This window comes from Caenispirillum salinarum AK4 (genome assembly GCF_000315795.1).
Taxonomy (GTDB): domain Bacteria; phylum Pseudomonadota; class Alphaproteobacteria; order Rhodospirillales; family Rhodospirillaceae; genus Caenispirillum; species Caenispirillum salinarum.
This window is the reverse complement of the sequence record NZ_ANHY01000008.1, coordinates 112,990-169,986: the sequence shown is the minus strand read 5'-3', so window position 1 is coordinate 169,986 and position 56,997 is coordinate 112,990. Positions and strand designations below refer to the sequence as shown.

Annotated in this window: 50 protein-coding genes, 1 tRNA gene and 1 pseudogene (1 of these 52 only partly in view); 27 read left to right on the top strand and 25 right to left on the bottom strand. The window is 70.0% G+C overall.

The genetic code is table 11. From position 1 onward, the window contains the following. Position 1 precedes the first annotated feature (1 nt). Positions 2-2,527, bottom strand: a complete 2,526-nt coding sequence (locus C882_RS10420) for an ABC transporter permease (RefSeq protein WP_009540560.1) — start codon at positions 2,525-2,527, stop codon at positions 2-4. A gap of 189 nt (positions 2,528-2,716) precedes the next feature. Here C882_RS10420 and C882_RS10415 point away from each other — a divergent pair, with 189 nt between their 5' ends. The 3 genes from C882_RS10415 (at position 2,717) to C882_RS10405 (ending at position 6,663) form a co-directional block, all read left to right on the top strand. Continuing rightward, positions 2,717-5,509 (top strand): cation-translocating P-type ATPase, encoded by a 2,793-nt coding sequence (locus tag C882_RS10415; protein ID WP_009540559.1) that lies wholly within the window; start codon positions 2,717-2,719, stop codon positions 5,507-5,509. 192 nt (positions 5,510-5,701) lie between these two features. Next, complete coding sequence (locus C882_RS10410; RefSeq protein ID WP_009540558.1) at positions 5,702-6,415, top strand: trypsin-like serine peptidase; 714 nt, start codon at positions 5,702-5,704, stop codon at positions 6,413-6,415. Continuing rightward, entirely contained in the window at positions 6,412-6,663 is a 252-nt protein-coding gene (locus C882_RS10405) for a hypothetical protein (RefSeq protein ID WP_009540557.1), read from the top strand. The genes C882_RS10410 and C882_RS10405 overlap by 4 nt, the downstream gene beginning before the upstream one ends. Here the strand turns inward: C882_RS10405 and C882_RS10400 are convergent. From C882_RS10400 to amrB, 6 genes are all read right to left on the bottom strand, one after another. Further along, positions 6,660-7,583, bottom strand: coding sequence for a PhzF family phenazine biosynthesis protein (locus C882_RS10400; protein WP_009540556.1), 924 nt, complete (start codon positions 7,581-7,583; stop codon positions 6,660-6,662). The two genes, C882_RS10405 and C882_RS10400, sit on opposite strands and share 4 nt — an antisense overlap. Positions 7,584-7,647: 64 nt before the next feature. After that, positions 7,648-8,739, bottom strand: coding sequence for an AI-2E family transporter (locus tag C882_RS10395; protein WP_009540555.1), 1,092 nt, complete (start codon positions 8,737-8,739; stop codon positions 7,648-7,650). Between the two features lie 81 nt (positions 8,740-8,820). After that, positions 8,821-10,260: an FAD-binding oxidoreductase gene (locus C882_RS10390; protein WP_009540554.1), complete on the bottom strand. Its 1,440-nt coding sequence runs from the start codon at positions 10,258-10,260 to the stop codon at positions 8,821-8,823. Between the two features lie 91 nt (positions 10,261-10,351). Beyond that, positions 10,352-11,311 (bottom strand): L-threonylcarbamoyladenylate synthase, encoded by a 960-nt coding sequence (locus C882_RS10385; RefSeq protein ID WP_009540553.1) that lies wholly within the window; start codon positions 11,309-11,311, stop codon positions 10,352-10,354. Then, the gene (gene cysQ, locus C882_RS25430; RefSeq protein WP_009540552.1) at positions 11,308-12,096 is read right to left on the bottom strand and encodes a 3'(2'),5'-bisphosphate nucleotidase CysQ; all 789 of its coding nucleotides are present in this window, start codon (positions 12,094-12,096) and stop codon (positions 11,308-11,310) included. Before cysQ ends, C882_RS10385 begins: the two co-directional genes overlap by 4 nt. Positions 12,097-12,176: 80 nt before the next feature. Continuing rightward, a complete protein-coding gene (gene amrB / locus C882_RS10375) occupies positions 12,177-13,589 on the bottom strand; it encodes an AmmeMemoRadiSam system protein B (protein WP_009540551.1) in 1,413 nt (470 codons plus the stop codon). A gap of 187 nt (positions 13,590-13,776) precedes the next feature. Between amrB and amrS the strand changes: the two genes are divergently transcribed. The 7 genes from amrS (at position 13,777) to C882_RS10340 (ending at position 21,093) form a co-directional block, all read left to right on the top strand. Beyond that, positions 13,777-14,877 carry an AmmeMemoRadiSam system radical SAM enzyme gene (amrS, locus tag C882_RS10370; RefSeq protein ID WP_009540550.1) on the top strand — a complete coding sequence of 367 codons (1,101 nt, stop codon included), beginning with the start codon at positions 13,777-13,779 and terminating at the stop codon, positions 14,875-14,877. A 73-nt stretch (positions 14,878-14,950) separates the two neighbouring features. Continuing rightward, positions 14,951-16,117 carry an MFS transporter gene (locus C882_RS10365; RefSeq protein WP_009540549.1) on the top strand — a complete coding sequence of 389 codons (1,167 nt, stop codon included), beginning with the start codon at positions 14,951-14,953 and terminating at the stop codon, positions 16,115-16,117. A 157-nt stretch (positions 16,118-16,274) separates the two neighbouring features. Next, a complete protein-coding gene (locus C882_RS10360) occupies positions 16,275-17,750 on the top strand; it encodes a leucyl aminopeptidase (protein WP_009540548.1) in 1,476 nt (491 codons plus the stop codon). A 252-nt stretch (positions 17,751-18,002) separates the two neighbouring features. Next, positions 18,003-19,523 (top strand): leucyl aminopeptidase family protein, encoded by a 1,521-nt coding sequence (locus tag C882_RS10355; protein ID WP_009540547.1) that lies wholly within the window; start codon positions 18,003-18,005, stop codon positions 19,521-19,523. 88 nt (positions 19,524-19,611) lie between these two features. Continuing rightward, positions 19,612-19,842, top strand: a complete 231-nt coding sequence (locus C882_RS10350; RefSeq protein ID WP_009540546.1) for a hypothetical protein — start codon at positions 19,612-19,614, stop codon at positions 19,840-19,842. A gap of 164 nt (positions 19,843-20,006) precedes the next feature. Then, entirely contained in the window at positions 20,007-20,777 is a 771-nt protein-coding gene (locus C882_RS10345) for an AzlC family ABC transporter permease (RefSeq protein ID WP_052000121.1), read from the top strand. Further along, positions 20,770-21,093: an AzlD domain-containing protein gene (locus C882_RS10340; protein WP_009540544.1), complete on the top strand. Its 324-nt coding sequence runs from the start codon at positions 20,770-20,772 to the stop codon at positions 21,091-21,093. The genes C882_RS10345 and C882_RS10340 overlap by 8 nt, the downstream gene beginning before the upstream one ends. Positions 21,094-21,134: 41 nt before the next feature. On the opposite strand, the gene C882_RS10335 is transcribed toward C882_RS10340, so the two are convergent. Both C882_RS10335 and C882_RS23175 read right to left on the bottom strand, forming a co-directional pair. Continuing rightward, positions 21,135-21,410, bottom strand: a complete 276-nt coding sequence (locus tag C882_RS10335; protein WP_009540543.1) for a hypothetical protein — start codon at positions 21,408-21,410, stop codon at positions 21,135-21,137. A 158-nt stretch (positions 21,411-21,568) separates the two neighbouring features. Next, complete coding sequence (locus C882_RS23175; RefSeq protein WP_052000120.1) at positions 21,569-25,036, bottom strand: PAS domain S-box protein; 3,468 nt, start codon at positions 25,034-25,036, stop codon at positions 21,569-21,571. A 308-nt stretch (positions 25,037-25,344) separates the two neighbouring features. Between C882_RS23175 and C882_RS10325 the strand changes: the two genes are divergently transcribed. Together C882_RS10325 and C882_RS10320 are read left to right on the top strand one after the other, a co-directional pair. Continuing rightward, positions 25,345-27,129: an acyl-CoA dehydrogenase gene (locus tag C882_RS10325; protein ID WP_009540540.1), complete on the top strand. Its 1,785-nt coding sequence runs from the start codon at positions 25,345-25,347 to the stop codon at positions 27,127-27,129. 93 nt (positions 27,130-27,222) lie between these two features. Beyond that, positions 27,223-27,960, top strand: coding sequence for a ZIP family transporter (locus C882_RS10320; protein ID WP_052000119.1), 738 nt, complete (start codon positions 27,223-27,225; stop codon positions 27,958-27,960). Between the two features lie 18 nt (positions 27,961-27,978). Here C882_RS10320 and C882_RS23170 read toward each other — a convergent pair whose 3' ends face one another. Next, positions 27,979-30,609, bottom strand: coding sequence for an ATP-binding protein (locus C882_RS23170; RefSeq protein WP_009540538.1), 2,631 nt, complete (start codon positions 30,607-30,609; stop codon positions 27,979-27,981). 160 nt (positions 30,610-30,769) lie between these two features. On the opposite strand from C882_RS23170, the gene C882_RS10310 reads away from it, so the two are divergent. Both C882_RS10310 and C882_RS10305 read left to right on the top strand, forming a co-directional pair. Continuing rightward, entirely contained in the window at positions 30,770-31,921 is a 1,152-nt protein-coding gene (locus C882_RS10310; protein ID WP_152415276.1) for a transporter substrate-binding domain-containing protein, read from the top strand. Between the two features lie 112 nt (positions 31,922-32,033). Next, positions 32,034-32,519, top strand: a complete 486-nt coding sequence (locus C882_RS10305; RefSeq protein WP_009540536.1) for a hypothetical protein — start codon at positions 32,034-32,036, stop codon at positions 32,517-32,519. Between the two features lie 154 nt (positions 32,520-32,673). Here C882_RS10305 and C882_RS10300 read toward each other — a convergent pair whose 3' ends face one another. Beyond that, positions 32,674-32,916, bottom strand: coding sequence for a DUF1150 family protein (locus tag C882_RS10300; RefSeq protein ID WP_009540535.1), 243 nt, complete (start codon positions 32,914-32,916; stop codon positions 32,674-32,676). 200 nt (positions 32,917-33,116) lie between these two features. Then, positions 33,117-33,611, bottom strand: a complete 495-nt coding sequence (locus tag C882_RS10295) for an Hsp20 family protein (RefSeq protein WP_009540534.1) — start codon at positions 33,609-33,611, stop codon at positions 33,117-33,119. Between the two features lie 207 nt (positions 33,612-33,818). Between C882_RS10295 and C882_RS23165 the strand changes: the two genes are divergently transcribed. Beyond that, positions 33,819-34,613, top strand: coding sequence for a methyltransferase domain-containing protein (locus C882_RS23165; RefSeq protein ID WP_009540533.1), 795 nt, complete (start codon positions 33,819-33,821; stop codon positions 34,611-34,613). On the opposite strand, the pseudogene C882_RS23160 reads toward C882_RS23165, so the two are convergent. From C882_RS23160 to C882_RS10260, 6 genes and pseudogenes are all read right to left on the bottom strand, one after another. Next, positions 34,610-34,990, bottom strand: a pseudogene (locus tag C882_RS23160) (bacteriohemerythrin); the annotation flags it as partial. The gene C882_RS23165 and the pseudogene C882_RS23160 overlap by 4 nt on opposite strands. A gap of 70 nt (positions 34,991-35,060) precedes the next feature. Next, complete coding sequence (locus tag C882_RS10280; RefSeq protein ID WP_009540531.1) at positions 35,061-36,035, bottom strand: DUF2333 family protein; 975 nt, start codon at positions 36,033-36,035, stop codon at positions 35,061-35,063. Positions 36,036-36,185: 150 nt separating this feature from the next. Further along, entirely contained in the window at positions 36,186-36,704 is a 519-nt protein-coding gene (locus C882_RS23155) for a MarR family winged helix-turn-helix transcriptional regulator (RefSeq protein WP_009540530.1), read from the bottom strand. Positions 36,705-36,745: 41 nt separating this feature from the next. Next, entirely contained in the window at positions 36,746-37,048 is a 303-nt protein-coding gene (locus C882_RS10270) for a DUF2293 domain-containing protein (RefSeq protein WP_009540529.1), read from the bottom strand. After that, complete coding sequence (locus C882_RS10265) at positions 37,045-37,779, bottom strand: LrgB family protein (RefSeq protein ID WP_009540528.1); 735 nt, start codon at positions 37,777-37,779, stop codon at positions 37,045-37,047. Before C882_RS10265 ends, C882_RS10270 begins: the two co-directional genes overlap by 4 nt. Before the next feature lie 3 nt (positions 37,780-37,782). Beyond that, positions 37,783-38,172, bottom strand: a complete 390-nt coding sequence (locus C882_RS10260) for a CidA/LrgA family protein (protein WP_043644773.1) — start codon at positions 38,170-38,172, stop codon at positions 37,783-37,785. 268 nt (positions 38,173-38,440) lie between these two features. Between C882_RS10260 and C882_RS10255 the strand changes: the two genes are divergently transcribed. From C882_RS10255 to gshB, 6 genes are all read left to right on the top strand, one after another. Further along, positions 38,441-39,106, top strand: a complete 666-nt coding sequence (locus tag C882_RS10255) for a cell wall hydrolase (protein WP_236262607.1) — start codon at positions 38,441-38,443, stop codon at positions 39,104-39,106. Between the two features lie 120 nt (positions 39,107-39,226). Further along, the gene (locus C882_RS10250) at positions 39,227-40,252 is read left to right on the top strand and encodes an aspartate-semialdehyde dehydrogenase (RefSeq protein ID WP_009540525.1); all 1,026 of its coding nucleotides are present in this window, start codon (positions 39,227-39,229) and stop codon (positions 40,250-40,252) included. Between the two features lie 14 nt (positions 40,253-40,266). Continuing rightward, positions 40,267-40,683 carry a VOC family protein gene (locus C882_RS10245; protein ID WP_009540524.1) on the top strand — a complete coding sequence of 139 codons (417 nt, stop codon included), beginning with the start codon at positions 40,267-40,269 and terminating at the stop codon, positions 40,681-40,683. A gap of 98 nt (positions 40,684-40,781) precedes the next feature. Then, a complete protein-coding gene (locus tag C882_RS10240) occupies positions 40,782-41,423 on the top strand; it encodes a BON domain-containing protein (RefSeq protein ID WP_009540523.1) in 642 nt (213 codons plus the stop codon). Beyond that, positions 41,420-42,265 carry a SirB1 family protein gene (locus tag C882_RS10235; protein WP_009540522.1) on the top strand — a complete coding sequence of 282 codons (846 nt, stop codon included), beginning with the start codon at positions 41,420-41,422 and terminating at the stop codon, positions 42,263-42,265. Before C882_RS10240 ends, C882_RS10235 begins: the two co-directional genes overlap by 4 nt. A gap of 85 nt (positions 42,266-42,350) precedes the next feature. Beyond that, positions 42,351-43,298: a glutathione synthase gene (gene gshB / locus C882_RS10230; RefSeq protein ID WP_009540521.1), complete on the top strand. Its 948-nt coding sequence runs from the start codon at positions 42,351-42,353 to the stop codon at positions 43,296-43,298. Positions 43,299-43,341: 43 nt separating this feature from the next. Here the strand turns inward: gshB and C882_RS10225 are convergent, their stop codons facing one another. Beyond that, positions 43,342-44,766, bottom strand: coding sequence for a DUF4139 domain-containing protein (locus C882_RS10225; RefSeq protein ID WP_009540520.1), 1,425 nt, complete (start codon positions 44,764-44,766; stop codon positions 43,342-43,344). Between the two features lie 98 nt (positions 44,767-44,864). Between C882_RS10225 and C882_RS10220 the strand changes: the two genes are divergently transcribed. Then, entirely contained in the window at positions 44,865-45,938 is a 1,074-nt protein-coding gene (locus C882_RS10220) for a DNA recombination protein RmuC (protein ID WP_009540518.1), read from the top strand. On the opposite strand, the gene C882_RS10215 is transcribed toward C882_RS10220, so the two are convergent. Further along, entirely contained in the window at positions 45,869-47,239 is a 1,371-nt protein-coding gene (locus tag C882_RS10215; RefSeq protein ID WP_052000114.1) for an adenylate/guanylate cyclase domain-containing protein, read from the bottom strand. The two genes, C882_RS10220 and C882_RS10215, sit on opposite strands and share 70 nt — an antisense overlap. A 103-nt stretch (positions 47,240-47,342) precedes the next feature. Between C882_RS10215 and nth the strand changes: the two genes are divergently transcribed. Continuing rightward, positions 47,343-48,017, top strand: a complete 675-nt coding sequence (gene nth / locus C882_RS10210) for an endonuclease III (protein ID WP_009540517.1) — start codon at positions 47,343-47,345, stop codon at positions 48,015-48,017. Positions 48,018-48,310: 293 nt separating this feature from the next. On the opposite strand, the gene C882_RS10205 is transcribed toward nth, so the two are convergent. Beyond that, the gene (locus tag C882_RS10205; RefSeq protein WP_236262604.1) at positions 48,311-49,303 is read right to left on the bottom strand and encodes a hypothetical protein; all 993 of its coding nucleotides are present in this window, start codon (positions 49,301-49,303) and stop codon (positions 48,311-48,313) included. Between the two features lie 496 nt (positions 49,304-49,799). Here C882_RS10205 and C882_RS10200 point away from each other — a divergent pair. Then, positions 49,800-49,876, top strand: a tRNA-Arg gene (locus tag C882_RS10200). Positions 49,877-49,942: 66 nt separating this feature from the next. Here C882_RS10200 and C882_RS10195 read toward each other — a convergent pair. Together C882_RS10195 and C882_RS10190 are read right to left on the bottom strand one after the other, a co-directional pair. Next, positions 49,943-51,262, bottom strand: coding sequence for an MFS transporter (locus tag C882_RS10195; protein WP_009540515.1), 1,320 nt, complete (start codon positions 51,260-51,262; stop codon positions 49,943-49,945). A 194-nt stretch (positions 51,263-51,456) separates the two neighbouring features. Then, complete coding sequence (locus tag C882_RS10190) at positions 51,457-52,428, bottom strand: sulfurtransferase (protein ID WP_083875768.1); 972 nt, start codon at positions 52,426-52,428, stop codon at positions 51,457-51,459. Positions 52,429-52,807: 379 nt separating this feature from the next. Here C882_RS10190 and C882_RS10185 point away from each other — a divergent pair, with 379 nt between their 5' ends. Then, the gene (locus C882_RS10185; protein ID WP_009540513.1) at positions 52,808-53,524 is read left to right on the top strand and encodes a helix-turn-helix transcriptional regulator; all 717 of its coding nucleotides are present in this window, start codon (positions 52,808-52,810) and stop codon (positions 53,522-53,524) included. A 30-nt stretch (positions 53,525-53,554) separates the two neighbouring features. On the opposite strand, the gene C882_RS10180 is transcribed toward C882_RS10185, so the two are convergent. Both C882_RS10180 and C882_RS10175 read right to left on the bottom strand, forming a co-directional pair. Next, positions 53,555-54,322, bottom strand: a complete 768-nt coding sequence (locus C882_RS10180) for a DODA-type extradiol aromatic ring-opening family dioxygenase (RefSeq protein ID WP_009540512.1) — start codon at positions 54,320-54,322, stop codon at positions 53,555-53,557. A gap of 106 nt (positions 54,323-54,428) precedes the next feature. Next, positions 54,429-54,929, bottom strand: coding sequence for a cyclic nucleotide-binding domain-containing protein (locus C882_RS10175; RefSeq protein ID WP_009540511.1), 501 nt, complete (start codon positions 54,927-54,929; stop codon positions 54,429-54,431). Between the two features lie 283 nt (positions 54,930-55,212). On the opposite strand from C882_RS10175, the gene queA reads away from it, so the two are divergent. After that, entirely contained in the window at positions 55,213-56,268 is a 1,056-nt protein-coding gene (gene queA, locus C882_RS10170; protein ID WP_009540510.1) for a tRNA preQ1(34) S-adenosylmethionine ribosyltransferase-isomerase QueA, read from the top strand. Positions 56,269-56,280: 12 nt separating this feature from the next. Beyond that, positions 56,281-56,997, top strand: partial view of a tRNA guanosine(34) transglycosylase Tgt gene (gene tgt, locus C882_RS10165; protein ID WP_009540509.1) — the 5' portion only. 420 nt of this gene lie beyond the right edge of the window; only the first 717 of its 1,137 coding nucleotides appear in the window; the start codon lies at positions 56,281-56,283; its stop codon lies beyond the right edge, outside the window.

The following is a 56,997-nucleotide window of genomic DNA, read 5'->3' as shown; positions in this document are numbered from 1 at the left end:
CCTACTCCTGCGCCACGCGGCGCAGTGCCGCCGCCAGCGGCACCCGGCGCAGGCGGCGGGCCAGGATCAGGCCGACCCCCGCCATCACCACCACGGTCGACCCGACCACCGCCAGCGGCAGCCCGGCATCGACGGCATCGCCCGCCGTCGTGACAGCGGCGGCCACGGCCAGGCCGGCAGCCGTCCCCACCGGCACCGCCAGAAGGCCGACGGCGGCCCCCAACATGGCGAACTCCAGCACCAGCACCCGGTCCACCTGCCGTTGCGACACCCCCAGCGCGCGCAGGATGGTGACATCGTGCTGCCGCGCCCGCGCGCTCGCCAGGACCGTCGCCGCCAGCACCAGCGCCGCCGCCCCCAGCGCAAAACCGGCCAGCCCGAGCAGCAGCGCCCGCACCTGCGCCACTGTGCCCCGCAGCGCTTCCAGGACCGGCGCCATGCGCAGCACCGGTGCGTCCGGGGCCACGTCGGCGATAGCGGCCTCCGCCGCCGCGAGCGCGCCCTGCGGCGCCCACACGGCGGCGATCCGGCTGTGCGGCGGCGGCTCGGCCGGCGGCGACAGAATGATGGGGAAATCCAGGTCGAGGGCCGTCAGGTCCATGCGGCGCAGGTTGGCGACGGTGGCGGTCATCGGTCCCGACGGAGTGGCAAGCGTCAAGGCATCGCCCACGGCCAGATCCAGCCGGCCCGCCACCCGCGCATCCACCGAGGCGAGAAGCGGCCCGGCATGGTCCTCGGCCCACCACGTCCCGGCCGCAAGCTCAGTCCCCGACCGCGGCAGGCGGCGCCAACTCAGGCCCCTATCACCCCGCACCGCCCAGGCGACGGAGCGCGGCACGTCGGTCTCCACCACCGGCGCTCCCTTCAGCCGGCTGATCCGGGCGTGCAGGAAGGGGGCGGTCTCCACCCGCCGCACGTCCGGCACGTCCTTCAGCCGGGCCTGCAGCGCCGCATCGGCCTCGGGCGGCACCGAGAGAACGACGGCATCCGGCGCCTCGGCGGGCAGCGTGGCGTCCATGTGATGCAGGGCCGCCCGTCCCGTCAGCCCCACGGCCGTCACCAGCGCCAGGGACAGGCCAAGCACCACCGTTACCGGCACCGTCGGGGCATCGGGCCGGCCGATGTTGATGAGCGCCATCCGCACCGCTCCGCGCCGCCCCCGCGCCAGGCGCCGGGCCAGCCGCGCCAGCCCGCGCCCCGCCACCGCGAAAAGGGCCGCCGCCGCCGCGCACACGACAAGGAAGGCCGCCGTCGCCACCGGCATTCCGGTCCAGGCGGCCACCACGCCCACCGCCACAGCCCCGGTCGCCACCGCGGCCGCCCACGCCCGGCGGCCGCCGCGCCCGGCGGCCGGTGCCAGGGCGCTCCGCCATACCTCCGGCGGACGATGGCCGGCAGCCCAGGCCAGCGGTCGGATGGCGAAGGCCGCCGCTGCCAGCACGCCCACCGCCACCGCCATGGCAAGGGCTTCCGGCTGCCACGGCGCGGCGGTTCGGATGATCCAGTCCGGCGCCCGGCGCAGCGCCAAGGCCGCCGCACCGCCGCCCGCCGCGCATCCCAGCAGCGATGCAACGACGGCAGCGCCCAGCACCTGGGCGAGAAGCATGCCGAACACCTGGCGCGGCCGCGCCCCCAGAACCTTCAGGGTCGCCGACGTGGGAAGACGCCGCTCCACATGGGCCCGCACCGCGTTGCCAACCCCCAGGCCTCCTGCCACCAGGACCGCCATGGCGATGAGCAGGAACAGGGTGCGCGCGAGGTCGAGCGTCCGCTCGGCGCCGGGCACGCCCTGGCGCCCGTCGACGATCCGCCAGCCGGCATCGGGCTGCCGCTCGGTCAGCAGGCGGATGGCGGCGCCAGCATCCGTTTCACCGCCCAGCCGCAGCCGGTAGTACCAGTAGACGGGCGCGCCGGGCGGGGTCAGCCCCGCATCCGCCAGCGCGGCCTTGTCGACGATCACGCGCGGACCCAGGGAAAAGGCCCGCAACAGCCGGTCGGGCTCGTGCGTGACCACGGCGCGCAGGGTTACCTCCAGGTTGCCCAGCCGCAGACGCTCCCCGAGCGAAAGGTCCAGGGCCTCCAGCAGATCCGGCCCGACCGCCGCGCCCCAGGTGCCGCCATCGCGGTCAAGCGCCTGGTCGAGTGACGCCGCGCCCGTGACCGCTGCCTTACCGTAGAGCGGCCAGGCATCGTCCACGGCCTTGAGTTCCACCAGCGTCCGCCGCCCGCCATCGGCGGTTTCCGCCACCGGGCGCAGCTCCGCGATCTCGCTGACCGTGCCCAGCCCCTCCAGCAGGCGACGTTGATCCGGCATCGCGGGGGCATGGAACAGGCGCAGGGACAGGTCGCCGCCGGCCGCCTGACGCCCGACCGCGGTGAGGCTGTCGAGCACCGCGCCGCCCAGCGACCCCACGGCCGCCATCATGGCGACGCCCAGCGCGATCTGCAGCACCACGAACCACAGGCCGCCGAGGCCGCCGCGCAGGTCGCGCCATGCCAGCTTGCAGACGGTGAAGGACAGCCTCATACGCGCACGCCCGCCGGTGGATTAGGGTCGTCATGGTCGCAACAAAGGGGGCGGCGGGCAATGGCGCCGCGCCGTCCGCCCCGCATCGGCGACGACCGCCGCAGCGGCAGCGCGGCAACTTTCCACCGCCGGCCCTGGTTCTTGCACTGAGGACTCTGCACGACCAGGAATGGAAGGACCCGGACTCCCATGAAGGATGCCGCGCAGGAGGACAACGAGCGCACGGCCTGGCACGCCCTCTCCGGCGACGACGCCCTGGAGCGGCTGGACTCCCGGCGCGAGGGTCTTGGCGACGACGAGGCAAAGCAGCGTCTGGAAAAGCATGGCCGCAACATCCTGCGGCAGGAAGAGGCCCGCCCGTGGTGGAAGCGGCTGCTGGCGCAATTCCAGAACGTGCTGATCATCATCCTCATCATCGCGGGCATCGTGACCACGGTGCTCGGCCAGTGGATCGATGCCGGCGCCATCTTCGGCGTGGTCATCATCAACGCCATCATCGGCTTCTACCAGGAAGGCAAGGCGGAAAAGGCACTGGAGAGCATCAAGGGCATGCTCTCGCCCAAGGCCACGGTCAAGCGCGGCGGGTCCAAGGGCGAGATCGACGCCGAGGAGGTGGTCCCCGGCGACATCGTCGCCATCGAGGCGGGCGACCGGGTGCCGGCCGACATCCGCCTGCTAAATGCCAACCGCCTGCGCATCCAGGAAGCCGCCTTGACCGGCGAGTCTGAGGCCGTGGACAAGACCCCCGACGCGGTGGACGAGGACACCGACCTGGCCGAGCGCTCCAGCCTGGCGCACGCCGGCACCATGGTCGCCCAGGGCAGCGGCGAGGGGGTGGTGGTCGAAACCGGCAAGCGCACCGAGATCGGCCGCATCTCGGAAATGCTGGAGGAAGTGGAGGAAACCCAGACGCCGCTCATGCGGCAGCTGGACCACTTCGCCAAGATCCTGGCCGTCATCATCCTCATCATCGCCGGTGCCATGGGCGCCTTCGGGGCGCTGGTCTACGGGCGCGGGTTGCAGGAGATGTTCCTGGCCGGCGTCGGCCTGGCCGTCGCCGCCATTCCGCAGGGCCTGCCGGCGCTGGTGACCATCACGCTGGCGCTGGGCGTGCAGCGCATGGCCAAGCGCAACGCCATCATCCGCCGGCTGCCGGCGGTGGAGACGCTGGGCAGCGTGTCCACCATCTTCACCGACAAGACCGGCACGCTGACCCGCAACGAGATGACGGCGCGCATCGTCGCGGTCGAGGACGGCGAGGTCGAGGTGTCCGGCACCGGCTTCAAGCCCGAGGGCGACTTCCGGTTCGTGGAGGAAGGCACCGCCGGCCGCGACGACGAGGAGCAGGACGGCCGGGAGCGGCGCGAGAAGGGCGAGGCGATCGAAAGCCTGGACGACGCGCCGCTGCTGCGCCGCTTCCTGTCGACCGGCGCCCTGTGCAACGAGGCGGCGCTGGAGCAGAAGGACGACGAATGGACCATCGCCGGCGATCCGACGGAAGGCGCCCTTGTGGTGGCCGCCGCCAAGGCCGGCATGGACCTGGAGGACCTGCACCGGAAGGCCGAGCGGCAGGACGTCATTCCCTTCGATTCCGAACGCAAGTACATGGCGACGCTCAACCGCGACCCCGAGGGCGGCGGCAGCGTCATCCACGTCAAGGGCGCGCCCGACGTGATCCTGGACATGTGCGACAAGGTCGCCACCGCCGAAGGCGACAGGGACATCGACCGCGACCGCTGGGAGAAGCGGGTCAACGACCTGTCGTCACGCGGGGTCCGCGTGCTGGCGCTGGCCGACAAGCCCGACGCCGGCGACGGGTCGCTGTCCGAGGACACGGTCGAGAGCGGCCTCGTGCTGGTGGGGCTGGTCGGCCTGCTCGACCCGCCGCGGCAGAGCGCCATCGATGCCGTCCGGCGCTGCCACGACGCCGGCATCCATGTGAAGATGGTCACCGGCGACCACGCACTGACCGCCGCTGCCATCGGCGCCCAGATCGGGCTGGAGCACACCGACAATCCCATGTCCGGCAAGGACATCGGCGACACCTCCGACGAAGGGCTGCAGGACAAGGTGCCCGAGGTCGACGTCTTCGCCCGCGCCTCGCCGGAGCACAAGCTGCGCCTGGTGCAGGCCATCCAGGCCAAGGGCGCGGTGTGCGCCATGACCGGCGACGGCGTCAACGACGCACCGGCGCTGAAGCGCGCCGACGTGGGTGTCGCCATGGGCATCCAGGGCACCGAAGCCGCCAAGGAGGCCGGCGAGATGGTGCTCGCCGACGACAACTTCGCCTCCATCGCCAACGCGGTGGAGGAAGGCCGGACGGTCTACGACAACATCCGCAAGGCCATAACCTTCCTGCTGCCCAGCAACGGCGGCGAGGCGCTGTCCATCATGGCGGCGATCCTGCTGGGCATGTCCATGCCGATCACGCCGGTGCAGATTCTCTGGGTGAACATGGTCACGGCGGTGACGCTGGGCCTGTCGCTGGCCTTCGAGCCGGCGGAGGACGACGTCATGGCCCGCGCCCCGCGCGACCCGGACGAGCCCATCCTGACGCGCTTCCTGGTGTGGCGCGTGGTGTTCGTCTCGCTGCTGCTGGTGGGCGCGGTGTTCGGCATTTTCCTGTACGCCGGCGGCGGCTCGGAAGGGAACGCGGAGCTGGCGCGCACTGCGGCGGTGAACATGCTGGTGGCCGGCGAGATCGCCTATCTGTTCAACATCCGCAAGCTGACCGACCGGTCGTTGTCGGCCAAGGGGCTGGCGGGGTCGCGCCCGGCGCTGATCGCCACCGGGCTGGTGATCGCCGCGCAGGTCCTTTGGACCTACACCGGCCCCATGCAGTACCTGTTCGGCAGCACCGCCATGCCGCTGATGTACTGGGCCATCATCGCCGCGGCGCTGGTCGGCATCTTCCTGATCGTGGAGGTCGAGAAAACCTTCTGGCGCCGCCGCAGCGGCAAGACGCGCCGGGCAGAGGAGTAGACCATGTTCGTGTTCTTCTCCAACCGCCTTGGCTGCCTGGGATCGCTGGCCGTCTCGGTGGTGCTGACGGTGGTCCTGCTGATGGTGTTCGGCATCCTGTAGGAGCGAGCCTGCGGCCGGCGACAGCGCGCCGCCCCCTTGCCTCCCGGCCGCCATCCCGCGATGATCGGGCCGGGGAAAGAGGGAGAGATCATGCGCACGATCCTGATGCTGCTGGCGCTTCTTGCCGCCGCGCCAGCCACGGCGGCGGAGGCCGGGCGGCCGCTGCTGCCGGGCATCATCGGCGGCGACGACCGGGTGATGCTGGACAGCGCGGCGGCGCCGTGGTCGGCGCTGGGGCGCGTGAACCGGGCGCGGGGCGGGTTCTGCACCGGAACGCTGATCGCGCCCGACCGCGTTCTGACGGCGCGCCACTGCCTGACGGCGCGGCCGGGCAACCGATATCTGCCGGTGTCGGAACTGCACTTCGTGGCGGGCTACCGGCGCGGCGACTTCATCGCCCACGGCCGCGTCGCCCGCATCCAGGCCCCGCCCCTGTCCGAGCAGGGGAAGGCGGCGGACTGGGCCGTGCTGCACCTCGACGGTACCCTGCCCGTCCCGCCGCTTCCCGTGCGCCGGCCCGATGACGGGCTGCCGGCGGTGATCGCCGGCTACAGCCAGAACCGGCCGCACCTGCTCAGCCTGTCGGAGGATTGCGCGCTGGCGACGCCGGCCGGCGCGCCCGACCTGCGCCTGCACCGCTGCGACACCACGCGCGGCACGTCCGGTGCGCCGGTGCTGCAGGACGGGCCCGAGGGGCCGGTGGTGGTGGGGGTCGTCAGCGGCTTCGTCACCACCGCCGACGGCCACGGCGCCGGGCTTCTGGTGAGCGCCGAAGCGGTGGAGGGCGTTGAGGTTTCGCCATGACCACCGCGCTTTTCATCCTCGATATCTGCGCCGCCCTCGCCGCCCTGGCGGCCGCCTGGCTCTGGTACGCCGCCGGGCAGCGGCCGCAGCGCCGCGTCTCCAAGGAAGAGGACCTGGACTACCAGGACTTCAACCGGCTGGCGACGGGCATCAACCGCTCCAACCTGCTCAACCGCCGCGCCGCCCTGGCGACGGCGGCGTCGTCATCGCTGGTGGCGCTGCGGCTGCTGGTGGATGCGTTCATCTAAGGAAGCGCGAGCGTCCCGTCGCTGATCATCACCGCCGAGCCACCGATGCGCACCGCCGTCATGGCGCCGTCCTCGCGGTCCAGTTCCAGGCCAATGGTGCTGGGGCGGCCCATGTCCGCGCCCTGGATGATGGTCCAGGCCAGCGTCTCGCGCCCCGTGCCCGGTTGCACCCGGTCCAGCCACGCCGCCAGAGCCGTCGCGGCGGAGCCCGTGGCCGGGTCCTCGGGAATACCCATGGCGGGGGCGAACATGCGGGCGTGCACCGCGCTCGGCCGTTGCGGATCGTCCAGGGCGACCACATAGGGGTCGGGCGCACCGGCCTGCTTGTACTCTTCGTAGAGCGCGCTGTTCAGGCGGATGCGCGACAGCGCGTCCGGCGCCACGGGCACCACGGCGAAGGCGACGCCGCCGACGGTGCAGACGGCAGGGCTCAAGGGCTCGCGCGTCACCACGTCGCCCGGCTCCAGGCCCAGCATCCGGGCGATCGCCCGCGCGGGCGGCAGGCCCTCGGTGCTGAGCGAGGGGATGCCCGGGGCGGTGAAGGTGGCCGTCGGGCGGCCCGAGCCGTCGCGGTCAAGAGCCACAGGCACCGCCCCCGCCTTCATCTCCAGCGTCAGCGCCCCGCGTCCGTCTTCGTCCCGCTCCACCCGGCCGAGCGCCGCCAGCGTCAGGGCGCAGCCGACGGTGGGATGACCGGCAAACGGCAGCTCGCGCGCCGGGGTGAAGATGCGCACCGACGCCGTGTGCGCCGGGTCCTTCGGCGGCAGGACGAAGATGGTCTCCGACAGGTTGAACTCCCGCGCGACGGTCTGCATGGTCCGGTCGTCCAGCCCCTCGGCCTCGGGCACCACGGCCAGGGGGTTGCCGCCGAAGGCCGTGTCGGTGAAGACGTCGCAGGTGAGGAAATGGTACTGGCGCATGGGAAACCTCCTTCTCCGGCCGTCAGACTAGCAGCACGGCGCGCCGGAGCCAGGGCCATATATCCTATCTTCGATCAAGCAGCGCCCCGATGTGGTTGAGGCGCGGCACACTGTCGCAGACGATCTTGAAGGTCGCCAGCATGGGCACGGCCAGCAACATGCCGGGAATGCCCCACATCCACCCCCAGACCATCAGCGCCAGGAACACGGCGACGGGACTGATGGTCAGGCGGCGGCCGATCAGGCTGGGGGTGACGAACTGGCCTTCCAGCGTCGTCAGGCCGAAGAACACCAGCGGCGGGATGATCGCCAGGCTGATCTGCGAGAACGTCAGCAGCGACACCACGCCGATCACGACCAGCGTCGCCGCCGCCCCCAGGAAGGGCACGAAGTTGGTGATGGCCGCCAGCGCCCCCCACAGCATGGGCGTCGGCATCCCCAGCGCCCACATGGCCAGCCCCGTGACGATGCCGAGCGCGAGGTTGATGAGCGTGATGGTAATCAGGTAGGCGGATATGTCCTGCTCCGCCCGTCGGAAGATGTCCACGGTGCGCTTGCGCTCTCCCCGCCGCCTGGACCGCCGCAGCATGGACCGAAGCAGGCTGTCGCCCGTGGCCAGCATGAAATACAGCAGCACCAGCATCAGCGCACCCGAGGCGACCACCGTTCCCGCCTGGGTGAGCATGCTTTCCGCCAGCCCCGGCTGCTTGACGACGACCTCGGGCGTGCCTTCGTCCTCTCCCTGCGTCGCCTCGGCCATGCTCTCGGTGGCCTCGCGGATCTCGTCCAGGGGCTTGCGGATTTCCGCCAGCCGCATGCGCAGGACGATCATGCTGGTGGGCGCCCGGTCGAGCCATGCCGAGGCAGGCGCGGCCAGGGACGTCGCCGCGCCGCCGATGGCGGCGACGAACAGCAGCACCACGAGCCCCGCCCCGGCGGCCCGCGGCACGCCGAGACGCGAGAGCTTGCGCACCGGCGGCATGAGCAGAAGACGGAACAGCACCGCCAGCGCAATGGGGATGAACAGGGCCGATGCGACGTAAAGCGTTGCGAAGATCGCCAGCACGAACAGCCCGATCAGCGCCGTCTGCCACGTTGGCCGGCGCTCGGGCGGTCTCGGGTCCGGGGCGGCGGACGGCTCCGTGGCCGGGTGCACGGGCAAGGCTTGCCTCCGGGCGTGAAAAAGGCGCCGGCCGCTTGGGCCGACGCCTCTTCAACGTCTTCCTGAGGCGGGAGGTTACACCCGCACCACCTTGCCCGGATTCATGATGCCCTTGGGGTCGAGCGCCTTCTTGATGCGGCGCATCATCTCGATCTCTTCCGCCTGCTTGTAGTGGACGATCTCGTCCACCTTCAGGCGGCCGACGCCGTGCTCGGCGGAGATGGAGCCCACCATGTCCACCACGATGTCGTGGACGATGCGGTTCATGGCGTCCCAGTGACCCAGGTATTCCTTGGGGTCCATGCCCTCGGGCTGGGTCAGGTTGTAGTGGATGTTGCCGTCGCCCACATGGCCGAAGGGACACGGGCGGATGCCCGGCATGGCCTCCGTCACGGCCTTGGTCGCGCGGTCCAGGAACTCCGGCACGCGGGAGACCGGCACGCTGACGTCGTGCTTGATGGACGCGCCCTCGTGCTTCTGGGCTTCCGGCAGACCTTCGCGCAGGCGCCAGAACATCTTGCCCTGGTCCAGGCTTTCGGCGATGACGGCGTCGGCGATGATGCCGTCCTCGAAAGCACTTTCCAGGAAGGTCTCGAAAGCGCCGCGGAGGTTGGCGTCGGGCCGCGAGGAGGAAAACTCCACCAGCACGTACCACGGATGCGGCGCCTCGAACGGATCGGAGACGCCGTCCAGGTGGCGGTCGGCGAGGTCCATGCCGAACCGGCCGATCAGTTCGAACGCCGTCACGGCATCGCCGGACAATGCGCGGGCCTGGGACAGCACACGGGTCACGTCGTGCACGTCGTCCAGGGCGCACAGCGCCGTCTGCTGCTCCACGGGCTTGGGGAACAGCTTGAGCACCGCGCCGGTGATGATGCCGAGCGTCCCCTCGCCGCCGATGAACAGGTGCTTGAGCGCGTAGCCGGTGTTGTCCTTGCCCAGCGACTTCATGTTGTTCCAGATGGTGCCGTCGGGCAGCACCACCTCCAGCCCCAGCACCAGTTCGCGGGTGTTGCCGTACTTCAGTACGTTCACCCCGCCGGCGTTGGAGGCGATGTTGCCGCCGATCTGGCAGGACCCTTGCGCGCCGAGGGCCAGCGGGAACAGGCAATTGGCCTCGTCGGCGGCCTGCTGGATGGTTTCCAGCACCACGCCGGCATCCACCGTGAGGGTGAAATTCACCGGGTCGATGTCGCGGATTCGGTTGAGGCGGGAGGTGTTGAGCACGATCTCGCGGCCGTGCTCGAACGGCACGTTGCCGCCGACCAGGCCGGTGTTGCCGCCCTGGGGCACGATGCCCACGCCCTCATCGGCGCACAGCTTGACCACCTCGGCCACTTCCTGCGCGGTGGCGGGCTTGACCACGGCGAGCGCCTTGCCGACGAACAGCCCGCGCTCCTCGGCCATGAAGGGCGCCATGTCGTCCTCGGCCGTCAGGATGCCCTTCGCCCCGACGACCTCGGTGATGCGGTCCAGCAGTTCGGCCGTGACGGCCTGTTCCAGAAGATCGGACACGGGCTTATCCCTCGTTCCAGCGCGAAAAACGTCGTGGAGGTGATTTAGCCCTTGTCCGGGCGGCGGGCAAGGCTTGGCTACACCCGCATCATCAAGCCCGAGGCGCCGCCGCCCGTTTCAGGCGGTCGTTGATGGCCCGCCCCAGGCCCTCGTCGGGGATGGGCGCCACCGCGATGCCGGTGAACGGCGGCCGGTCCAGGGCGCGCAGGGTGGCGAACAGGGCCGCCGCGGCCTCCTTCACATCCCCCGCCGACGACAGGTCCGCCTCCGCGCCCGCCGTGCCGCCGAAACCGATCAGTGCCTCGCCGGGCTCGGCCGCCGTCGCGTTCAGGCGCACCGGGCGGTCGGGGGCGTAGTGGCTGAGGAGTTGGCCGGGGCTTTTGGGCGCGGCGGGGTCGGCCTCCTGTCCCTCGCCGCCGCTTTCGGCCACGGGTCCGATGAGCGGTTCCAGGTCGGCGGCCGTGATGGCGCCGGGGCGGAGGATGGTGGCGGTGGGCGTCGTCAGGTCCAGCACCGTCGACTCCAGCCCGACCGCACACGGCCCGCCGTCGACGATCAGCGCCACCCGATCGCCCAGGCTTTCCTCCACATGCGCCGCCCGCGTCGGGCTGATGGCGCCCGATCGGTTGGCCGAGGGTGCCGCCACTGGGCGCCCCGCCGCACGCAGAAGCCCTTGCGCCACCGGATGCGCCGGCACGCGCACCGCCACGCTGTCGAGCCCCGCCGACACCAGCAGCGATAGGCCGCTGTCGGCACGGCGCGGCAGCACCAGCGTCAGCGGGCCGGGCCAGAAGGCATCCGCCACCGCCTTCGCCCGGTCGTCCATCTCCACCAGACGCGCGGCAGCGGCGGCGTCGGGCACATGCACGATCAACGGATTGAAGCGCGGCCGCCCCTTGGCCTCGAATATGCCCGCCACCGCCGATTCGCTGGTGGCATCGCCGCCCAGGCCATAGACGGTCTCCGTCGGGAAGGCCACCAGCGCGCCATCCCGCAGAAGCCGTCCGGCCTCGGCCAGCGTGGCGTCGGCGGCGGGACGGATGCGGCTCACGCGCGGGCTCCGCGGGCAATGAAGTGCGGGTTGAGGAACCTGTCCTTGGCGTAGAGGAACGGCGCCCCGTCCACCAGCGTCACCGATCCGCCGGCGGCGTTCAGCACCGCATGGGCGGCGGCCGTGTCCCATTCGCAGGTGGGGCCGAAGCGGGGATAGATGTCGGCCGCGCCCTCGGCCACCCGGCAGAACTTGAGCGACGATCCGGCGTTGATGACCTGCTTCACCGGCTTGTCGCCCAGGTAATCCTTCAATGCCTCCGAGTTCGCGTGGCTGCGGCTGGACAGAACGATCAGCCCGTCGGGGTCAGGCGCGCGCACGGAGATGCGCTGCCGCTCGCCGCTTTCCTCCAGCGTCGCGGTGCCGGGACCGCAGCCGGTGAACAGGCGGTCCAGCACGGGGCAGTAGACCAGGCCCAGCACGGGCTCGCCGTCGACGATGAGGCCGACGTTCACGGTGAACTCGTCCCGGCGGTTGACGAATTCCTTGGTGCCGTCCAGCGGGTCCACCAGCCAGAAGGCGCCGCCGGAGATGTCGGGAATGTTGCCGGCGTCCACCTGTTCCTCCGCCACCACCGGGATGTCAGGCGTCAGGCGGGCCAGAGCCTCGAGGATCACCGCTTCGGCCGCGCGGTCGGCGGCGGTGACGGGGCTGGCGTCGTCCTTGCGAAAGACCTCGAAGTCGCTGTTGTAGACCTTCAGCGTCTCCGCCCCCGCTTCACGGACCACGGGACGCAGGTCCTCCAGCAGGCGGGCGAGGTCGAGGCTCGGGTCGGGAAGCGGCATGCGCGGTCTCCGGCTGGGCAGGGTGAACGTGTCCGGCCGGTTTAGCGCACGCCGCGCCCGTTGTCAGTACGCGAGAGGCATTACCCCTTCACGGACTTGGCCGTGAACCGCTCCACCGTCAGCGTCGGCGACCAGTGGTGCGCCGGCAGCCCGGCCTTCTGCTTCAGGTGCCGGACGAAGTCGCGGGGATCGGGCAGGCTTTCCCACACCGCCGGCAGGAACAGGCCGCGCTGGCCCCGGTCGCCCAGGATCAGCCCGTCGACGCCGGGGCGGACACGGGCGATCAGGTCCTCTTCCGAGTCGACCGGGAACGGCATGGCCGGGGTCAGCACCGACAGCGACAACCCCAGGTCCGCCAGTTCGCCGGCCATAAGCGGCGGGAAGCGCGGATCGTGAAAGGCCGCCCGGTAGGCGTTTTCCGCCACGTCCTGCACCAGCGGGCGCCAGGCCTGGGGGCTGCCGATGCAACCCCGCAGGTGGCCGGAGCCCGTGGTCAGCGTGACGAAACAGGCGCCGTTCGCCCGCAGCGGCGCGGCATGGGCCATGACGTCCACCGTCAGCGGCTGCCCGTGCGACAGCGCATGGCGGATGGACTCGCGGGCGACGCCGGTCAGGGTCGCGCCGTGGTCCCGCAGCATGTCCTCCACCGACGCTTCCGGATCAGCAGCCTCCGGCCGGTGCGCCTGCGGTTCATAGAGCGCCCAGGCGGCATATCCCACCACCCGGTCGCGCGGCCCGGCGGTGTCGCCCGAGGACCGCGCGTCCAGAGTCTCGATGGACATGCGGCGCTTTTTCGCGCTCAGGAGCAGCCCCGCCATGGGCGTCAGGCCGCAGGCGTTCTCGTGGGTCAGGCGCGAGGGGTCCAGGTGCTCCACCGCCGCGACCGTGCCGGCGTCGACGCGGCGGGCGGTGTCATAGTCCAGGAAGTGCGACAGGTCGGTCGAGATGACGATCAACGTTTCCTCGCCGCCCCACAGGTGGTCGAGCAGCGCCGCCACCTCGTCGGCCTTCGCATCGCCGACGCACACCGGCACCACCTCGGGCTCCGGCCCCAGGATGGCGCGCAGGAAGGGCAGGTGGACCTCCAGGCTGTGCTCCTGCTGGTGCGCCTTGTCCGAGAAGCCGGCGCCGGGCACATGCTCGGCCACGTCGTTGATGGCGTCGGTGTCCAGGGCCACCGGGCCGAGCGGCGTCTCGAAACTGTCCACGGTGGGCAGGGCGAGGCCGCGGAACGGCACGCGATGGGCCGGTCCCAGCAGCACGACGCGCTTGACCCGCCCCTTCAGCGGCGCCAGCCGGGCATAGGCCAGCGCCGCCGTGGGGCCCGAGAACATATAGCCCGCGTGCGGCGCGATGATCGCCTTGGGCACGGGCGTCTCGGCCGGCGTGGCTGCGCGGGCCTCGGCCATCAGATCGTCGACGGTGCGGGTCAGGGTGGCGGCGTCGCCCGGATAAAAGGCGCCGGCCACCGCCGCGGGGCGCATGTGGGTCATGGCGCGCTCCTCTCGTGAACGGTGTCTGGGAAATCTTACGCGAAAGGTAGGGCGAAGGGTGCCATTCGACCAGTCCAGGCGTTGCAGAAACAGGGCCATCGCGCCATCTCTCGTTCACCTTTTGTAACACCGCCCTTGCCGCCGGTCCGGTCTGGACCAGCGGACGGCGGGGCCACCGAGGAGGGCCATGCCCATGACCGACCTCCCCTTCCCCGAGGCCGTCACCGGACGCCATTTCCAGAAGCTTTCCGACGGGCGCGTGGAGTGTCGCGTCTGCCCGCGGCTGTGCAAGATCCACGACGGCCAGCGCGGCCTGTGCTTCGTGCGCGGCGCCCAGAACGGCGAGATCGTGCTGACCACCTACGGCCGGTCGTCGGGGTTCTGCATCGATCCCGTCGAGAAGAAGCCACTCAACCACTTCCTGCCGGGCACGCCGATCCTGAGCTTCGGCACGGCGGGCTGCAACCTGACCTGCAAGTTCTGCCAGAACTGGGACATCTCCAAGGCGCGCCAGTTCGACAAGCTGCAGGACCAGGCTAGTCCTGAGATGATCGCGCGCGCTGCCGAGCAGGTGGGCGCGCGGTCGGTGGCGTTCACCTACAACGACCCGGTGATCTTCCTGGAATACGCCACGGACGTGGCCGACGCCTGCCATGCGCGCGGCATCAAGACCGTGGCGGTGACGGCGGGCTACATCACCCCCGAGGCGCGGCCCGACTTCTTCGGCAAGATGGACGCGGCCAACGTGGACCTGAAGGCCTTCACCGAAGGCTTCTACAAGAAGCTGTGCACCGCCGAGCTGGAACCGGTGCTGGAAACCCTGAAGTACCTCAAGCACGAGACCGACGTCTGGTTCGAGATCACCACCCTGCTGATCCCCGGCCAGAACGATTCGGACGACGAGTTGAAGGCCATGACCGGCTGGATCATGGAGAACCTGGGCGGCGACGTGCCCATCCACTTCTCCGCCTTCCACCCCGACTACAAGATGCGCGACATCCACCGCACGCCGGCGGAGACGCTGAGCCGGGCGCGGAGCATCGCCAGGGCGGCGGGCATCAGGTTCGTCTACACGGGCAACGTCCACGATGCCGAGGGCGGCTCCACCTGGTGCCCCCATTGCGACGCTCTGCTGATCGAGCGCGACTGGTACGAATTGGGCCGCTGGAACCTGACCCCGGAAGGCGACTGCGGCAGCTGCGGCACCCACATTCCGGGCGTCTTCGAAGCGCGCCCCGGCACCTGGGGCCGCCAGCGCCGGCCGGTGCATCTGGGGACGGCGGCGTAAAAGCGGCCCTGTCCTTCTCCGCTTGGGCATGGCAAGGAAGGGGCTTCCGCAACCGTCGGGAGCCCCTTTTTCCGTGTCCCCTGCCCGCCTGCCGCTGGCCGCCCTGTGGCGCCTGATCGCGGCCGATATCATCCGCATCGTGTCGCTGTCGCTGGTGCCGCCGGTGCTGGCGGTGGCGCTGACGGCGCGGGGCGAGCCGGCATCGGCCGTGGCCGCCGTCGCGCTGATGCCGTACCTGGGCATCCTGCTCATGTCGCCGCTGGTGCCGGCCTTACGGGCGCGGTTCGGGGCCGTCGCGGCCATCAAGGGCGGCATGGTGCTGTCCACGCTCGCCGCCCTGGGGTTCGCGCTGGGGGACGGCATTGCGGTCTGGGCGGCGGCGGCGCTGCTGGCAGGGCTGGCGGCGGGGATCGAGTGGGTGACCATAGACAGCCTGGTCGCCGAATCCGCCCCGCCCGAAAAGATCGGCCGCCTCACGGGCCTGTTTCAGACGCTCGTCGGGCTGGGGTTCGCCACCGGCCCCGCCATTCCGGCCGTGTTCACGCTGGCCCCGGCGCAGGCGCTGTGGGTTCCCGTGGGGCTGGAGCTTCTGGCCTGGGTGCCGACGCTTCTGGTGCGCGGCGCGGGGCCGGAGCGGCGGGCAACGTCCGATGTGGAGACCGGCCGGCTCGGGCGGGGCGTGCTGGCGGTGCTGATCGCCGCGCCGGGACTGGCGGCGGCGGGGATCGTCGGCGGCGTGTTCGAGAACGGCATGACGGCGCTGTCGACCGTTCAGGCCACCCACCTGGGGTTCGGCGCCTTCACCGCCGTCCTCATGCCCACCGCCATCGCCGTCGGCAGCATCGCCGTGCAGTACCCGGTGGGCTGGTTGGCGGATAAGGTTCCGCCGCGCCGGCTGATGGAGGGCGGGGCCGTGTTGCTGGCCATGGGTGCGGGGCTGCTGGCGCTCACACCCGGCACGCCCTGGCTCATCTGGGCGGTGGCGTTGCTGTGGGGTGGCGTCGGCGGATCGCTCTATACGTTGACCATGACCCATGTGGGCGTGGTCTTCCGCCGGGGGAACGCCGTGCCGGCGGCGACGGCGGCGGCGGTGGCCTTCTATACCGGCGGCGCGATGCTGGGGCCGGCCGTTTCCGGCCCCGCCATGGACCTGTCGGCTGACTACGGGCTGGCGGCGGCGCTGGGGGCCGTCTCCATCATCGCGCTGTTCGTTATCGCGCGGGACCGGCGCGGGGCCTGATCCTCTTGCGCACGCCGTGCGCGTTGCCCACCTGCCATGACGGGGGTTTCCTTCCCCCGCCGATGCGATACAGTCGGAAAAACGTTGTATTCCCGCGCCCCAAGCGGCGCGGCATCGTCATTCCATTGGGTCATTCAGTCACAAGGATCGTCTCACCATGAAGATTTCCTTCGCCAAGCCCGCCGTTCCAGACTCCGGCGCGCTCGCCGTCCTGGTGGCGCAGGAGGCCGAGCCGACGGCCCTGCTGAAGGAGCTGGACGACAAGACCGGCGGCGCGCTCTCCCGCGCTCGCAAGGGCAGCCGGTTCGAGGGCAAGGCCGGCCAGACCCTGGCGCTGGTCGCGCCGGGCGGGACGGACCTCGACCGCCTGGTGCTGGTGGGCGTCGGTCCGGCGAAGGACCTGGACGTCAAGGCCCTGCAGGACGCCGGCGGCAACGCCTATGCCGCCCTCGCCGACGACAAGCAGGCCTGCATCGCCGTCGATGCCATCGAGGCCGGCGACGCCGCCGCGCAGGTGGCCTTCGGCGCCATGCTGCGCAGCTACCGCTTCGACAAGTACCGCACGACGGAAAAGAAGGACGACAAGCCGCGCCTGTCCAAGCTGACGGTAGCCACCGACGGCTCGGGTGCCGCCAAGAAGGCTTGGCCCGAGCTGGAGGCCGTCGCCCAGGGCGTGTTCCTGACCCGCGACCTGGTCAGCGAGCCGGCCAACATCCTCTACCCGGAAAGCTTCGCCAAGGAGGCCGAAAAGCTGGCGGACCTGGGGCTGAAGGTGACCGTGCTGGGCGAGAAGGAAATGAAGAAGCTGGGCATGGGCTCGCTTCTGTCCGTCGGCCAGGGCTCGGCCCGCGAGAGCAAGATGGTCGTCATGGAGTGGAACGGCGCCGAGGGCAAGAAGGACGCGCCCGTGGCCTTCGTCGGCAAGGGAGTCTGCTTCGACTCCGGCGGCATCTCGCTCAAGCCCGCCGCGGGCATGGAGGACATGAAGTGGGACATGGGCGGCGCCGGCGTCGTCACCGGCCTGATGAAGGCGCTGGCCGGCCGCAAGGCGAAGGTCAACGCCGTCGGCCTCATCGGCCTGGTGGAGAACATGCCGTCGGGCACCGCCACGCGCCCCGGTGACGTCGTCACATCCGCCGACGGCCAGACCATCGAGGTCATCAACACCGACGCCGAGGGCCGCCTCGTGCTGGCCGACGTGCTGTGGTACGCCCAGAAGGAGCACAAACCCAAGGCCATCATTGATCTGGCGACGCTGACCGGCGCCATCATCATCGGCCTGGGCACCGACCACGCCGGCCTGTTCTCCAACGACGATACGCTGGCCGACAAGGTGTTCGCCGCCGGCCAGGCGAGCGGCGAGAAGGTCTGGCGCATGCCCATGGGCGACGCCTACGACAAGCAGCTGAAATCCGAGATCGCGGACATGAAGAACACCGGCGGCCGCGAGGCAGGCTCCATCACGGCCGCCCAGTTCCTCAAGCGCTTCGTCAAGAACGGCACCCCCTGGGCGCACATCGACATTGCCGGCATGACCTGGTCGAAGAAGGACGCGCCCACCGTGCCCAAGGGCGGCACGGCCTTCGGCGTGCGCCTGCTGGACCGCATGGTGCGCGACAGCTTCGAGGGCTGAGGCGACTTAGGAATGCGCGACGACGATTGACATCGTCGTCACCGCGGCGTGCGCGCTTCCGCGCACGCCTTCGGCTCCAAGCGCCACGCAGGCTCACGCGCCACAAGGCGCGGCGGCCAGTGTCCGCTTCGCGTTCGTCAGGACTCCGGCCTTGCCGGGCGACACGTTTCTGTTCTTCGCGTCGTCCGGCGTTAAGCCAAGTGGAAATGCCCGGGTCCGTCCCGGGCATTTCCACGCCTTGATGCAGCCTGCATGTTCATGGGGCCCGCCATGCTCGACGTCACCTTCACCTCCCGCCCCTCCGCCGCGGAAGCCGCACTCGTCGTCGGCGTGTGGGAGGGCGGCAACCAGACCGCAACCGCCCGCGGACTGGACGGCGATCGGCTGATCTCCCGCGCGCTGACGGCCTCGCCCCGGTTCTCGGGCAAAGAAGGCCAGTGCGTCACCGTCCAGGCCCCGGCGGGCATGACCGCGAACCGCCTGCTGCTTTTGGGCCTTGGCCCCTTTGGCGACATGGACGCCCACCGCGCCCGGCGGCTGGGAGCAGTGGTGGCTGCCGAGCTTCTGACGTCGGGCGAGGATACCGTGGCGGTGGCGTTGGAACTGGAGCCCGACACGGCGGCGGCCTTCGGCCAGGGACTGGCCTTGCGGGCGCACCGGCCCACGCCCTGGCGCACGCGGACGGCCGACGAGGACCGCGTCACCCTTGCCCACGCCGCCATCCGGGTTGCCGCCACCGGCGCGGCGGAGGAGCTTTGGGTGCGCGCAAAGGCGGAGGTTGAAGGCGTGCTGCTCGCCCGCGACCTGGGCGAGGCGCCGGGCAATATTCTGACGCCTTCGGCGTTCGTGGAACGGGCGCGGGCGCTGGAGGCGCTGGGCGTGACCGTGGAGGTGGTCCAGGGCGTCGAGGCCCTGCGGGACGCCGGCTGCGGCCTGCTGGCCGCCGTCGGACAGGGGGCGGCCCAGCCGCCGGCGCTGCTGATCCTGCGCTGGCGCGGCACCGGCGGGGGGCAGCGCCCGGTCGGCCTTGTCGGCAAGGGCATCACCTTCGACGCCGGGGGCCTGAGCCTGAAGCCCGGCGCCGGCATGGAGCATATGAAGGGCGACATGGGCGGGGCCGCCGCCGTGCTGGGAGCGGTTCACGCACTGGCCTCCATGCAGGCTGCATGTCCAGTAACGGCGGTACTCGCCATTGCCGAGAACGTGCCCGGCGCCGCCGCGACCCGGCCCGGCGACGTGGTCACCGCGCGCAACGGCCTGACGGTCGAGGTCATCGACACCGACGCCGAGGGCCGCCTCGCGCTCGCCGATGCCCTGGCGACGCTCGCCGCCGAACCCGCGGACCGGCGCCCCGGCGTGGTGGTGGATATCGCCACCCTCACGGGCACCGTCGTCACCGCGCTCGGCCGCCATTACGCCGGGCTCTACACGCCCGACGACGGCCTGGCCCGGGCGCTGGAATCGGCGGGCGGGTCGGTGGGGGAGCCGGTGTGGCGCCTGCCGCTCACCCACGCCCGCGACGAGGACCTGGACAGCCCCATCGCCGACATCCGCCAGTGCGCCCCCGTCATGCGCTGGCTGCCCGACGCCCTGCACGCCGCCCGATTTCTACGCCGCTTTCCCGCGCCGGGCCAGCGCTGGGCGCACGTTGACATGGCGGGCGTCGGGCGGTCGGACGACGACCGGCCGCTGGGACCGGCGGGCGCCACCGGCTGGGGGGTACGGCTTCTGACGGCGTTGGTGCTCGACCGCCACGCAGACGCGCCCCAATGACACACCGAGTCACGGCTTTGCCACGGACCGACCGGCCGCCCGGCCGCGTTTACGGGTCACGATGACAGCGCAACCAAGGAGGGACATCATGACCCTGCGCAAGAGCCGTTTTTCCGCCAAGACCGCCCTGACCGCGCTGGTCCTGGGCCTCACCGCCCCTGTTCTGGCCGCCTGCGAGGACGAAGGCCCGGCCGAGCAACTGGGCGAGAACATCGACGAGTCCGTGGAGGAAAGCGGCGAGGCCATGGAGGACGCCGCCGAGAACATGGGCGAGCAGATGGAAGAGACCGGCGACACCATGCAGGAGCAGGCACAGTAACCGCCGTCCGACCGCTTCCCCTGATTGCAGAGGGCCGGCTTTCCCGAAAGCCGGCCCTTCTTCTGTGGCCGGAATGGACCACCGCGTTACCGCAGAATGGAGCAGGACAGCCTTACTGACCTATGCTAGGCTGCCGTCCAATGCTTACAAAATCAGTTGGAGGGATGACGGTGCGGCTCCGCGATTCCTATGCGCCCGGCGCCCTGTGGCGCGGGGCGCGCGACAACCTGGGCATCGGCGTCGCCGTCAGCGGCTATGGCGCCGTCTTCGGGGTGCTGACGGCCGGCAAGGGCATCGCGCTGGCCGACATGGTGGCCATGAACCTGTTCATCTTTGCCGGGGCCGCTCAATTCCTGATCGTGGAGATGTGGACACCCACGGCCGTGGTGGCGGAAATCATCCTGGCCGCGCTGATCATCAACCTGCGCTACCTGCTGGTGGGTGCCAGCCTGCGGCCCGTCTTCACCGGCCGCCCCCTCCACCACAAGGCGCTGGGAATGCATCTGGTGGCCGACGAGAACTGGGCGGTGACCATGAACGGCGTTGCCCGGGCGGGCGGAGTGAACGGCGGCGCCATGCCGGGGCCGGCCCATCTTCTGGGCGGCGGTCTGTGCCTTGCGGCCTTCTGGCACGCCGCCAGCGCCGCCGGGCATGTGGCGGGCAACTTCCTGCCGGCCCCGCACGTGCTGGGCCTGGATTTCGCCTTCACCGCGGTGTTCCTGGCACTGGCGCTGGGTCTGTGGAAGGGCCGCGGCGACCTGCTGCCGTGGATCGTCACCGGCGCCACCGCCTGGATCGCCGCCGAAATGCTGCCGGGCAAGTGGTACGTGTTGATCGCCGCTGCCGCCGGCTTTGCCGCCACCGTCATCCAGCACGCCCTTTCGGGCGGCGCCGAAAACGGCGCGAACGGCGAGGAGGCCTTGTCCGATGCCTGAGGCGTGGTCATTAACGCTCGACCCGCTGACGCTGGTCATCATCGGCGTCGCCATCGGCACCTATGCCCTGCGCCTTGGCGGGCTGCTGCTGGCGGAGCGCCTGCCACGGCGCGGCCCGATCGCCGCGGGCCTGGAGCGGCTGCCGGGCATCGTCCTGCTGGCCCTGGTCGTGCCGGCGGTCGCCGACCTGGGGCTGCCCGGCCTGGCGGCGGCGGCCCTCACCGCCGTCACGGCGCTGGCGACCCGCAACCCGCTGATCGCCATGGTGGCCGGTGCCGGCGCCATCGCCGGGCTGCGGGCGCTCGGCTGGGCCTGACACCGCCGTATTCGGACAACCTTGACCCTGCCTTGACGCCTTTATTCAGCCGCCATGGGCAGGGGCGCGGCGCCCGAGACGGCGCTGCTGCGCGCCGCCGTGGCGGCACGGGCCTCGCGCAGGGCCTCGCCCGGCGAGCGGCCTTCGGTCATGGCGCGGGCCATCAGGCGGAATTCGACCACGGCGGCCAGCGTTCCCTCGAAGGACACGGTCTTCAGCCGCTCCACTTCCGCCCGGAACGCGGCGGCGGACTCGCGCGAGGCGCGGGCGGTGGTCAGCAGGTCACGAACGGGCGCGGTCTTGGTCTGGGTCATCATGGTGTCTCCTTATCCCTCGAGACGAGACTGCCATGACGGCCGACACAGCGCCGCTGTGAGGAGGTGTTTAACGTTTAGTAAAAAGGATGTTTCAGAGATACCATGGTCTAATTAAGGGTATATGACGGCTATCCGCCCGGCCCCTGCGCCAAGCCCGATCACCCTCGGGCCTGCACCCGGTCGGCGGGCAGGACCACGGTGACGGTGGTCCCCTCGCCGGTCACGCCCTTGATGCCAAGGCACCCTCCGTGCAGTTCCACGAGGTCCTTTGCGAGCGTCAGGCCGAGGCCGATGCCTTCGTAGCGACGCGACAAAGCCGCGTCGAGCTGGGTGAAGGGCTGCAAGGCCTGGCCCACCTGCTCGTCGGACATGCCGATGCCGGTATCGCGCACGGTCATTTCCAGGCATCCGTCGCCGGTCAGGCGCATGGCAAGGGTGACCGTGCCGCCCTCGGGCGTGAACTTGACGCCGTTGGACAGCAGGCTCGTCAGCACCTTCTTCAGGCGGCCGCCGTCGGCGTGCAGCAGCGGCATCCCCTCGGGCACGTCCACATGCAGGGCGACGCCGGCATCTTCGGCGCGCTGGCTCATCAGGTGGACCGCCGCGTCGGCAAGGCGCGACAACTCCACCTCTTCCTCGTGCAGTTCCAGCTTGCCGATTTCCAGCCGCGAGGCATCGAGCACATCGTTGACCATGGTCAGCAGATGCTCGCCCGAGGCCCGGATGTCGCGGGCATAATCCAGGTAGGTCTCGCTGCCCAGCGGCCCCAGCGCCTGCATCTGCATGATTTCGGAGAATCCGATGATGGCGTTCAGCGGCGTGCGCAGCTCGTGGCTCATGGCGGCCAGGAACTCGGTCTTCGACCGGCTGGCGATCTCGGCGGCCTCCTTGGCGGCACGCAGGGCAGCCGCCGCCTCGGCCTCGGCCGTGACCTCCGAGCCGGTGCCACGGAACCCGATGAAATTGCCGTTCACGTCATGGGCCGGCACCGCCGTAATGCGGATGTAATGAACCCGGCCATCAATGGGGACGGTCCGGTAGGTGAAGTCGCGCACCGGCCGGCGGGTTTCCAGGGCATCCCAGTAGGACCGCAGCGCCTCGGGGTTCCAGGTGGTGTCGACGATGTCATCGCGCCGCTTGCCGATCAGGTCGGAGGCGCGCAGCGCCGTCGCCTCGGCGATGCGGTCGGAGACGTAGGTGAACCGTCCCTGCTTGTCCATTTCCCAGAACCAGTCGGCCGAGGACCGCGCGAAATCGGCGAACCGCCGCTCGACCTCCTTCTGCCGGGAGATGTCGGTCAGGACGGTGACGATGCCCTCGGGCCCCGCCGAGTCCCCGCCGTAGGTGGACTTGGTGACGATCATGTCGCGCGCCGAGCCGTCGGGCATGGTCACCCGGGCCTCGTAAGTCAGGCTGCCGCCGGCCTGGAGCAGGTCGCGGTTGATCTCCTGCATGTTCACGCCGTGCTCGCGCATGGCGACATGGAACAGCGACTTGCCGATGATCTCCGTCTGCGGGCGCGCCACGGCCAGCGCGAAGGCATCGTTGCAGAAGACGTAGCGGCCCGCCGAGTCGTGGGCGTAGATCGGTGTCTGCGCCGTGTCACCCAGGGCCTGCACGAACCGGGCGTTGCGGCGGAGCGCGCCCTCGGCCTCGCGCTGGGCCGTCAGGTCCCGACCTTCGGCGATGAGGTGTATGATCTGCCCCGCCGGCCCGAACACGGGGGTGATGCTGACATCCACCACATGCGCGGTGCCCGCGGTGTCTTCGTGGGTCGCCTCGAAACGGTCGGCGCGCCCGGCCGCGGCGGTCTTCAAGGCCTCCTTCAGACGGTTCTGCGCCGCGGGATCGTGCGTCCACCACGGCGTCTGCCAGAACGGGCGGCCGATCAGGTCCCCTTCCTCGTGGTCGATGAACCGCAATGCCGTGCGGTTGACCTTCAGAAGCGTCCCGTCGCGCGCCAGCAGGCCGATGAACTGCACCGAGTTGTCGAACATGGCCTGGAACCGGGCCTGGCTCTCCAGCAACTCGGCCTCGCGCCGCTTGAGCGCCGTGATGTCGGTGCGCACGATCAGGATGTAATCGTCGACCGTCCGGGTTTCCTTGATGAGAAACCACCGCCCGTCCGACAGCTCCATCTCGAACGGGTCCTCACGGGCGCCCAGGGTGCCGAGGCGCGGGGTCAGCCAGTCGTCGTCGCCGTGCACCCCGTCGAACCACCGGACCATGCCGTTGGCCTTCAGCACCTTGAGGAAATCCAGGAACGATTCGCCGGGCTGAAGATAAGTCTCGAGGCCGGGGAAGCCGTCGATGTAGCGGCTGTTGACCAGCACCACCCGCATGTCGGGGTCCAGCAGGATGACGCCGTCGGCCACCGTCTCCACCGCACCCAGCAGATGGACCTCGGCGCGGGCGGCCCGGTCTTCCACCGCCCGCAGCAGGCTGACGTCCAGCCACGCCCCGATGGTGCGCACCACGCGGCCCTCGGCATCGGTTTCCTGCTTGACGCTGCAGGCGATCTCGCGCACCGCCCCGTCGGGGCGGATGATGCGCATGGCGCAACCGCCCCGGTCGACGCAGAAGTCCAGCCGGGCCCGGTCCTCGGGATGCACCACCCGCTGCAGGACCTCGCGCGAGGGCGGCGTGTCCTCGGGCAGGCCGAGCAGGGCATAGAAGCCCGGCGACCACTCCTCGCGCCCCTGGGCGTCACGTTCCCAACTGCCGAGGGAGGCGATCCGCTCGGCCTCGGCCAGGCGCGAGGCGCTCCAGGCCTGGCGCTGCTGCGCGGCGCGCAGGTCGGTGACGTCGGCGTGGGTGCCGACCAGCCGCCTCGCCTTCCCGTCCGCGCCGCGACTGATGTGAATGCGACTGCGGATGCGCCGCCACGTCCCGTCGCGGTGACGCATGCGGAACTCCACCTCGTATCCGCCGTCGCCGGGCGCCTCGCCGTCCTCGGGCGGCTCCATGGCGTCGCGCGTGCGGGCCTCCACCGCCGGGCGGTCGTCGGGATGCGCCAGGGCGCGCCACGTCGCCCAGGAATTTTCGATCTCGTCCTCGGCGTAGCCCAGGATTTCCTTCCAGCGCGGCGAGAAGTAGAGCGAGCCGGCCTCGACGTCCCAGTCCCAGATGCCTTCGCGGCTGGCCTTCATGGCCAGCGCCAGGCGATCCTCGCGCGCCTCCAGGTCCTGCTGCCGGCGCCGGAAGGCGGTGATGTCGGTGTAGCTGACCGTGTGGCCGCCGCCGTCGATCCGGCTGACCTCCAGCAGCATCCAGCGCCCATCGGTCAGCGGCAGCTCTTCGGCCGCCGGCGCCCGGTCGACCAGGCTGATACGCTGGGCCGCGACCTGGTCGGGCAGGCCATGGAACAGCCCGCTGCGGGCGGCCTGCGCCGCGAGGTCGGCGAAGCGCGTGCCCGGCCGCATGGCGGCCGCAAGCTGCGGAAACATGGCTTTCAGCCGCGGTGTCGCGTGAACCAGCCGGTCATCGGACCCGTAGACCGCAATGCCGGCACCAAGGGAATCCAGGGCCGGAGCCGGCACATGCGTCAACGCCGGCGCCGCGTCCCCCGAGGCGTCGACCGCGTGGTGTTTCGTCTGTGCCTCGTCCGAGGGTGCCCGCGTGTCCACCGTCGACCGTCGCTCTCCTGTTCCCCCAACGTATATCCGCTTGGGATGCCCCCGCATCCGGCGCATATCCGTCCCTACCGGTTGACACTTGTGCGCCGGCCGGGCCGTATCAAAAGTAGTATGCACAACATGCGGCGGCCCCGCCACCGGTTCAATGGTCTACGGTATCGATATCGTTTCCATGACAATAGGCGTCGCGCCCCCGGCTGCCCTCTTGCGCGCCGGTGACGTATGGGTCACCCTGCGCGGCACGCGCGCGGCGGTGAAGGCGTCGCCGCAGCCTGAGATCGACTGGGAAGGAACTGGAAATGGCTGAATACACTGCGCCTTTGAAGGACATGAGCTTCGCGCTGAAGCTGGCCGGCATGGATGATGTCGCCGCCCTTCCCGGCTATGAAGAGGCCTCCGAGGACCTGGTGCATGCGGTCCTGGAGGAAGCCGGCAAGTTCGCCCACGGCGTTCTTTCGCCCCTGAACTGGGAAGGCGACCAGCACGGCGCCGTCCTGGAAAACGGCGTCGTGCGCACGGCGCCGGGCTGGAAGGACGCCTACAAGCAGTTCGCCGAGGGCGGCTGGAACGGCGTGCCCTTCGACCCCGAATACGCCGGCCAGGGCCTGCCGTGGACGCTCGCGACCGCCTGCAACGAGATGTGGCAGTCCGCCAACATGAGCTTCGGCCTGTGCCCCATGCTCAACCAGGGCGCCTGCGAGGTGATCAGCCACTACGGCACGGAGGAGCAGAAGCGCACCTACCTGGAAAAGATGGTCTCCGGCGAATGGACCGGCACCATGAACCTGACCGAGCCCGCCGCCGGCTCGGACCTGTCGCAGGTGCGCACCAAGGCGCTACGCAACGACGACGGCACCTACAAGATCATCGGCCAGAAGATCTACATTACCTACGGCGACCACGACATGACGGACAACATCGTCCATCTGGTGCTCGCCCGCACGCCCGACGCGCCCGAGGGCGTGAAGGGCATCAGCCTGTTCATCGTGCCCAAGTACACCGTCACCGCCGACGGTTCGGTGGGTGAGCGCAACGACGTGCGCTGCGTGTCGCTGGAGCACAAGCTGGGCATCCACGCGAGCCCGACGGCCGTCATGGCCTATGGCGACGACGGCGGGGCCACCGGCTATCTGGTCGGCGAGGAGAACCGCGGGCTGGAATACATGTTCATGATGATGAACAACGCCCGCCTGAACGTCGGCCTGCAGGGTGTGTCCATCGCCGAACGCGCCTACCAGAAGGCGCTGGGTTACGCGCAGGAGCGCGTGCAGAGCAAGCCGGTCGGCTTCAAGGGCGACAAGGTCCCCACCATCATCGCCCACGCCGACGTGCGCCGCATGCTGCTGACCATGAAGGCGTACACCGAAGCGACCCGCGCGCTGGCCTACTATGCCATGGCGCAGTTCGACGTGGCCGAGCGCCATGCCGAGCCCGAGGTCCGCAAGGCCGCCGCCGAGCGCGTCGCCCTGTTGACCCCGGTGGTCAAGGCCTGGTCCACCGACATCGGCGTCGAGGTCGCGAGCCTGGGCGTGCAGGTGCACGGCGGCCTGGGCTTCGTGGAGGAAACGGGTGCCGCCCAGTACTACCGCGACGCCCGCATCGCGCCCATCTACGAAGGCACCAACGGCATCCAGGCCAACGACCTGGTGTTCCGCAAGGTCGCCCGCGACAAGGGCGCGGCGGCGGCCTCCTGCATCGCCGAGATGCGCGAGACCGTGAAGACCGCCGAAGGCGACCTGGCCTACATGGGCGAGGCCCTGGCCGAGGGCATCGACAGCCTGCAGAAGGCCACCGACGCGCTGGTCGGCGCCGACCCGGTCACCGTGGCCGCCGCCGCCTATCCGTACCTGCGCCTGTTCGGCACCGTCGCCGGTGCCTGGATGATGGTGAAGGCCGCCGTCGCGTCCGCCAAGGCCAAGGCGGCCGGCGAGGGTGACCCGACCTTCCACTCGGCCAAGCTGGCGACGGCGCGGTTCTACATCACCAACCTGCTGCCCCAGCACTCGGGCCACCTGGCCGCCGTCACCGCCGGTGCCGGCCCGGTGATGGACGTGACGGAAGACGAGTTCGCCGTCGATCTCTAAGCTCCGCCAGGCCACCGAGGGACGGTTGAGGGGACCCATGCGGGTCCCCTCGCTTTTTTTGAACGGTTCGTGGTGGCGCGGCGTCATGGGCGCATGGACACCCTTCCCGCCCTCCTCGCCCTTCTGCCCCTGCTCGCCGCCCACGCTTTCGCCGGCCGGCTGAAGGCGCTGGACGTACGCCCGCGCAGCCGCTGGCTTTCGGCGGCGGGCGGCGTCTCCGTCGCCTACGTCTTCGTCCACATCCTGCCTGAACTGGCGGCGGTGGAGGCGCATCTGGCCGACGCGACCCCCGACCACCTGCCGGTGGGCGAGCTGGCGGTCTACACCGTCGCCCTGGCGGGGTTGACGGGATTTTACGGGCTGGAGCGCCTCATCATCGCCCACCGACCCGGCCCGCGCGACGCCGACCGGCCGGAGGCCCCGCCGCCCGGCATCTTCGCCCTTCACCTGGGCAGTTTCGCGCTCTACAACGTTCTGATCGGTTACCTGCTGCTCCACCGCGAACAGCCCGGCCTGTGGAGCCTGGCGCTCTATGCGGCCGCCATGACGCTGCACCTGGTGGTGGTCGACCGGGGCCTAGCAACCCACCACGGCCGCGCCTACCGCAGAACGGGGCGGTGGGTGCTGGTGACGGCCCTGGCGGCGGGGTTCGGCGTCGGGCTGGCGGTCGACGTGTCGGAGGCCGTGCTGGCGGCGTTCTTCGCGCTGCTGGCCGGCGCCACCATCCTGAACGTGATGAAGGAGGAACTGCCCGACGAACAGGCCAGCCGGTTCGGGCCGTTCCTGATCGGCGCGGCCGGCTTCGCGGCGCTGCTGATGGCGGCGGCATAAGCCGCGAGCGCGCCGCGCTCAGGCCGCGGCGCGCTCGCGGTCGGGCAGGATCACGTGGAAGGTGGAGCCTTCGCCGCTGTCGTTGGGCTCCATCCAGATGCGGCCGCCGTGGTGCTCCACCACCTTGCGGCAGACCGCCAAGCCGATGCCGTTGCCGTCGTAGCGGCTGCGGGCGTGCAGGCGCTGGAAGATCTTGAAGATACGCTCCGCCTGCTCCGCCGGAATGCCGATGCCGTTGTCGCGCACCGTCAGATGCCAGCCCTCCGCCCCGTGCGTCACGTCCACGACGATTTCCGGCACCCGGTCGGGATGGCGGTACTTGATGGCGTTTCCCAGCAGGTTCTGGAACAGGCGCTCCAGGTCCGTGCGGTCGCCCAGGATCACCGGCGTTTTCTCGGGCAGGGTCACCGTTGCACCGGATTCGCGAATGGCCGGTGCCAGGTTGCGCCGCACCGCCTCCAGCGGCGCCCCCAGGTCGAGCGGCACCAGCGGCCGGTCGCCGCGGCCGACACGGGAGTATTCCAGCAGGTCCAGGATCAGCCGGTCCATCCGCAGCGCGCCCTCGCTGGCGTAGGTCATGAACTCGCGCGCCTCGTCCGACAGCTCGTGGCTGTGGCGCCGGCGCAGCAGGCCCAGGTAGCTGTTGACCATGCGCAGGGGCTCGCGCAGGTCGTGGCTGGCGACATAGGCGAAGTTCGCCAATTCGGCGTTGGACTTCTCCAGTTCGCGGACCAGGGCCTGCAGATGGCTTTCATAGCTGCGCTGGTCGGTGACATCGTGGGCGATGCCCTCCACGCCGGTGACGTGCCCCGCCTCGTCCACCGTCGCCGTCTCCACCACCGCAAGGGTGCGGCGGCTGCCGTCGGCGCGGATGTAGGCGGCCTCGTAGGCGCGGGTGAAGGGCCTGCCGGACAGAAGCTCCTCCTGACGCTCCTGCCACCGGGGAAGCTCGTCGGGCGGCATGAAGGCGGTGTAGTCGCGCGCCATTTCCTCTGCCGGATGGCCGAAGACGTCGGGCGCCGAGGGGCTGAGGTAGGTGAAGCGGCCCCGCAGATCGTGGGCGAAGACGGCGTGGTTCTTCAGGTTCTCCACCAGCCCGCGGTACTTGCGCTCGCTCTCGCGCACGGCCTGCTCGGCCTGGCGACGGGCAGCGATGTCCACCAGCCCGACCAGCACCACGGCCTCGCCCTTCACCGTTGCCGGCGCCGCCGACAGAAGCGCCCAGCCCGCCCAGCCCGAGGCCGCGACCACCCGCACCTCCCGATCGACCAGCGGAGGGGCGCCCTCGCTGGCGGGATCGGCCGGCGCCATGGTGCGCAGGGCCTCGCGGTCGGCGGGGTCGGGCAGAACGTCGGCGATGGTGGGGGACGTGCCGGCGTCCGTGTCCTCGCCGTCCGCCGGCAGGCCCAGCCAGGCCTCGGCCCGGCGGTTGCGCGTCAGGATGGCGCCGTCGGACGCGCGCAGCATCAGCAGCGGGAACGGCGCCATCACCGCCACGGTGCGGAACAGCTGCTCGTTTTCCGTCAGTTCCGACTCGCGGGCGGCGATGACATCAAGGAAGAAGCGCAGGTTGCGGCCCATGTCGGCGATTTCGTCGTGGCCGTCGGTGGGGATGGCCGCGTGGCGTCCGCCGATGTGCGCGGCCATGGCCGTCTGGAGCCCGCGCAGGCGCAGGATGACGCTCTCGCGCAGGTACAGGAAGGTCAGGATCATGATCAGCGCCGTCGTCGCCAGCACCGCGGCATAGGTCACTTCGGCGGCGCTCAGGCGTTCGGCCGCCGCGCTGGTGGCGCCGCGGGCGGCCGACTGGCCGGCGTGGAACAGGTCGGTCGAGGCCGCGCCCAAAAGGTCGGCCAGGGCGCGGTTGCGGCTCAGGGTGCCGTTGATGGCGTCGCGCGTCTGCAGAAGCTGACGGCGCAGGGCGATGATGCCCTCGCCCTCGTCCGCCCAGCCCGCCAGCCGGGCGCGCATGGCGGCGGCTTCGGCCCGCTCGCTGGGGTGAAGCAGGCTGATGGCGTCGTCGAGCTGGCGCAGGCTGCCGATCAGCAGCCGTTCCTCGCGGTCGATGTCCGACTGACGCTCAGCCGAGGCCGAGGCCTGCAGGCTGTGCAGGGCGATGAGCGCCTCGCGGTGCCAGCGGTATCCGGCGGCGTCCGGTGGCGGCGCCGGTTGACCGTGGGCCGCGCCGCCGCCCTCCAGGACGTCGGTCAGCTTGGCATCGAGTTCCGTCTCCAGGCTGTTGCGCCGCGCCACCAGCGTGTTGAGCCTGTGCAGGGTGTCGACGAAACCCGTCTTGACCTCGCGGATGGTCGCCACGTCGCCCGTGTCGGCGCTGCCCCTTTCCAGGCCGGAAATCAGGCGTTCCAGCGTGTCGACCAGATCGAGGATGCGCATCATCTCGGTTTCCCGGTCGCCCTCGCCCTCGGCCAGGATCAGCGCGGCAGCCTGGGCGGACAGAAGCGCGGCCTGACGGTCCAGCTTGGCGGCGGCCAGGATCGTCGGCAGCCGCTGCTCCGCCAGCGTGCTGACGTCGTCATGCAGCGTCCGAAACGTATGGAGTGCGAATCCGCCCAGCCCCGCCGCCAGCGCCACGATCAGCAGCAGCGCGGCGAGGACCCGAAAGGCGACGCCGATCCGCCGTCGGCCCATATCTTACCGCCCCCTGTTTCCATGGCGTACTGAGCCGGCCGGCGCCGGTCCGGGCCCGATCCCGCATCGTACCTTAGCGCAGGACGCCATCATTATGTATCATACCGGCAACAAGGCAAATGGCGCATCCGTTTCGCCTTTCGAGGAAGGAGACCGCCTGATGGATAACAGCACGTCACCCCACACCCGCTGGCGCCGCTTCACCTTGTGGCTGGCCGGTGCCGTCGCGGTGGCGGGCATCGTCCTGGCGGTCATGGCGCTGACCCCGGACAAGGCGGACGCCGCGGGCACCGCACCGACGGCTGCTGCGCCGGCGCCTGTACAGGTGGCGGTGACGGCGGCGTCCGCGCGCGACGGCGGCACCGTGGACGCCATCCGCCGTCGCGGCACCCTGCGGTGTGGCGTCGGTGCCGTGTCGGAATACGCCTGGCGCGACGACACGGGCCGCATGCGCGGTTTCCGGGCCGACTTCTGCCGGGCGCTGGCAGCCGTCGTCCTGGATTCGCCCGACGCGGTGGAGTTCGTGTCGCTCATCGCCTCCACCCGCTTTAAAAAGCTTCAGGACGGCAGCGTCGACGTTCTGGTGGCCGGGGTGACCTGGACCATGACGCGGGAAGCCGACGTCGGGCTGGCCTTCACCACGCCCATTCTCTACGACGGTCAGGGCTTCATTGCGCGGCGCGGCTCGGGAATGGAACGGCTGGACGACGTGACGACGCCGGCGCGCGTCTGCGTCATCGCTGACACCACCACCGAGCGGAACCTGAAGGCCTACATCCGCGAGACCGGGCTGCCGCTGACCGTGGAAAGCCGCCACACCCAGGACGGCACCTGGAGCGCCTTCCTGTCGCGGTCCTGCGACCTCATCACCGGCGACAGGCTGTCGCTGATGCTGGCGCGTGCCGTGCGCACGCCGGATGCCGACGACTACCTGATCCTGCCCGACATGATCTCGCGCGAGCCGTTGACGCCCGCGGTGCGCGGGGACGACCCGCGCTGGGAATCCATCGTGCGGTTCACCATCCATGCCCTGCTGCTGGCCGAGCACGTCGGCGTCGACCAGGCCCGCGCCGCCGCCGACGATGCGCAGGCCGAAACGCCCGAGGCGCGGCGGCTGCTGGGCCTGGATCGCGGTGCGGGCGCCGCCGTCGGGCTGGACGATGCCTGGGCCCGGCGCGCCATCGCCACCGCCGGCCACTATGGGGAGCTGTTCGAGCGCACCCTTGGAAACGGCAGCCGCTTCGGCCTGCCGCGCGGCCTCAACGCCCTGTGGACCGACGGCGGCCTGCACTATCCCCTGCCCCTATGGTAGCAGCCGCGCCGGAAGAGGCGTGAACCCCTTGTGCGGCGGAGCGTTCTAAGCGGCGGATGACGCCGGTTCGCACCGGTGCCGCCCGGACCACCGCCAGCACAAGAGGCCATCCATGATTCCCGGAACCGCCGCACGGCTCCCCGACCACACCGCCGACAACGTCAACGCCCGCATCCGGGCCGCCTCCGACGCGCGGGTGCTGGACGCCGCCCGGCGCCTGGAAGAGATGAACGGCCGGCTGGACGACATCGACCGGCGCTTGGCGGACCTGGAACAGGAATGGGACATCGAGCGCACGCTGGAAACCAACGCCGCGGCGCTCGCCCTGACGGGAACCGTGCTGGGCGCCTTCGTCGATCGCCGCTTCCTGGCCCTGCCGGCGCTGGTGACGGGCTTCCTGCTGCAGCACGCCATCCAGGGCTGGTGCCCGCCGCTGCCGATCTTCCGCCGCCGCGGCGTGCGCACCCAGCGCGAGATCACCGAGGAACGGATGGCGCTCAAGGCCCTGCGCGGCGACTTCGACAACCTGCCGGGCGATCCTGCAACGGGGGGTGAAGCGCGCGGCCGGGCGGCCATTGTCGCCGCGCGCCAGCGATGACCGGCGCGCCGCTTGATCCACTCCTGCCGGGTCTTCCAAATCCGGGCCTTACCCGTCCGCTGCGCGACGCGCCGGGTATGGCGACGCCTCCGGCCGCGCACGAAAAAGGCCGCACCCTTGCGGGTGCGGCCTGCCTCCGTCGGAAAGGCGCGGATCAGTGGACGCTGACCGGCTCCAGGTCGTTCTGGCGGATCGCCGCCCAAGCCAGGTCCAGGCTCTGCGCCGCACCCAGCTGGGTGCCGTCGCCGGCGTGGATGGACCAGTATTCCTGGCCATCGGAGTCCGTGACGAACTTGGCGTAGGCCACGTCCTCGGCACCCAGCGCCGCCAATTCGGAGGGGCTGATGGCGGGGGTCTGGCCGAACTCGTCGTGGCTCTGCTGCATCTTCTCGGTCATGGTGTCCCTCGTTCCTTGGTCGCCGAGGCCTCTTGGGCCGGCGGGCCTTCCAGGCGACCCGTTCATTCTATCTCTTATGAAGTGAACGAAAGGTTTCCGGACTCCGTTCGCCGGGCCGATCCTTCCGTGGGCGCGACGGCTATTCCCGGCAAGGCGGAAAGCTGCGTCGCGGCGCCGCCGCGCGGGCGGCGCATGGGGCGTCAGGCGTCGTCGTCGTCGGGCGCGCGCAGGCGCGGATCGACGTCTATGGTGCGGGTGGAACCCTCGCCCTTGAGACTGTCTCCCTTGGTCTGGATCTTGATCTGGCACACCTTCGGCTCGGGCATGGGGCGCTCCAGGTCGATGTTGAGCAGGCCGTTGTCCAGCCAGGCGCCCTTGACCTCGATCCCTTCCGCCAGCACGAAGCTGCGCTGCCACTGGCGCGTGGCGATTCCGCGATGCAGATAGACGCGGTCGCTGTCGTCGCGCGACTGACGGCCCCGGATCACCAACTGGTTGTCCTCGGTGGTGACGCTCAGGTCCTCTTCGGCGAAGCCGGCAACGGCCAGCGTGATGCGCAACCCGTTCTCGCCGATCTGCTCGATGTTGTAGGGCGGATAGCCTTCCGCCGAGCTTTTGGCGACCCGGTCGAGCACACGCTCGAACTGGTCGAACCCCAGCAGCAGCGGGCTGTTGAATACGGAAAGGCGGGTCACGGTCGCGTTCTCCTCGATCCTGAGCGAGTACCGGCGAAGGGCCCTGTCGGCGCCCGAAGCCGGGTGGTCCGCGCGGCGATCCGACCATTGCGGCATCGCGGCAAGACCATATTTCGTGAGAAGCCGTCCCCGCGTCAAGCGCCGGACTTGCCCGGCGGCTGAGGCCCTGCCACCTTTGCGCCGATGAGCGACCGGATGCCAGACACCATGCCCGAACCCGACGCCCCGCGCCCGGCCGAGCCCGCCCGCGACCCCGACCTGTGCGGCGACGGCGCCCGCACGCCGTTCGCCAAAGCCGTCGGGGAACTGGTCTTTCCGGGCATGACCGACAGCCGGCGCGAGTTGTACCTGCGCATCGCCGCCACCTACGACTGGACGTTCGGCCTGCACGGCCGCACGGCCCGCGCCGCCCTGTGGCACAGCCGGCGGGGCCAGCACCTGCGGTTCGTCCAGCTGGCGCGCCTGTTCGAGCCCGACGTGGTACGGCGCGGCCGCCTGTGGCGCCGGCCGCGCGGGGCGGTCACCATCAACGACCTGGGATGCGGTTACGGCCCCCTGTTCGAGTGGCTGGACCGCCGCCGCTGGCTCGCGCCGGAGGCGCGCTACATCGGCTACGACCTGTCGGAGCGCATGATCGAGTCGGCGCGGCGAACCGTCAGCGACCCGCGCGCGGCCTTCTACATGGCCGGAGAAGCGACCGAGGAGGCGGACTACTCCTTCGCCTCGGGCACCTTCGGCATGAAGCTGGACGTGCCGGACCCGGACTGGGAACTGCACTGCGGCGATGTGCTGAAGGGGCTGTGGGCGCAATCGCGACGGGGGCTGGCGTTCAACATGCTGAACATCCACGGCCGCCACACCCGCCCCGACGACGGCGGCCTGTACTACGCCGACCCCGACCACTGGGCCGCCTTCGCCGAACGCAAGCTGGGTGCGGCACGGGTGAGCCTTCTGGCCCGCTACAGCAGCCACGACTTCACCGTGCTGGCGTGGCGGCGTTAGGCGCCAGAAGACGTCGGAGCCTCGAACAATGGCTTGTAGCGCATGTCCTCTTCCAGGATGTGGCTCATCATCCAGGTTTTCAGGAAATCCTCGATCTCGACGGTCAGGACCGGGTTGGGCTCCGCCAGGTGGCGGGCGCGGAAGTCCTGGACGCGGGCGCGCAACGCGGCGTGCTCCTCGCGCTGCTTGTCCAGGGCGGGATAGGCCATCTCCTCCAGCAGGCGTTCCTCGCGCTGGAAGTGATAGTCCGTGTACATCAGCAGCTCGCCGAAGATGCCGTGCAGGACATCCAGGTCCTCGCCGTTTTCCCAGGATTCATGCAGCGTGTTGATCAGCTCGACCAGGTTTTCGTGGTCGGCGTCCAGGTCCGGCTGGCCGACGCTGTAGCCGGCCTTTCACTCGATCAGGGGCATGACGTCTTCCCCTCCCTCTTCGTCGCGTGCGGTCTTATTTGGCGAGAATGCTGGCGACCTCGCGCAGCTGGGTGCGGGCGCGCAGCAGGTAGAAGCCCTGGGCCGTCAGGTGGCTGGGCACGATGAGCCCGTCGTTGGCCCCGTTGGCGACCACCAGCGGGTCCATCACCGCCGCCGACCGCATGCTGGCGAGCATCTGGTCCCAGGCCTGGCCGACGTTCTTCTCGGCGATGACGTCGGAAAAATCGCGGCCGACGGCGTCCAGCAGCATGGTGTAGCCGTACAGCCGGCCCTTCACGGAATAGAAGATGTCGTCGGCCAGGGCGTCGAAATAGCCGGCGTCGCTTTCCGTGGCACGGGCATCCAGGGCCGCGGACGACGAACCCAGGTCGGCCGCGACGCGGTCGAGGAAGGCGATCAGGTTGTCGGCGCGCTTGTCGTAGACCGCCTCGCCGGCCGCGAGTCGCTGGTTGTAGCTCATCAGGGCCCTCTGGCCGGCGGCGTACTGCTTGGTCGCGCTGGCCGTGGGCAGCAGGCTGGTCGAGGGCTCCCACACCCAGATGGTGCCGTCGTATTTGAGCAGGCCCGACGCCCGGTCCAGGTCGGCGTCGGCCTGGCTGGAGCCGCGCGTGCGGCCCAGGCTGTCGGTCATCTCGATGGCGAACCGGGAAATGGCGTACATCAGGCCGATCTGATAGTTCGGCATGTTGTCCAGCGCCGAGCCGGGGAACAGCCAGGGCTTGTTGGCGACCCACGTCGTCTCGTCGATCTCGCGGTGGATCAGCGCCGCGGCCATGCTGACGGCCTGGCTGCCGCCGTCCACCTGGAAGGCTTCCGCCGGCGTGTAGGCGACGTCGTCGTTGATCTCGTTGGTCAGGACCATGCCGATCGGGTAATACAGCGCCACCAGCAGCACCACGATGAGGATGCCGGTCATCACCCGGCCGCGCGGCATGCGGTCGAGGGGCAGACGGTCCAGGGGCAGGCGGTCGATGGCGGATCGCAACACGGCGTAAGGGCTCCTGACGAACGACAGAGGTAGGGCGCGGCCCAAGAGGACCACGGGACGCACGCCGGTGCAATCCTGGCAATCGTTCAAGGCGAATTGAAGGCGCGGGAGCGCGTCATGCGCCGATGACCGCCGATGCTCCGGTGCGGGCTATTCCGCCGCGCCCGCCGCCGGCGCGGGCATTGCGACGGTATGGGGGCAGCCTTTGCCGTCACACACGCGCATGTCGCACAGACGGCAGGCGCGGCGCGGCGTGTCGCTGGTTGCGGCGATACCGGCGAGCAGCTTCTCCAGCAGGCGGTCCAGCTCCTTGCGGTCCTTCTTGTCCAGCCCGTCGGTCAGGCCGCGCAGCACACCCAGGCGCCGCGCCTGGATCAGTTCCCCCAGCCGCCGGCCCTGGTCGGTGAGCGTGATGGGCACCATGCGGCCTTGCGCCGGGCGGCGTTCCGCCAGCTTGTCGGCGACCAGGCGGTCGATCATGCGCGTGCAGGCCGGCTGCGACAGGCCCACGACATCCGCGAGTTCCGTCGTGCCCAGCGTCTCGGTCTGGCGCAGGGTGAGAATGGCCGCAGCGGCGCTCGGCGACAGGTCCCCGAACCCCTCCGCCATGGCATCGGACAGGGCGGTGGCAAGCGCGCCCAGCTTGTTGGCCGTTGTCTTCTTGGTCATGCATACATCATGCATGATGTGTCACGACTCGGCAATTATCCTTATGTTTCCTCATCGTTGACCGATCGGGCGCAGCCCCACTCCACCAGCACGTCGTCGATGTCTCCGGCAACGAAGAAGCGCGCCGAGTCGACGTCGTAGCCGTCGGCCAGCAGGTCGTCGTAATCCGTGAACACGTGACGGACGTAGGAAACCAGGGAAAGCCATGCTGCCGACTCGGGGCGGGCCGTCTTGAGGCCCGGACTGTCGAGGGCGTGGTCGATCACCGCGCCGCGTTCGTGGCCGGGGATTCGCGGGGCAAGGCGCAGGAGAGCGGCCTCGATCCGTTCCCGCCGCCCGCTCATGGCCCGCCTCCCCCGGCCAGAAGCGCCCAGAGCAACGGCAGGAGGATCGCCGTGGCGAGTCCGTTCAGGCCCATGGCGAGGCCCGAGAAGGCGCCGGCCACTTCACCGGTCTGCAGCGCGCGCGCCGTGCCGATGCCGTGGCTGGCGGTGCCCATGGCGACACCCCCGGCGCGGTGGTCGCGAACGCCGACCAGCTTCAGAAGGCCCGGTCCGGCAATGGCGCCCAGGATGCCGCTGAGGATGACCATCACCGCCGTCAGCGACGGCAGACCGCCCAGGCGCTCTGCCACACCCATGGCGATGGGGGTGGTCACCGACTTGGGTGCCAGGGAAATGACGGTCTGCGGACTGGCGTCCAATACCCACGCCACCGCCACCGCCGAGCCCGCCGCGGTCACCGATCCGACCAGGATCGCGGCAGCCAGCGCGGGAAGGGAACGCCGCACGGAGGACAATTGGTTGTACAGAGGGATCGCAAGTGCTACTGTCGCCGGCCCGAGAAGGAAATGGACGAACTGCGCGCCGTCGAAATAGGCGGCGTAGTCCACGTCCGTGACGGTCAGCAGCCCGACGATGAGCAGCACCGCCGTCAGCACGGGATTGAGAATCGGTGGCCGGCCCGCGCGCTCGAACAGCGCGAGACCCATCCGGTAGGCCACCAGGGTCACGAACAGACCCGTCAGCGGCTCCGCCGCCAGGTAGACCCAGATCTGGTACAGGTCCTCGCCCATGGGTCAGTCCTCCGACGCCGGATCGGAGGAGCGGGCGGCGGACCGGCGCAGAAGCGCCTGCATGAGGACCCCCGTCACGACGATGGTCAGCAGCGTGGACACCACCACCCCGGCGGTGATGGGAATCCATTCGTCGGCCAGGCGCGGCAGGTGGACCATGACGCCGACTCCGGCCGGCACAAAAAGCAGGGATAGATGCTGGAGCAAACCGCCTGCCGTCCGTTTCACGGACTCAGGCAGGTGAGTCTTCAATACTAATCCCCTGAATACGAGTCCGAGGAAAAGCAAGGCCATGCCCACAACCGGACCAGGCACGGGAATGTCAGTCAATCGAACTAGTACTTCTCCGAGCAACTGACATCCCAAGAGAAGCGTTATGACGTCCAATGACATGAGGCGGTTCCTCCACTTTGGAAGCGCCATGATAACATCAACCGGGAAGGTCCTGAATCTTAATCATTTCCCGGCTTCGGTGGCGATAAATCGACGTGTTGCATTGCAAAATTGTTTGCTGCAGCGCACAATCGGTGGCGTCGACCGGGGATGACTTGAGGAACGGGCGGGCCCGTTCGCCGTGAAAGGGGCTCTTTCGGCCGGATGGTGTGAGGACCACCCGGCCACCGGCGAACCACCCGCCTCAGGCTGTGAGGATGCGCGTCATATGAAACGACTGTTGTTGATGCTCGTCGCGGTCATTGCGATCGCGCCGACGCGGGGAGAGGCGTTTCCCGCCGAGATCCCCCATGACATCGTCCTGCCCTCGGAAGGTCTGGTCGTCAGCCGTGAGGAACTGGTGTGCCTGGCGCTCAACGACTATTTCGAGGCCCGCGGCGAAAGCATGCGCGGCCGCGTGGCCGTGGCGCAGGTGGTGCTGAACCGGGCCCGCGACGGGCGGTTCCCCCGGGACCTGTGCAAGGTGGTGACCCAGAACCTGTCGGGCCAGAAGTTCGCCTGCCAGTTCTCCTGGACCTGCGACGGCCGCTCCGACGAGCCGCAGGACCTGGTGGCCTGGCGCCAGTCGCTGATCCTGGCCATCGCGGTGACGCGGGTGACCAACGGCATCAGCGACCCGACGGAAGGCGCGCTGTGGTACCACGCCGATTCGGTCTCTCCCGGCTGGGCGAGCCGGCTGGCGGAGGTGGTCGCCATCGGCGGGCACACCTTCTATGCCGACCCCGACGAGCGGCTTGACGCCGACATGGTCGCGGCCATGGACGACGGCACGGCGGCCTTCGGCCAGGTGGCCGCCGTGCCGGCCCCGCCGCCGCCCACCTTCGCGGAATGGGTTGAAACGGACGGCGCTCCGGAACAGATTGCCCAACGCTGATCGGGCACGGCGGCCCGTGCGTGGTTGGCGCGCGGGCCGCTTGCTCTATATTCCAGACGGCGTGCCGGTGCATCCGGCGCGCCGTCGTCTTTTGGTCTCAGGCAGGGAAAGTATCAAGGCATGGCTGTACGCATCGCGGTGATGGGCGCGACCTCCAACGTGGGGCGCGAAATCCTCCAGGTCCTGTCCGAATCGGGCATCCCCCACACGGACGTGACCGCGCTGGCCGCCGACCGCTCTGTGGGCGGCGAGGCCTCCTACGGCGAGGACGACACCGTGTCCGTCGGCGACATCGGCCGCTTCGACTTCCGCGGCGTCGACATCGTCTACTGCGCGCTGCCCGAGGAAGAGGCCACCATCCACGTGCCCCGTGCCGCCGAGGCCGGGGCGGTGGTCATCGACACCGGCCCGCGCTTCCGCATGGAGCCGGACGTGCCCATGGTCGCCGCCGGCGTGAACCCCAAGGCACTGGCGCGCTATGCCAAACGGAACATCGTCGCCACGCCGTCGACCATCACCCTCATGGTGGCCGAGGCGCTGAGCCCCATTCACGATGCTTTCAGCCTGACCCGCACGCTGGTGACCACCTACCAGTCCGTCTCGGCGGAAGGCCGGCCGGCCATGGACGAACTGTTCAACCAGACGCGCGGCATCTACGTGAACGAGCCCGTGACGTCCAACCAGACCGAATTCGTCAAGCAGATCGCCTTCAACGTGCTGCCCACCGTCGGCGAGTTCGAAAAGAAGGGCGGCGCGACGTCGGAAGAGGCCGGGCTGGCCCGCGAATCGGTCAAGCTGTTCGGCGCCGACATGCGCCTGCACGCCAACTGCGCCGTGGTGCCGGTGTTCGTCGGCCACTCCGCCTTCATCAACATCGAGTGCGAGGAAGGCTTCAACGAAGACCAACTGAAGGCGGCCTGGCGCAAGTCCGAGGGCGTGTCGGTGGTCGACCACCGCGAGCCGCAGGGCGTGGTCACCCCCGCCGAGACGCCGGGCGAGGATGCCGTGTTCATCTCCCGCGTGCGCCTGGACACCACGGTGGAGAATGGCGCGAGCTTCTGGCTGACCGGCGACAACCTGCGCCGCTCCGCCGTCAACGCGGTGCGGGTGGGCCAGATCCTGGCCGCCGAGCACCTGGGCAAGTAACGGGGCGCCGCTCCATGCATGTGCTGAAAAGCTGGGTGCGCGTGTTCTGCGACACCAAGGCCGCCGAGGACGTCATCGACTTCTACCGCGGCCTGACCGGCGGCGAACTGACGCTCTCCTACGGCTACAAGGAACGCCGCGTGCGCATGGCGGGCATCTCCTCGCCCAACCTGTCGGTGATGGTGGTGGCCGGCGACGCCGCGGCGCGCAAACCGTTCGAGTCGGTGCGCCTGACGCTGGAAGTTGACGACCTGGCGGCCGTTGAAAAGGCCTTCACCTACATCGGCGGCGAGGTGCTGGAGCGCGCCGAGGGCGCGCTGTTCGTCCGCCACCCCGATGGCACGCTGGCGGAATACGTGCGCCACGGCGGCAGCGCGAAAGCCGCGGTGCCGGCGGCGGCGGCGGACCAGGACGGCGGCGGCGCCTCCTGAACCGGGCGGTCCTTTTCCGCTTCCATCGAAGGACCGACAGATTATGGTGGGCGGAGGCTTCGGAATCGAAGTCCCCACCCACAGCCGCCGCGCCCGACATGCCTTTTCGCCGTCCTTTCGCCCTCTCGGTCCTCGCCCTCCTGCCGCTTCTCGCCGCCGCCACCGGATGCACGCCCGTGGGCGCCGCCGTGGGTGCCGGGGCCATGGTGGCCACTGCGGCGGCGGAAGAACGCGGCGTCGGCGGATCGGCGCGGGATGCGCGGATCTCGCTGGAGATCATCGACCGATTCGACGAGGAAGGCGTTCTTTTCGAGGGCATCGGCGCCACCGTGTTCGACGGTCGCGTGCTGCTGACGGGAGCCGTCGCCGACGCCGACCTGCACGGCAAGGCGCTGGCGCTGGCCGGATCGGTCGACGGCGTGCGAACCATCATCGACCGGGTGACGGTCACACCCAACCCGGAACGCGGCACCGGCCCGCGCGATGCCCTGGTCACGGCCGAATTGCGCAAGGCCATCATGTTCGATCCGGAGGTACTCGCCATCAATTACGCCATCGAAGTCGAGGACGGCATCGTCCACCTGCTGGGGATCGCGCAGTCGGAGCGGGAGCGCCGGCGCGTCATCGCCCATGCGCGCGGCACCGACTTCGTGCGCGGCATCGAGGACCATGTGCTGCTCAAGACCGATCCGCGGCGCAGCGAACCCGCCGCCCCGCAGGCGCGGGAGGGGCGGCCATGAGCGGCGGCACCTCCCGCGGCGAGGCCCGCGCGCTGCTGAAGGACATCGCCGCACGGGGCGAGGATCGCTTCGACCTGGCGGAAGCCGCGCTGGCGCTGGCCGCCCTGCGTCATCCGGGGGTCAGCCTCGACCCCTACCGCGCCCACCTGCGCGAACTGTCCGACGATGCGGCCGCCGCGGCCGCGGGCATGCCGCCCGCCGCCGCCGATCAGGCCGGCGTGCTGGCCGATGTGCTGGCCGGCCGGCACGGCTATCAGGGCGACGACCAATCCTATGAGGACCTGCAGAACGCCGACCTGATCCGCGTGATCGACCGCCGGCGCGGACTGCCGGTGACACTCGGCATCCTCTACATCCATGCCGGCCGGTCACAGGGATGGGACGTGGTGGGGCTGAACTTCCCGGGCCACTTCCTGGTCCGCGTCCAGGGCGGCGATGCCGAGCGGGTGATCCTGGACCCCTTCAACGGCGGCCAGATCATGGAGGCCCACGACCTGCGCGCCCTGCTCAAGGTCAGCCAGGGACAGGGCGCCGAGCTGACGTCCGACGTCTACCAGCCGGTGACCGACCGGGCCATCGTCATGCGGCTGCTCAACAACATCAAGGTGCGGCACATGGAGGCCACGCGCTTCGATCAGGCGCTGGCGACCATCACCGACATGCTGCTGCTCGCTCCCGACGATCCCGTGCTGTGGCGCGAGCGCGGGCTGATGCACATGCGCACCGGCGACCTGCCGGGCGCGGTGACCGCGCTGGAGGAATATGTCGCACGGGCCCCCGCCGGGCCCGATCGCGAACGCATCGACGTGGTTCTGCGGGAGTTGCGCCAGCGCCTGCAGTAGGGTTCAGTTCTCCCCATATAGCCTTTCATCCTTTCCCGGCGCGGCGTCACCGCCGCGGTCGGCGCGCACAGTCGGAGACCCGTTCATGACGCTGAAAGTCGCCATCCAGATGGACCCCATCGAGGCCATCGACATTGCCGGCGATTCCACCTTCGTGCTGGGGCTGGAGGCCCAGGCGCGCGGGCATGTGCTGTACCACTACGAGCCGCGCCACCTGTCCTTCCGCGAGGGCCGCGTGCTCGCCAAGGCCCGCCCGCTGACCCTGCGGCGCAAGACCGGCGACCACTTCGACCTGGGCAACTGGACGACGCTGGACCTGTCGACCATGGACGTGGTGCTGATGCGCCAGGACCCGCCGTTCGACATGGCCTACATCACCGCGACCCACATCCTGGAACACATCCACCCCAAGACCCTGGTGGTCAACAACCCGGCGGCCGTGCGCAACGCGCCGGAAAAGCTGTTCGTCACCCACTTCCCCGACCTGATGCCGCCGACGCTGATCTCGTCGGACATCGCCGAGATCAAGGATTTCCGCGACCAGTACAAGGACATCATCGTCAAGCCGCTGTTCGGCAACGGCGGCGCCGGCGTCTTCCACCTGCCGCCGGGCGACGAGAACCTCAACAGCCTGCTGGAACTGTTCAGCCAGCACTCGCGCGAGCCGCTGATCGTGCAGAAGTACCTGCCGGCCGTGCGCCTGGGCGACAAGCGCATCATCCTCATCGACGGCGAGCCGCTGGGCGCCATCAACCGCGTGCCGGCGGAAGGCGAATCGCGCTCCAACATGCATGTGGGCGGCCGCGCCGAAAAAAGCCTGCTGACCGACCGCGACCGCCAGATCTGCGAGGCCATCGGCCCGGTGCTCAAGGAGCAGGGCCTGATCTTCGTCGGCATCGACGTCATCGGCGACTGGCTGACGGAAATCAACGTCACCTCGCCGACGGGCCTGCAGGAGGTCACCAAATTCGACGGCACCCAGCTGGAAAAGGACATCTGGACCGTCATCGAGGCCAAGCGGGCCGCGACGTGAGGGGTCGGGGCGGCCGCTTGCGAGCCGCCCCTCCGTCCGCCGCTCAGAACTCCGTCCGCACGGTGTAGCCCAGCACCGCCTCGCCGCCGGCCGGCACCTGCACGTCCCAGGCGGCGCGGCTGGCGGTTTCCTTTTCGTGCGGCTGGGTCTGATCGACCATGGTCCAGTCGCCGGGGATGGTCTCCACCACGCGCACCGTCACCGCCGCGTCGCGGGCGTTGCGGAGCGTGATCCGGTGGCTGGTGCGGGTGACGCGCTCCGACAGGCGCTCGAACTCGGTCTGCACGCGCTCGGCCGTCACGTCGAAGGCACGGCCCAGCGTCAGGGACACCTTCCGCCCCTCGGCCATGTGCTCGACCCGGTCGGCGCCCACCAGACGCGGCGTGCCCGAGGCGTCGGGACGGAACACCCGCACGGTGCCGGCGGGCAGCGGCTTGCCGAGCCCGGCCTCCGCCACGTTCTCGAACGTCAGGCGGGTTTCCACCGGCACCGGCTGATCTTCCGCCTGCCGCCCGTGGACGATGACGTGACCGCCCTCAATGCGGTATTCCGTCTCCACCGGCACGTCCCGCGCGGTCAGCAGGGCCGGCTGCACCACCGCTCCCGCCGGCAGGTCCACCGCACCCTCCAGCGTATAAAGGTGGAAGGCGCCCAGTTGTTCGCGCGCCGCATCGTCCATGCGCGCCGGTGCCGATTCGGCCATGGCCATCATGGCGCGCGGCCCGCCGCCCTTCTGCATGGCGTCGGGCGCGCGGGCGACGTCGCCGGCCACCAGCGCCACGTCGGCTCCGGTGAAGGCGGCGCCGGACTCGTTGCGGATGGTCGCCCGCCCGTCCAGGTCCAGCGCATCCCCATCGGCCGAAAGCGTGGCGACGTAGCCCGCATCCCACGACAGGCCGCCGGTCAGGTAGGACAGGGTCACCGCCTCCACCGGGGCGGCCGCCGTCACCGCGCCCGACCACACGGGCGTGAGGTGCACGCCGTCGGGCAGGGAATCGAACACCGGCTCTCCGGGCAGATCGGTGCGGATGCGCCCGTCGATCTCGTAGACCGCGGCCGGCGGCGCGGACAAGACGCGGGCACGCAGGGTCTCCGTCACCGCGCCCGTGTCGGGATCGGTGACCGCCACGCCGATTTCCTGCCCGACGCTCGCAGCCAGAAGCGCCTGGGTGGTGGGCGGCGTCGCCTCCACCATCTGCGACCGCACCGCCAGCCCGTCCGCCCGCAGGAAAGCCGAGGCCGGTTCGGCGGCGCTCGGCAGGCCCTGGATGACCAGCCGGCTCTCGCCCGCCGGCACCGCCACCGCCCGCCGGTCGGCCACCAGTGCCGAGCCGCTGTTGTAGAGCGTCAGCGACAGCGCCTCCCGCGCGGCCTCGGGCGCCGTCACCGGGTCCTGGGCGCGCGCGGCGGGCACCAGGGCGGTCGCCACCAGAAGCGCGGCGGCAAGGCTGCGGGAGACGAAGGGCATGACGTTCTCCTTTTGGTCCATTTTCATTGCGTGGAACCGGCATTTCCTTGTAAACCAACAGCATACCCACGAGCATGGCGAAAGAGGGGCACGCACGCATGGAGGCATCGTCCTGGATCGTTCCCGCGCTGATCCTGGTGGCGGGCGTGCTGCTTCTGGCGCTGATCCTGCGCCCGCGCGGCCGGCGCGTCCCGGGCGGCGACGGGGAGGCCGGCGAGACCGCCGGCCGCCTGGCGCAACTGGCGGACGCCCAGGCGCGGCTGGCGGAGTCGGTGGACCGCCGCATGCAGGCGCAGGAACGCACCCTGGCAGAGGTCCTGCAGCGCTCCGGCGACCGCACCTCGGCCACGCTGACCGAGGTGCGCGAGCGGCTGGCGGTCATCGACCGCGCCCAGCGCACCATCACGGACCTGTCGGCCCAGGTGGTCAGCCTGCAGGAAGTGCTGGGCAACAAGCAGGCGCGCGGGGCCTTCGGCGAGGTGCAACTGCACGATCTGGTGACCAGCCTGCTGCCGCCGTCGGCCTTCGCGTTCCAGGCGACCCTGGGCAACGGCCGACGCGCCGACTGCGTGATCCACCTGCCCGACCCGCCGGGCGCCATCGTGGTCGACGCCAAGTTCCCGCTGGAAAGCTGGCACGGCCTGCGCGCGGCGCACGAACAGGGCGACGACGCCGCCCGCACCCAGGCGGCACGGGCCTTTTCCGCCGCCGTGCTCAAGCATGTGAAGGACATTGCCGAGCGCTATCAGGTGCCTGGGGAAACCGCCGATTCAGCCCTCATGTTCCTGCCGTCGGAAGCCATCTATGCCGAGTTGCACGCCCGCTTCCCGCAGGTGGTGGAGCAGAGCTGGCGGGCGCGGGTGTGGATCGTTTCCCCCACCACGCTGATGGCGACGCTCAACACCGTGCGCGCGGTGCTCAAGGACAGCCGCATGCACGAGCAGGCCACGCTGATTCAGGCGGAGGTGCGGGCGCTGATGGACGACGTGGCGCGGCTGGACGACCGCGTCGGCAAGCTCGCCCGCCACTTCGATCAGGCGACCGAGGACGTGCGCCAGATCCGCGTGTCCACCGACAAGGTCCTGCGCCGCGCCGACCGGGTTCAGCAACTGGAACTGGGCGAGGCCGCCGGCGCCAGCGCCGGCACCGACGGTGCGCGGGCGGCCGGATAGCTCCGGCGGCGCACCGTCACCGGTTCGCGCCGGCCCTTGACGCCCAGAATTTCCGGCGGTTCGAAGGCATCCGCCGCCGCTCCGCCGATTGTCGCCAATGTTCCTGCATCGACCACCACCGCGCCCTCCGCGGCGGCGGAGCACAGGCGAGCGGCCACGTTGACGGTATCGCCGATGACGGTGAAATCGCGCCGCTCCGCCGGGCCGATAGCGCCGGAGACCAAATCGCCCGTAAATATGCCGATGCCGACGCCGCGCGGCAGGTTCGACGCCCCGGCCATGGCGCGCTGGATGTCTTCGGCGGCGGCGACCGCGCGGGCGGCGGCAGCGGGCCCGTCGAAGCGGGCGAGCAGGGCGTCGCCGATCATCTTGTCCACGTCACCGCCGCGGTCGCGCACGGCCTCTACCTGCAAAGCCATCAGGCGGTTGAGGAAGGCCACCACCGCCTCCGGCGTCGCATCCTCGGAGAAGCCGGAAAAGTCGCGCACGTCGGAATACAGCAGCGTCATGCGCAACCTATGGCCCGAGCCCTCTTCAGCAGACCGCGCCGCATGGACCGCGGAGCGTGAGACGAAGCTTTCCAGCCGTCGGCGCAATTCCACTAGCCGGGCGGTGCGGCTGTCGATATCAGCCTGGGCGTGCGTCACCAGCCGCCCCAGCAGCACCACCAGTCCGGCCAGCAGGAGGACCGGCACGACCACGGCCGGAGCCAGCGTGCGCAGCATGATTTCATCCAGGAAGGCCTGGGGCTCGTACAGTTCGAACACCGCCAGCAACCGCTCCTCCGGGCCGTGGTGGGGCACGTAAAGCTCGTAAAGGCCGCCGTCCGGCGTCTGCTTCTCCACCACGCGCGGGTCACCGTCGGCCAGCAGGCCCGCAAGGGTGTCGCCGTCGTCGATGCCGCCAATCTCGGTTGCCGTGGTGGAAAAGGCGATGGTGCGGTCGGGGCGGTAGACCTTCAGCCTTTGCAGGCGGCTGTCGGTGAGAGCCTCCTCGAAGGCTTTGCGAACCTCGGCACCCAATGAGCCGCCCCAGAGGCGATCCAGCGGGACGCCCCCAACCAGCGCCGCCCAGCCCTCGGGCGTTTCCTGGGCGATCAGCCCGGCGATCGAATCGGCGCGTGCCTGCGCCTGATCCAGATAGATGCTCTCCACCATGCGCCGTCCGCCAAGCGTCGCCAGCACCGCCAACGACAGTACGAACAGCAACAGTCCCGGCAGGATGCGGCGGCGGTATCGGCGCTGAAGCGGAAACGGCGCGTCGACGGGCGTCAGGCCGGCTTCGTCGGGCGTGGCGGTCATGGTGGCGGTCCTCCCGGTCGTCCCGACAACCCTGCCGCACATGAGGTTAACCGGCGCTGAACAGGCTTGCGGCGGGCAGCGAAGCGGGTACTCTCGGGCGGCCATGACTCGCAAGAAGATCGCCGAATTCTACACCCGCCTGCGCGACCTGAACCCCGAACCCAAGGGGGAGTTGCACTACGTCAACCCCTATACGCTGCTGGTCGCCGTCGCCCTGTCCGCCCAGGCCACCGACAAGGGCGTCAACCGCGCCACCGGCCCGCTGTTCGAAAAGGTCCAGACGCCCCAGCAGATGCTCGACCTGGGCGAGGAGGGCCTGATCGAGCACATCCGCACCATCGGGCTCTACCGCAACAAGGCCAAGAACGTCATCGCCCTGTCGCGCAAGCTGGTGGACGAGCGCGAGGGCGTCGTGCCGCCGGACCGCGACTACCTGGAAACCCTGCCGGGCGTCGGCCGGAAGACCGCCAACGTGGTGCTCAACATCGCCTTCGGCATCCCGACCATCGCGGTCGACACCCACATCTTCCGCGTCGGCAACCGCACCGGACTGGCCAAGGGCAAGACCCCCGACGCCGTGGAAAAGGTGCTGGAAAAGGTCACGCCCGAGGAATTCAAGCTGCACGCCCACCATTGGCTGATCCTGCACGGGCGCTACATCTGCAAGGCCCGCAAACCCGACTGCTGGCGCTGCCCGGTGGAGGACCTGTGCGCCTTCAAGCCCAAGACCCCGCCGCCGGGAACCCAGCCGGCGCCGAAGCAGCGAAAGGCGGGGTAGACGGGCAGAAGAACCGACGCCCCGCCCAAGCCGCCGACGTTCCTCAGGGGGCCTCGGTCCCCCGATCCCCCTGATCGGGAAGCACAGCATCCCGAACCTTTCAGCTTTTTGAAAGCCGGGGCGAGACCCGGCGCCCATCATCGCGCAAGGCCGCCAACGGACCGGGAGCGCGAAAGCCCGCGGCTCGCGCGAAGCGGGGTGCGGGGGCGGCGGCCCCGCGCGCGGCAGCGGCCATGAAAAAAGCCGGCGGAGGAGCACGTCCTCGGCCGGCTTTTCTTCCACAGAGGCGCGATTCAGCGCACGTAGACGTGCACCTGCGGCGCCGCCACCTCGGCGCTGGTGGTGGCGGACAGCCGGATGTTGTCGGCCGGCACGCCCATCTCGGACAGGGAGCGCATCACCTTCTCGGCGTGGCGGCGGGCCTGATTGGCCGACAGCGCTTCGCGGCCGCGGATGGCGTTGGTGGGGCTGACGGAGACGACCTCCACCACCGCGCTGGGGCGGGCCGCGAACTGGCCGGACAGCGCGTTGTAGAGCGCGCTCTCGTAGTTCACGTTGGGATCGTCGAAGCGGATGATGGCAGCCGGCTGGCCACCCACGCGCGCCGACGGCAGGCCGGCCGGACCGGTGTTCGCCAGGGCCCCCTGGTTGCCCGCGAGCACCAGATTGCGGTAGCCCAGGGACTGGCCGTAGGTCTGGCCGGTCTTGATGGCGACGGCAAGGGTGTTGAGGTTGTTGCGCTCGTTCGTCACATAGGTCTGCTGGCGCGCGACGTCCTCGGAAATCTCGCCCAGCAGGCGGTCGATCAGGACCACGGTCTGGGCGGTTTCGTCTTCCAGGGTGCGCAACTGCGCGTGGTCGGCCTCCACGGCGCCCGACAGGTTGTAGGCGGCGCGGATGCTTTCCAGAAGGTAGGCGGCCATGGCGCTGTCGGACGCCACCTGCGTCGACAGCTGGTTCATGTAACCGATGTCGTTGTTGACCTCGTCGAGCTGCTGCTGCGCCTGGTTCCAACGCTGCACCAGGATGGGATTGCCGGGCGTCGTACCGACCTGCAGGCGCGAATTGATGGCGGCGACGTTCTCGTGGTACGCGGCGCTGTCCTGCAGAACCTGCTGGCGGATCTGCTGAAGCTCCTGATTGCGGTTGCGCAGGGTGCCCTGCAGCTGGCGCAATTCGTTGCGGAACGTCTGCACCTTCTGGCCCACATAGGTGCCGGTCGGCTCGCCCGGCGTCACACCGGTGGGTTCGAATGACGAGTCATTCAGTGCGAGCGGCCCCGACACGGTGGGGTCCGGATTGCGCTCCGCGTTCGATGCTCCGATGGAAACGGCTTCGCCGCTTCCCTCCGCAGGAAACAGGGCATCGCTCGCGAAGGAGCATCCGGCGAGAGCAAATGTCGCGCCCACCAAGACCAGTCCACTCTTCGACAGCGCCATCGAGTTGTACCTTTTTATGGTTCGGACCCCGGCCGGGGAGTTCTTGTAACGATTTGTTCCAGCCCGGAAAAACGCGCGCATTCCCCCGAAAGGCTTATTCGCCGCGAGTGTACTGAATGGAATCACGTGGAACAAGCCGCATTTGTACGCGCGTTTCCGCCAATGCACCCGCGTGTGCCGGCACCATGGAACCACAGCGGCAAATCGGAAGACTGCGGAACGCCCTGCCGGCAAAAAAATCGTCACGCCGGAAATTTTTCCCTTGCACCGCCAGCGGCTGCGCGATAGATACACGGCCCTCGGCACGACGCACCGCACACACGGCGCCGCCGCCGAACACAAAGCGCCCGTAGCTCAACTGGATAGAGCACCTGACTACGGATCAGGAGGTTGGGGGTTCGAATCCTCCCGGGCGCGCCACTCTAAAGGGCCTGGAAGCCATGAGCTTCCGGGCCCTTTGCGTTTGTGGCCGGCGCGATCGTCCTGTCAGGACTGGGCCCCGGCCCGGCTTTCGGCCTCGCCCTCGGTTTCGGTTTCGGTTTCGGCCTCCCGTTCCGCCTCCCGTTCCGCCTCGGCGTGTTCGGCGGCCCAGGCGCCGGCCGCTTCCACCGCCACGGGGGAGGCCGTCGGCAGCACACTCAGATAGCTTTCGGTCTCCACTTCCGGGCCGATCGACCGTTGCGTCATCCGGTAGAGCGCATACAGCGCGATGGCGCCGAAAGTCGCGCCAAGCACCAGCCAGAACGCGAACGCGCCGAACCCCTCCATGGCCCAGCCGGTGACCAGCGGACCCGCTATGGCTCCAAGGCCGAATGTGAAGACGAGCCCGCCGGACGCGGCCGGCATGTCGTCGGCGGACAGGAAATCGTTGGTGTAGGCCAGGAACAGGGCGTAGAGCGGCGTCGTCACCCCGCCGGCGAAGAACGCGGCCGCCATCAGCGGCCACAGACCGCCCCCGGTCAGCCACCCCACCGCGCAGGCGACCGCGCCGAGCGTCGCCGCCCCGAAGATCAGCTTGCGCCGGTCCATCTGGTCCGACAGCCAGCCGATGGGGTATTGCAGCACCAGCGCGCCGGCGAACAGCATCGCGACGAACAGCGCAATCTGCGGAGTGGTCAACCCGATCTGCGTGCCGAAAACCGCGCCCATGCCCGATTGCGTGGCGTAGACGCTGCCCAACAGGAAGATTCCGACGGTGCCGAGCGGCGACCCCGAGAACAGGTCGCGCAACGGCATCGGACGCGCCACTTCGACCGCCGGAACCGGCGAGACGGACAGCAGGATCGGCGCGAACGAGACCGACACCAGGATCGAGGCCCCGATGAAGAGTACGGCGGTGCCGGCATCCCCCAGCGTCAGCATTCCCTGTGCGCCGATGATGCCCAGCGTCTGCGCGATCATGTAGGCCGACAGCACCTTGCCGCGGGTTTCGTTGGTGGCGGCGTCGTTGAGCCAGCTTTCGGCGGTGACATAGACGCCCGACATGCAGAAGCCGACAAGCACCCGCAGCAGTGTCCAGGCCCACGGCTCGGTCAGCAGCGGAAAGGCGATCAATCCCGCCGACATGAAGCTGCCCAGCGCGGCGAAGACGCGCACATGGCCGACCCGGCGGATCAGGACCGGGGTAAGGCGCGCACCCGAGAGGAAACCCATGAAGTAGCCCGAGGTGACGACCGCCAGTTCCGCCGCCGAGAAGCCCTCGATCCCGCCGCGAACGCCGATGAGGGTGAAGTGCATGCCGTTGCCCAGCATGATGAGAACGATGCCGAGCAGCAGGGCCCAGACCCCGGACAACACTTGAATCATCAGACGTCCTTTCGCTGTTCAGGGTCGCCGACGTTGCAGAACCGTTTCCATGGCCGCCCTCGACATGAGGTCGCACCGCCGGTTTAGACAGGGGGCGCCGCCATAAACCGGCGCGAGCAAGCGGCAGGAAAAGGGCCCGCCCCCGGTGACCGGGAACGGGCCCCTCTCCTTTCCCGCTGGGCTCTGGAACCGGCTCACTCGGCCAGGGCGGTGGCGACGGGGCGCTGCGGGTCCAGGGTCCAGGCGTGCATGGAGCCGTCGTACAACTGCGTCGGCACGCCCAGCACCTCGTTCAGCACGAACCACGTCGACGCGCTGGTGCGGCCGCTGTTGCAGTAGCTGATCGCCCCTCCCGACAGGTCGACGCCCAGGTCGGCGGCGATGCGGCGCAGGGTTTCGGGCTCGTGCACCACCATGCGCACCGGCTCGGCCGCGGCGTCGCCCTTGTCGCCCTTGCCGCCGACCGGCTTGGTCAGGAACGGGAACGGCAGAAGGTCGGCGCCGGGGATGTGCCCCTTCTTGAACACGTACGGCGGCGCCGCCAGACCGATGTAGAGCGCTAGCGGACGGGCGTCGATCAGCTGCGGCCCGCCGTCCAGGGCCGCCTGGACCTCTTCCGTCGTCGCCAGAAGATCGTCGCGGGCCGCAGCGGCGGTGAAGGTGCCGGGCTGCGGATCGGCCGGCGCGTCCTGCGTCAGGGCCCGGCCGGAGGCCGCCCAGGCCGCCGTGCCGCCGTCCAGGATCGCCACGTCGTCGTGCCCGTAGAGCCTGGCCTGCCAGTACAGATAGGCCGCCGCCGTCAGCCCGATCGCGCTGTCGCCCGGCCAGGTGACCACCACCGTCTCGCCGTCGTCGACGCCGCGCCCGCGCATGAGGTCCTGGAAGCCCTCGGCGGTCAGGGACAGGCGGGTGACCTCCTGCCCGTCGATCGTCCGGCTGCCGCGCAGGTCCTTGAAGCTGACGGGCAGCGCGCCGGCGATGCGGCCGGGGGATTTCCCGAACGCGCCGGGCTCCTCGCGCACGTCCAGGACCACCACCGAGCCCTCGGGCTGCTCGGCCAGCCAGGCCGGCGCGACCAGGGGCCCCGGCACCTCTGCCACGGCCGGGGGCGCGGCAAGGATGGCCGTCGCGGCCAGCGCGGCGGCCGCCAATATACGTCGCGTCATCGTACGTCTCCCTTGCTTGGTGCACGGGCCTGTCCCCGGTCCCGCCCGCCTTACAGTACTGTGACGTGAACGCCGCCGGCACGGCAACACATCGTCCGGCGGAACGCTCGCCGACAGGTTGTCCAATTGGTCAAGCAAGCCAGACGCATCCCTCAAAGCGGGGATACCTCTTCTGTGGCGCGGCGCCTAAGGTGGGCGGGTCGCCTTGAGGGGCGACCGTCGCGGGCCGGGTTGCACGACGCCCCATGCCCACCCGAGTGTTCCGGCCCGCGACGGACGTATTATCGTCATTTTGCATACAGCACTGGACGCCGGCGACGGCCATCCGCTAAAGGTTCATGCCTCAAACGTCGACGCCGACTGTGCGGAAGGCCGGGGCATGCTGACCCTCGACCAGCTTCAGATTCTGGACCGCTGTACATCCATCGCCGACGTCCGACGCGTGACCGCGCAACTGGCGGCTGAGATCGGCTTCACCTTCCCGACATATGCCATGTGCCTGGGCCCCGCACTGCGGGTCCAGGAAAGCACGCTGGTGGTGAATTTTCCCGAAGGATGGGCCAACCATTACCTGAATCATGGCTACGACCGCATTGACCCGGTGGTCGGCATGGCCAAGCGCGGCGGCGCCCCCTTCGCCATTTCCGAACTTCCGGCCGATATCCTGGGCGAGGATCAGCGCCGCCTGTTAAACGAGGCACGGGATTTCGCCATGCATGACGGCATCATCGTGCCCATCCGCATGGCGGGCGGCGTGGCGGTTCTGTCCTGCGTGGCAGACGGCGGAGCCCGCCAGCGGCGGGAGGTCATCGAGCACCAGCGGGCCGGGGTGGCGCTTCTGGCGCTGGCGGTGCACAACGCCTGCCGCCGGCTGTTCGCGGAATCGGGCGACCCGGGCCCGCTGACCCCGCGCGAGCGCGATTGCGTCCACTGGCTGGCGCGCGGCAAGGAGACGGGGATGATCGGCGAGATCCTGGGGATTAGCGGTTACACCGTCGCCCAGCACCTGAAATCGGCCATGCGCAAGCTGGGCTGCGCCAACCGGATCGAACTGGCGGTGCGCGCCGTGCACATGGGCATCGTCTCCGTCGACTGAAGCCCCTGCGGCATCCGGCCGCCGCCGCGCTCAATCCCACTGGTGGATGTCCATGCGCAGGACGCCGTAGTCGGTGCTGCCGTGGACCAGCCGGCCGGACACGGCGCCGGCCGCACCCTGGGCGACCGCGAGGGGCAGGAAATGCTCGGGCGTGGGGTGGTTGCGCGCCGCCTCGGGCGCCGACAGCCAGTCGTCGACGGGCTGCCCGGCGGCGACCCGTTCGGCGGCCCAGTCGGCGAAGGCGTCCACCCACTCCGGCGCCGGCGCCTCGCGGTTGCGAAAGTCGATGGCGCGCAGATTATGCGTGACCGCGCCCGACCCCATGATCAGCACCCCCTCGTCCCGCAGGGGCGCCAGCGCGGCCCCGAGGCGGCGGTGCCAGGCAGCATCGCGCGCCGGACAGACGGACACCTGAAAGCCCGGCACGTCGGCCTCGGGCCACATCAGCGCCGCAGGCACCCAGGCCCCGTGATCGCGCCCGCGCTCGCGGGGCGGCTCGGGCGCCAGGCCGGCGGCGGCCATCAGGGCGAAGACGCGCCCGGCCACGTCCGGCGCCCCGGGCGCGTCGTAGCGCACCCGCGACAGGGCCGGCGGAAAGCCCGAGAAGTCGTGAATGGTCGCCGGCCGCTCCGACACGTCCACTGCCGGGCCCGCCGTTTCCCAATGGGCGGAAACGATGAGCACCGCCCTGGGCCGCGCCAGGGTCCGGCCCAGGGCGCGCAGGGCCATGTGGGCCGGCGTCTCGTCCATGTAGACGGTGGGCGCGCCGTGGCTGACGAACAGGACGGGGGGCGTCATGAAACAGGGGCCTCCGCGGCGGATACGGTCCGATCGGTCCGAATATAGCCGCTTGTGCCCCCCGCGTCGCCCGCCGTCTGGGCAACAGGCTGTTTCCGCCGGCGCGTCAGCCGCCGTCGTCCAGTTCCAGCATGCGCATGTGGGCGGCGCGCAGCCGTTCACCCATGACCCCCGCAAAGCGGGTCACCAGCCGGTAGCCCAGCAGCGGGTCGGCCTCGAAGGCGGCCCGCAGGCAGGCACCGCCCAGGGCGATCACCCGCGTCGGCCCCACCGCGCGGGCATCGAAGGCCCAGCGGTAGGGAGGCGTCAGCCATGACCACCCCAGGATTTCGCCTTCGTGCAGGGTCTGCAGCACCGCCGGCCCCGCGCTGCCGGGCCGCTTGCTCTCCACCCGCACGGTGCCCTGGCGAATGACGAAGAACCCGTCCGCGTCGCCGCCGGCGTGAAAGATCTGGGTGCCGGCGTCGAACCGCGCTTCCCGGGCGCAGGCGGCAAGCCGCTCCAGCGCCGGCGCAGGCAGATCGTGAAAGAAGGGGTGATGCGCCAGCGCTTCGGCCAGAACGGCGGCGGAAGGCGCGGCGGAGGATGTGGTGTCGCTCGTGCTCATGGGTCGTCGTCCCCTCTGGGCCGCGGCGGCTCCTCCCCAGGCCGGGCGGCGACGGCGCGTGCCGGCCGGGCTTGCCGCCCTGTCTCCGGCACCGGCCAAGGGTACCATGGAAGAAGCCCTTCGCCCCATGTGCTTGTGCAAGCCCGCGCCTTCAGGCATACCCACGCCCAGGTTTCCTCCCCATATGGCGGAGCGCCGCCGCCCCCCGTCCGGTCACTTGAGTCCCTCGCGTCCGGGCGGAGCACTCGTTTTCGCCTCTCAGAGCTTCGGACCCGTCCTGTTCATGCGCGTCGACGCCTTCGACTTCGATCTTCCCCGCGACCGTATCGCCGACCGTCCCGCCTCGCCCCGCGACTCCGCCCGCTGCCTGCGGGTGACGTGCGACGGGCTGGCGGACTTCATCATGCGCGACCTGCCCGACATGCTTCAGCCCGGCGACGTGATGGTGTTCAACGACACCCGCGTCATCCCCGCCCGGCTGGCCGGCCGGCGCGGCGAAGCCAAGGTGGAGGTCACCCTCCACATGCGCCTGGACGACGACACCTGGCGCGCCTTCGCCAAGGGCGCGAAGAAGCTCAAGGTCGGCCAGACCATCGACTTCGCCGATGGTTTCTCCGCACTGGTGGAGGAGAGGGACGGCGGCGACGTGCGGCTGAAGTTCAACCGCGGCGGCCAGGCGCTGATGGACGCGCTGAAGGATCACGGCCACATCCCGCTGCCGCCCTACATGGGCCGCGAGGACGACGAGAGCGATCGCACCGACTACCAGACCGTCTACTCCGCGCCGGAGAAGGAGGGCGCGGTGGCCGCGCCGACCGCCGGCCTGCACTTCACGCCCGAGCTTCTGGAGCGCCTGGATAAGCGCGGCGTGACGCGCGTGTTCGTGACCCTGCACGTGGGCGCCGGAACCTTCCTCCCGGTCACCGCCGACGACACCGCCGACCATAAGATGCACAGCGAGATCGGCGAGATCACGCCCGAGGCCGCCGAGGCCATCGAGGCCGCACGGGCCAGGGGCGGGCGCGTCGTCGCCGTCGGCACCACGGCGCTGCGACTGCTGGAAAGTGCTGCGGATGCGGAGACGGGCGCGGTGAAGCCCTTCAGCGGGCCGACGGACATCTTCATCACGCCGGGCTGGCGGTTCCGCGCGGTGGACAAGCTGATGACCAACTTCCACCTGCCCAAGTCGACGCTGTTCATGCTGGTCAGCGCCTTTTCCGGCCTGAACCGCATGAAGGCCGCCTACGCCCATGCGATCCAGAGCGGATACCGCTTCTATTCCTATGGCGACGGCAGCCTGCTGGACCGCTGCGACGCCGACCTTTCCGTTTCCGAGTAAGCCAGAGACACCATGACCCACGTCTTCCGCTACGAGCGCCTCGCCACCGACGGCCCCGCCCGCCTGGGCCGCGTGCACACCGCCCACGGCATCGTCGACACCCCGGCCTTCATGCCGGTGGGCACGGCGGCGACCGTCAAGGCCCAGCGGCCCGAGGAGGTGCGGGCGACCGGCGCGCAGATCATCCTGGGCAACACCTATCACCTGATGCTGCGCCCGACGGCGGAGCGGGTGGCGAAGCTGGGGGGCTTGCGCAACTTCATGAACTGGCGCGGGCCGATCCTCACCGACTCGGGCGGCTTCCAGGTCATGAGCCTGGCCAAGCTGCGCAAGATGACCGAGGAGGGCGTGACCTTCCAAAGCCACATCGACGGCACCAAGCACCACCTGACGCCGGAACGCTCCATCGAGATCCAGCACCTGCTGGATGCCACCATCACCATGGCCTTCGACGAGTGCACCCCCTACCCCGCCAGCCACGAACAGGCGGCGGAATCCATGCGCCTGTCCATGCGCTGGGCGGAGCGCTCGCGCAAGGCCTTCGTCGCGCGCCCCGGCTACGGCCAGTTCGGCATCGTGCAGGGCTCGGTGTACGAGGACCTGCGGCGGGAAAGCGTCGAGGCCCTGGCCGGCATGGACTACGAGGGCTACGCCGTCGGCGGACTGGCCGTCGGCGAGGGGCAGGAGCTGATGTTCCAGACGCTGGACTTCACCTGTCCCATGATGCCC

Coding starts and splice junctions, on each gene's coding strand:
- C882_RS10420 (WP_009540560.1), bottom strand. CDS start 2,527: ATGAGGCTGTCCTTCACCGTCTGCAAGCTGGCATGGCGCGACCTGCGC.
- C882_RS10415 (WP_009540559.1), top strand. CDS start 2,717: ATGAAGGATGCCGCGCAGGAGGACAACGAGCGCACGGCCTGGCACGCC.
- C882_RS10410 (WP_009540558.1), top strand. CDS start 5,702: ATGCGCACGATCCTGATGCTGCTGGCGCTTCTTGCCGCCGCGCCAGCC.
- C882_RS10405 (WP_009540557.1), top strand. CDS start 6,412: ATGACCACCGCGCTTTTCATCCTCGATATCTGCGCCGCCCTCGCCGCC.
- C882_RS10400 (WP_009540556.1), bottom strand. CDS start 7,583: ATGCGCCAGTACCATTTCCTCACCTGCGACGTCTTCACCGACACGGCC.
- cysQ (WP_009540552.1), bottom strand. CDS start 12,096: ATGCCGCTTCCCGACCCGAGCCTCGACCTCGCCCGCCTGCTGGAGGAC.
- amrB (WP_009540551.1), bottom strand. CDS start 13,589: ATGACCCACATGCGCCCCGCGGCGGTGGCCGGCGCCTTTTATCCGGGC.
- amrS (WP_009540550.1), top strand. CDS start 13,777: ATGCCCATGACCGACCTCCCCTTCCCCGAGGCCGTCACCGGACGCCAT.
- C882_RS10360 (WP_009540548.1), top strand. CDS start 16,275: ATGAAGATTTCCTTCGCCAAGCCCGCCGTTCCAGACTCCGGCGCGCTC.
- C882_RS10355 (WP_009540547.1), top strand. CDS start 18,003: ATGTTCATGGGGCCCGCCATGCTCGACGTCACCTTCACCTCCCGCCCC.
- C882_RS10350 (WP_009540546.1), top strand. CDS start 19,612: ATGACCCTGCGCAAGAGCCGTTTTTCCGCCAAGACCGCCCTGACCGCG.
- C882_RS10345 (WP_052000121.1), top strand. CDS start 20,007: ATGACGGTGCGGCTCCGCGATTCCTATGCGCCCGGCGCCCTGTGGCGC.
- C882_RS10340 (WP_009540544.1), top strand. CDS start 20,770: ATGCCTGAGGCGTGGTCATTAACGCTCGACCCGCTGACGCTGGTCATC.
- C882_RS10335 (WP_009540543.1), bottom strand. CDS start 21,410: ATGATGACCCAGACCAAGACCGCGCCCGTTCGTGACCTGCTGACCACC.
- C882_RS10325 (WP_009540540.1), top strand. CDS start 25,345: ATGGCTGAATACACTGCGCCTTTGAAGGACATGAGCTTCGCGCTGAAG.
- C882_RS10320 (WP_052000119.1), top strand. CDS start 27,223: ATGGACACCCTTCCCGCCCTCCTCGCCCTTCTGCCCCTGCTCGCCGCC.
- C882_RS23170 (WP_009540538.1), bottom strand. CDS start 30,609: ATGGGCCGACGGCGGATCGGCGTCGCCTTTCGGGTCCTCGCCGCGCTG.
- C882_RS10310 (WP_152415276.1), top strand. CDS start 30,770: ATGGATAACAGCACGTCACCCCACACCCGCTGGCGCCGCTTCACCTTG.
- C882_RS10305 (WP_009540536.1), top strand. CDS start 32,034: ATGATTCCCGGAACCGCCGCACGGCTCCCCGACCACACCGCCGACAAC.
- C882_RS10300 (WP_009540535.1), bottom strand. CDS start 32,916: ATGACCGAGAAGATGCAGCAGAGCCACGACGAGTTCGGCCAGACCCCC.
- C882_RS23165 (WP_009540533.1), top strand. CDS start 33,819: ATGCCCGAACCCGACGCCCCGCGCCCGGCCGAGCCCGCCCGCGACCCC.
- C882_RS23155 (WP_009540530.1), bottom strand. CDS start 36,704: ATGACCAAGAAGACAACGGCCAACAAGCTGGGCGCGCTTGCCACCGCC.
- C882_RS10270 (WP_009540529.1), bottom strand. CDS start 37,048: ATGAGCGGGCGGCGGGAACGGATCGAGGCCGCTCTCCTGCGCCTTGCC.
- C882_RS10265 (WP_009540528.1), bottom strand. CDS start 37,779: ATGGGCGAGGACCTGTACCAGATCTGGGTCTACCTGGCGGCGGAGCCG.
- C882_RS10260 (WP_043644773.1), bottom strand. CDS start 38,172: ATGTCATTGGACGTCATAACGCTTCTCTTGGGATGTCAGTTGCTCGGA.
- C882_RS10255 (WP_236262607.1), top strand. CDS start 38,441: ATGAAACGACTGTTGTTGATGCTCGTCGCGGTCATTGCGATCGCGCCG.
- C882_RS10250 (WP_009540525.1), top strand. CDS start 39,227: ATGGCTGTACGCATCGCGGTGATGGGCGCGACCTCCAACGTGGGGCGC.
- C882_RS10245 (WP_009540524.1), top strand. CDS start 40,267: ATGCATGTGCTGAAAAGCTGGGTGCGCGTGTTCTGCGACACCAAGGCC.
- C882_RS10240 (WP_009540523.1), top strand. CDS start 40,782: ATGCCTTTTCGCCGTCCTTTCGCCCTCTCGGTCCTCGCCCTCCTGCCG.
- C882_RS10235 (WP_009540522.1), top strand. CDS start 41,420: ATGAGCGGCGGCACCTCCCGCGGCGAGGCCCGCGCGCTGCTGAAGGAC.
- gshB (WP_009540521.1), top strand. CDS start 42,351: ATGACGCTGAAAGTCGCCATCCAGATGGACCCCATCGAGGCCATCGAC.
- C882_RS10225 (WP_009540520.1), bottom strand. CDS start 44,766: ATGCCCTTCGTCTCCCGCAGCCTTGCCGCCGCGCTTCTGGTGGCGACC.
- C882_RS10220 (WP_009540518.1), top strand. CDS start 44,865: ATGGAGGCATCGTCCTGGATCGTTCCCGCGCTGATCCTGGTGGCGGGC.
- C882_RS10215 (WP_052000114.1), bottom strand. CDS start 47,239: ATGACCGCCACGCCCGACGAAGCCGGCCTGACGCCCGTCGACGCGCCG.
- nth (WP_009540517.1), top strand. CDS start 47,343: ATGACTCGCAAGAAGATCGCCGAATTCTACACCCGCCTGCGCGACCTG.
- C882_RS10195 (WP_009540515.1), bottom strand. CDS start 51,262: ATGATTCAAGTGTTGTCCGGGGTCTGGGCCCTGCTGCTCGGCATCGTT.
- C882_RS10190 (WP_083875768.1), bottom strand. CDS start 52,428: ATGACGCGACGTATATTGGCGGCCGCCGCGCTGGCCGCGACGGCCATC.
- C882_RS10185 (WP_009540513.1), top strand. CDS start 52,808: ATGCTGACCCTCGACCAGCTTCAGATTCTGGACCGCTGTACATCCATC.
- C882_RS10180 (WP_009540512.1), bottom strand. CDS start 54,322: ATGACGCCCCCCGTCCTGTTCGTCAGCCACGGCGCGCCCACCGTCTAC.
- C882_RS10175 (WP_009540511.1), bottom strand. CDS start 54,929: ATGAGCACGAGCGACACCACATCCTCCGCCGCGCCTTCCGCCGCCGTT.
- queA (WP_009540510.1), top strand. CDS start 55,213: ATGCGCGTCGACGCCTTCGACTTCGATCTTCCCCGCGACCGTATCGCC.